Annotated in this window: 51 protein-coding genes and 2 pseudogenes (1 of these 53 running past the window's edge); 23 read left to right on the forward strand and 30 right to left on the reverse strand. The window is 67.4% G+C overall.

The annotated features are described in order from the left end of the window. Positions 1–65 precede the first annotated feature (65 nt). The 6 genes from ACWF94_RS00005 to ACWF94_RS00030 all read right to left on the reverse strand — a co-directional run bounded on the left by ACWF94_RS00005 (position 66) and on the right by ACWF94_RS00030 (position 4911). Positions 66–431 (reverse strand): hypothetical protein, encoded by a 366-nt coding sequence (locus ACWF94_RS00005; protein WP_453483092.1) that lies wholly within the window; start codon positions 429–431, stop codon positions 66–68. Between the two features lie 185 nt (positions 432–616). Further along, positions 617–1588: a hypothetical protein gene (locus ACWF94_RS00010; protein WP_453483094.1), complete on the reverse strand. Its 972-nt coding sequence runs from the start codon at positions 1586–1588 to the stop codon at positions 617–619. A gap of 34 nt (positions 1589–1622) precedes the next feature. Further along, complete coding sequence (locus tag ACWF94_RS00015) at positions 1623–2408, reverse strand: hypothetical protein (RefSeq protein ID WP_453483095.1); 786 nt, start codon at positions 2406–2408, stop codon at positions 1623–1625. Further along, complete coding sequence (locus tag ACWF94_RS00020; protein WP_453483096.1) at positions 2405–2818, reverse strand: hypothetical protein; 414 nt, start codon at positions 2816–2818, stop codon at positions 2405–2407. Before ACWF94_RS00020 ends, ACWF94_RS00015 begins: the two co-directional genes overlap by 4 nt. Further along, positions 2818–4131 (reverse strand): SAM-dependent methyltransferase, encoded by a 1314-nt coding sequence (locus ACWF94_RS00025; RefSeq protein WP_453483097.1) that lies wholly within the window; start codon positions 4129–4131, stop codon positions 2818–2820. Before ACWF94_RS00025 ends, ACWF94_RS00020 begins: the two co-directional genes overlap by 1 nt. A 132-nt stretch (positions 4132–4263) precedes the next feature. Beyond that, on the reverse strand, positions 4264–4911 hold the full coding sequence (locus ACWF94_RS00030; protein ID WP_453483099.1) for a helix-turn-helix domain-containing protein: 648 nt from the start codon (positions 4909–4911) through the stop codon (positions 4264–4266). Here ACWF94_RS00030 and ACWF94_RS00035 point away from each other — a divergent pair. Further along, a complete protein-coding gene (locus tag ACWF94_RS00035; protein WP_453483101.1) occupies positions 4910–6085 on the forward strand; it encodes an acyl-CoA dehydrogenase family protein in 1176 nt (391 codons plus the stop codon). The genes ACWF94_RS00030 and ACWF94_RS00035 overlap by 2 nt on opposite strands. 100 nt (positions 6086–6185) lie before the next feature. On the opposite strand, the gene ACWF94_RS00040 is transcribed toward ACWF94_RS00035, so the two are convergent. The 6 genes from ACWF94_RS00040 to ACWF94_RS00065 all read right to left on the reverse strand — a co-directional run bounded on the left by ACWF94_RS00040 (position 6186) and on the right by ACWF94_RS00065 (position 10347). Further along, complete coding sequence (locus tag ACWF94_RS00040; protein ID WP_453483103.1) at positions 6186–6803, reverse strand: hypothetical protein; 618 nt, start codon at positions 6801–6803, stop codon at positions 6186–6188. A 79-nt stretch (positions 6804–6882) separates the two neighbouring features. Next, on the reverse strand, positions 6883–7440 hold the full coding sequence (locus ACWF94_RS00045) for a GAF domain-containing protein (protein ID WP_453483104.1): 558 nt from the start codon (positions 7438–7440) through the stop codon (positions 6883–6885). Between the two features lie 21 nt (positions 7441–7461). Beyond that, positions 7462–8049: a GTP-binding protein gene (locus ACWF94_RS00050; protein WP_453483105.1), complete on the reverse strand. Its 588-nt coding sequence runs from the start codon at positions 8047–8049 to the stop codon at positions 7462–7464. Continuing rightward, positions 8027–8401, reverse strand: a complete 375-nt coding sequence (locus tag ACWF94_RS00055; RefSeq protein WP_453483106.1) for a DUF742 domain-containing protein — start codon at positions 8399–8401, stop codon at positions 8027–8029. Before ACWF94_RS00055 ends, ACWF94_RS00050 begins: the two co-directional genes overlap by 23 nt. Before the next feature lies 1 nt (position 8402). Then, positions 8403–8816 (reverse strand): roadblock/LC7 domain-containing protein, encoded by a 414-nt coding sequence (locus ACWF94_RS00060; protein WP_453483107.1) that lies wholly within the window; start codon positions 8814–8816, stop codon positions 8403–8405. After that, complete coding sequence (locus ACWF94_RS00065) at positions 8809–10347, reverse strand: sensor histidine kinase (RefSeq protein ID WP_453483109.1); 1539 nt, start codon at positions 10345–10347, stop codon at positions 8809–8811. The genes ACWF94_RS00060 and ACWF94_RS00065 overlap by 8 nt, the downstream gene beginning before the upstream one ends. A gap of 621 nt (positions 10348–10968) precedes the next feature. Here ACWF94_RS00065 and ACWF94_RS00070 point away from each other — a divergent pair. Continuing rightward, a complete protein-coding gene (locus ACWF94_RS00070; RefSeq protein ID WP_453483111.1) occupies positions 10969–11484 on the forward strand; it encodes an N-acetyltransferase family protein in 516 nt (171 codons plus the stop codon). Between the two features lie 413 nt (positions 11485–11897). On the opposite strand, the gene ACWF94_RS00075 is transcribed toward ACWF94_RS00070, so the two are convergent. From ACWF94_RS00075 to ACWF94_RS00085, 3 genes are all read right to left on the reverse strand, one after another. Further along, complete coding sequence (locus ACWF94_RS00075) at positions 11898–12710, reverse strand: 3-keto-5-aminohexanoate cleavage protein (RefSeq protein WP_453483113.1); 813 nt, start codon at positions 12708–12710, stop codon at positions 11898–11900. Between the two features lie 36 nt (positions 12711–12746). Then, complete coding sequence (locus tag ACWF94_RS00080; RefSeq protein WP_453483114.1) at positions 12747–13766, reverse strand: NADP-dependent oxidoreductase; 1020 nt, start codon at positions 13764–13766, stop codon at positions 12747–12749. 181 nt (positions 13767–13947) lie between these two features. After that, positions 13948–14556 carry a TetR/AcrR family transcriptional regulator gene (locus ACWF94_RS00085; RefSeq protein ID WP_453483116.1) on the reverse strand — a complete coding sequence of 203 codons (609 nt, stop codon included), beginning with the start codon at positions 14554–14556 and terminating at the stop codon, positions 13948–13950. Positions 14557–14792: 236 nt separating this feature from the next. Here ACWF94_RS00085 and ACWF94_RS00090 point away from each other — a divergent pair, with 236 nt between their 5' ends. The 4 genes and pseudogenes from ACWF94_RS00090 to ACWF94_RS00105 all read left to right on the forward strand — a co-directional run. Continuing rightward, entirely contained in the window at positions 14793–15767 is a 975-nt protein-coding gene (locus tag ACWF94_RS00090; RefSeq protein ID WP_453483118.1) for an MBL fold metallo-hydrolase, read from the forward strand. Then, positions 15764–16732, forward strand: coding sequence for a fumarylacetoacetate hydrolase family protein (locus ACWF94_RS00095; protein ID WP_453483120.1), 969 nt, complete (start codon positions 15764–15766; stop codon positions 16730–16732). Before ACWF94_RS00090 ends, ACWF94_RS00095 begins: the two co-directional genes overlap by 4 nt. Before the next feature lie 122 nt (positions 16733–16854). Next, the gene (locus ACWF94_RS00100) at positions 16855–18294 is read left to right on the forward strand and encodes an amidohydrolase family protein (protein WP_453483122.1); all 1440 of its coding nucleotides are present in this window, start codon (positions 16855–16857) and stop codon (positions 18292–18294) included. A gap of 564 nt (positions 18295–18858) precedes the next feature. Then, a pseudogene (locus tag ACWF94_RS00105) lies at positions 18859–19073 on the forward strand (NF041680 family putative transposase); the annotation flags it as partial. A gap of 463 nt (positions 19074–19536) precedes the next feature. On the opposite strand, the gene ACWF94_RS00110 reads toward ACWF94_RS00105, so the two are convergent. The 5 genes from ACWF94_RS00110 to ACWF94_RS00130 all read right to left on the reverse strand — a co-directional run bounded on the left by ACWF94_RS00110 (position 19537) and on the right by ACWF94_RS00130 (position 25211). Beyond that, positions 19537–21027 carry a hypothetical protein gene (locus ACWF94_RS00110; RefSeq protein WP_453483124.1) on the reverse strand — a complete coding sequence of 497 codons (1491 nt, stop codon included), beginning with the start codon at positions 21025–21027 and terminating at the stop codon, positions 19537–19539. A gap of 112 nt (positions 21028–21139) precedes the next feature. Continuing rightward, positions 21140–21778: a DUF6624 domain-containing protein gene (locus tag ACWF94_RS00115; RefSeq protein ID WP_453483125.1), complete on the reverse strand. Its 639-nt coding sequence runs from the start codon at positions 21776–21778 to the stop codon at positions 21140–21142. A 228-nt stretch (positions 21779–22006) separates the two neighbouring features. Next, positions 22007–22336 carry a hypothetical protein gene (locus ACWF94_RS00120; RefSeq protein ID WP_453483127.1) on the reverse strand — a complete coding sequence of 110 codons (330 nt, stop codon included), beginning with the start codon at positions 22334–22336 and terminating at the stop codon, positions 22007–22009. A 262-nt stretch (positions 22337–22598) separates the two neighbouring features. Continuing rightward, positions 22599–23423, reverse strand: coding sequence for an ATP-binding protein (locus ACWF94_RS00125; RefSeq protein WP_453483129.1), 825 nt, complete (start codon positions 23421–23423; stop codon positions 22599–22601). Positions 23424–23990: 567 nt separating this feature from the next. Next, positions 23991–25211: a helix-turn-helix domain-containing protein gene (locus ACWF94_RS00130; RefSeq protein ID WP_453483131.1), complete on the reverse strand. Its 1221-nt coding sequence runs from the start codon at positions 25209–25211 to the stop codon at positions 23991–23993. Between the two features lie 173 nt (positions 25212–25384). On the opposite strand from ACWF94_RS00130, the gene ACWF94_RS00135 reads away from it, so the two are divergent. From ACWF94_RS00135 to ACWF94_RS00155, 5 genes are all read left to right on the forward strand, one after another. After that, positions 25385–26104 (forward strand): HAD family hydrolase, encoded by a 720-nt coding sequence (locus ACWF94_RS00135; protein ID WP_453483132.1) that lies wholly within the window; start codon positions 25385–25387, stop codon positions 26102–26104. A gap of 101 nt (positions 26105–26205) precedes the next feature. Beyond that, positions 26206–27699: a helix-turn-helix domain-containing protein gene (locus tag ACWF94_RS00140; RefSeq protein ID WP_453483187.1), complete on the forward strand. Its 1494-nt coding sequence runs from the start codon at positions 26206–26208 to the stop codon at positions 27697–27699. After that, the gene (locus ACWF94_RS00145) at positions 27696–28400 is read left to right on the forward strand and encodes an HAD family hydrolase (protein WP_453483134.1); all 705 of its coding nucleotides are present in this window, start codon (positions 27696–27698) and stop codon (positions 28398–28400) included. The genes ACWF94_RS00140 and ACWF94_RS00145 overlap by 4 nt, the downstream gene beginning before the upstream one ends. Before the next feature lie 91 nt (positions 28401–28491). After that, a complete protein-coding gene (locus ACWF94_RS00150) occupies positions 28492–29664 on the forward strand; it encodes a helix-turn-helix domain-containing protein (protein ID WP_453483136.1) in 1173 nt (390 codons plus the stop codon). A gap of 310 nt (positions 29665–29974) precedes the next feature. Next, entirely contained in the window at positions 29975–30688 is a 714-nt protein-coding gene (locus ACWF94_RS00155; RefSeq protein ID WP_453483138.1) for a transposase, read from the forward strand. 51 nt (positions 30689–30739) lie between these two features. Here ACWF94_RS00155 and ACWF94_RS00160 read toward each other — a convergent pair whose 3' ends face one another. The 8 genes from ACWF94_RS00160 to ACWF94_RS00195 all read right to left on the reverse strand — a co-directional run bounded on the left by ACWF94_RS00160 (position 30740) and on the right by ACWF94_RS00195 (position 40347). Further along, positions 30740–30898, reverse strand: coding sequence for a hypothetical protein (locus ACWF94_RS00160; protein WP_453483140.1), 159 nt, complete (start codon positions 30896–30898; stop codon positions 30740–30742). 125 nt (positions 30899–31023) lie between these two features. After that, a complete protein-coding gene (locus ACWF94_RS00165) occupies positions 31024–32853 on the reverse strand; it encodes a GH39 family glycosyl hydrolase (protein WP_453483142.1) in 1830 nt (609 codons plus the stop codon). Further along, on the reverse strand, positions 32850–34265 hold the full coding sequence (locus ACWF94_RS00170; RefSeq protein ID WP_453483144.1) for a sulfatase family protein: 1416 nt from the start codon (positions 34263–34265) through the stop codon (positions 32850–32852). The genes ACWF94_RS00165 and ACWF94_RS00170 overlap by 4 nt, the downstream gene beginning before the upstream one ends. Positions 34266–34597: 332 nt before the next feature. Then, positions 34598–36160 carry a glucoamylase family protein gene (locus ACWF94_RS00175; protein WP_453483146.1) on the reverse strand — a complete coding sequence of 521 codons (1563 nt, stop codon included), beginning with the start codon at positions 36158–36160 and terminating at the stop codon, positions 34598–34600. An 81-nt stretch (positions 36161–36241) separates the two neighbouring features. Beyond that, a complete protein-coding gene (locus ACWF94_RS00180) occupies positions 36242–37093 on the reverse strand; it encodes a carbohydrate ABC transporter permease (protein WP_453483147.1) in 852 nt (283 codons plus the stop codon). After that, a complete protein-coding gene (locus ACWF94_RS00185) occupies positions 37090–38025 on the reverse strand; it encodes a carbohydrate ABC transporter permease (protein WP_453483149.1) in 936 nt (311 codons plus the stop codon). The genes ACWF94_RS00180 and ACWF94_RS00185 overlap by 4 nt, the downstream gene beginning before the upstream one ends. 2 nt (positions 38026–38027) lie before the next feature. Continuing rightward, positions 38028–39302 carry a sugar ABC transporter substrate-binding protein gene (locus ACWF94_RS00190; RefSeq protein WP_453483151.1) on the reverse strand — a complete coding sequence of 425 codons (1275 nt, stop codon included), beginning with the start codon at positions 39300–39302 and terminating at the stop codon, positions 38028–38030. Between the two features lie 16 nt (positions 39303–39318). Further along, complete coding sequence (locus ACWF94_RS00195; RefSeq protein WP_453483153.1) at positions 39319–40347, reverse strand: LacI family DNA-binding transcriptional regulator; 1029 nt, start codon at positions 40345–40347, stop codon at positions 39319–39321. A 1046-nt stretch (positions 40348–41393) separates the two neighbouring features. Between ACWF94_RS00195 and ACWF94_RS00200 the strand changes: the two genes are divergently transcribed. The 5 genes from ACWF94_RS00200 (at position 41394) to ACWF94_RS00220 (ending at position 47454) form a co-directional block, all read left to right on the forward strand. Next, complete coding sequence (locus ACWF94_RS00200) at positions 41394–42167, forward strand: IclR family transcriptional regulator (RefSeq protein WP_453483155.1); 774 nt, start codon at positions 41394–41396, stop codon at positions 42165–42167. 85 nt (positions 42168–42252) lie between these two features. Then, positions 42253–43074 (forward strand): 2-keto-4-pentenoate hydratase, encoded by an 822-nt coding sequence (locus tag ACWF94_RS00205; protein ID WP_453483157.1) that lies wholly within the window; start codon positions 42253–42255, stop codon positions 43072–43074. 25 nt (positions 43075–43099) lie between these two features. Next, complete coding sequence (locus ACWF94_RS00210; protein ID WP_453483159.1) at positions 43100–44053, forward strand: acetaldehyde dehydrogenase (acetylating); 954 nt, start codon at positions 43100–43102, stop codon at positions 44051–44053. Beyond that, a complete protein-coding gene (gene dmpG / locus ACWF94_RS00215; RefSeq protein ID WP_453483161.1) occupies positions 44050–45054 on the forward strand; it encodes a 4-hydroxy-2-oxovalerate aldolase in 1005 nt (334 codons plus the stop codon). Before ACWF94_RS00210 ends, dmpG begins: the two co-directional genes overlap by 4 nt. A 72-nt stretch (positions 45055–45126) precedes the next feature. Then, entirely contained in the window at positions 45127–47454 is a 2328-nt protein-coding gene (locus ACWF94_RS00220; protein ID WP_453483163.1) for an ATP-binding protein, read from the forward strand. Between the two features lie 872 nt (positions 47455–48326). Here the strand turns inward: ACWF94_RS00220 and ACWF94_RS00225 are convergent. Then, positions 48327–48461: pseudogene (locus tag ACWF94_RS00225) on the reverse strand (IS5 family transposase); the annotation flags it as partial. Between the two features lie 1098 nt (positions 48462–49559). Between ACWF94_RS00225 and ACWF94_RS00230 the strand changes: the two are divergent. The 7 genes from ACWF94_RS00230 (at position 49560) to ACWF94_RS00260 (ending at position 57037) form a co-directional block, all read left to right on the forward strand. Beyond that, positions 49560–50870: a Rieske 2Fe-2S domain-containing protein gene (locus ACWF94_RS00230; protein ID WP_453483165.1), complete on the forward strand. Its 1311-nt coding sequence runs from the start codon at positions 49560–49562 to the stop codon at positions 50868–50870. A gap of 78 nt (positions 50871–50948) precedes the next feature. After that, positions 50949–51731 (forward strand): 2-keto-4-pentenoate hydratase, encoded by a 783-nt coding sequence (locus ACWF94_RS00235; protein ID WP_453483167.1) that lies wholly within the window; start codon positions 50949–50951, stop codon positions 51729–51731. 7 nt (positions 51732–51738) lie between these two features. Beyond that, positions 51739–52647, forward strand: coding sequence for a VOC family protein (locus ACWF94_RS00240; RefSeq protein ID WP_453483168.1), 909 nt, complete (start codon positions 51739–51741; stop codon positions 52645–52647). Between the two features lie 482 nt (positions 52648–53129). Beyond that, complete coding sequence (locus ACWF94_RS00245; RefSeq protein ID WP_453483170.1) at positions 53130–54101, forward strand: PDR/VanB family oxidoreductase; 972 nt, start codon at positions 53130–53132, stop codon at positions 54099–54101. A gap of 538 nt (positions 54102–54639) precedes the next feature. Beyond that, positions 54640–55572, forward strand: a complete 933-nt coding sequence (locus ACWF94_RS00250) for an SDR family NAD(P)-dependent oxidoreductase (RefSeq protein ID WP_453483172.1) — start codon at positions 54640–54642, stop codon at positions 55570–55572. A gap of 104 nt (positions 55573–55676) precedes the next feature. After that, complete coding sequence (locus ACWF94_RS00255) at positions 55677–56420, forward strand: alpha/beta fold hydrolase (protein WP_453483174.1); 744 nt, start codon at positions 55677–55679, stop codon at positions 56418–56420. Between the two features lie 17 nt (positions 56421–56437). Further along, entirely contained in the window at positions 56438–57037 is a 600-nt protein-coding gene (locus ACWF94_RS00260; protein ID WP_453483175.1) for an enoyl-CoA hydratase/isomerase family protein, read from the forward strand. A 358-nt stretch (positions 57038–57395) separates the two neighbouring features. Here the strand turns inward: ACWF94_RS00260 and ACWF94_RS00265 are convergent. Next, positions 57396–57671, reverse strand: a protein-coding gene (locus tag ACWF94_RS00265) for an IS630 family transposase (RefSeq protein WP_453483177.1) (it continues 794 nt past the right edge of the window). Within the gene, positions 57396–57671 belong to an annotated coding region that runs on past the window's edge; the region does not span the whole gene.

The following is a 57671-nucleotide window of genomic DNA, read 5'->3' on the forward strand; positions in this document are numbered from 1 at the left end:
GGCGAGGCGTGCGGTGATCGCTGCTGCCGCCGTCTGGTGATCAAGAGCGTCCATGGCAGGGATCTCTAGATGGAGTACACGTGGCTGGCGCTGCCGCTGAGGCGCTTGGGGCCAGTGAGGCATTCCGACGCCTGCGGATGGGTGGCGTAGCCGAGGAACGCCTGGTCTGTCGGGTCGATCACTTGCGTGGTGTGCAGGATGTCGTCGGCGGCGAGGTCGGTGAGCTTGCGCGGATGCAGCTCGGTGATGCGTGTCTGGGGGTTCACGACCTGGACGAGGACTTCGCCGTCGGTCAGGTGAATGTCCGCGGGTGCGTACATGATCGCGAAGCCTTCGCCGAGGGGGTGGCGGGCCAGGACGGCGTTCAGTTCGCTCAGCAGACTTGTCTGCTGTCCGGTCAGGGTCGGTGCGGGGGTGGTCATGACGGTCATGGTTGTCTCCATTGCTGGTCGGGATCTGGTTCTGCGCTGGTTCGGTGTGGTAGGGCGTTGCTGGTCGTGTCGAGCGACCCGCGATGGTGCGGCTTTCGGCTCTCGGGTGGTGGTCCGCTTTGGGCCTGCCGTCGTCATTCGTACGGTCGGTCGTGTCCGGGCGGTCGATGGCTTGCCCGGGGTTGTCATGTGTGGTGCGTCCGGGAGAGGGTTTCGGCGAGTTTGCGGCGGGAGATGGTGATGAGCAGGGCGTGGTGAGGGCTCAGGCCGGTGCAGTCGATGAGTGTCAGGTCTTCTACCGCGTCCAGGACGCCGGCGGAGGCGTAGGCCCGGTCGATGCGGCAGGCGCGGAGTTGTCCGCCCTGGTCGGCGTAGCCGGGTGTGGTCGGTGCGAGGACGTCGGTGCGGCCGGTGGTGAGCGCGAGGTGGCGGGCGATGTCCTGGAGGCCGACGTCCCGCAGAGCCCGGTCGCTGTAGGTGTCGGGGACCAGCCGTCCCGGTGCGGTCTCGGTGAATCGGTGCCGGACATGGGTTTTGTCCTCGATCTGCCGGGGCTGGGGCAGTGGGACGTCGCCCGGTGTCCCCGGCTCGGGGTAGGAGTTGGCGTCCATGACGAGGAGCGCCTCGCGGGGGCGGCCGTTGGGGAACCGGGGGGTGCGGTCGCAAGGATCGCGCCGGTCGGCGAACTTGGTCAGTTCCTGTGTCTCGGTCTGCCGGGCGGGCGGGGAGGCGTAGTGGTGGTGCGCGGCGGCGAAGCACATCTCGCGCAGGCAGTCCGGGTCTCCGTTGTACGGCACGAGCCGCAGGTCGACCGAGGTGGGCGGGCAGCCCCACGGCTGTCCGTGGTCACCGCGCCGCACCGGCCGGAAGACGTCGGTGCGGACGAAGACCGCGGTCCGCAGGCCGCCCGTGGCTCCGGCTCCGAGGAACCCCTTCGGCCGGAGCCACGGCTTGCCCGGGGGCGTGAGCGCTTCCTCGGCGGCGAGCAGCAGCGCTTCCCCGTTGTGGTCGGCGCCTTTGACCTCGGCCCGCCCTACCAGGTGCGGGTCGTGGGAGCGCAGCAGGTTGTAGTAGGAGGTCCAGGTGGTCTTGTTTCCGTGTCCGTCCAGTGCGAGGTTTCCGAAGATGACACGGATCTGGCCGGGTCTGTGAGGCATGACGAAGTGCTCCGATCAGTCGCGGTCGACTGAGTCAGCGGGAAGGGCGGGTTCCGGTGGTGGCGGGCGGTGTGGAGGGACAGGTCGGGGCGGCTGCGTTGAGCAGGGCGGTGAGGGCGGCGATGTGGTCGAGGGCGGCGGTGCCGATGACGACCTGGTGGGGGCGTGATGCGCGGCATGTGCCGCAGGCCGGGCGTGCGGTGACCTGGATCCCGGGCAGAACGAGGCGCAGCCGGTAGCGCAACCGCCTGACGATCCCGTCCAGATGCCGTGCGTTGGCCGGGCGCAGGTGCGGGGGCGGGTTGCCTCCCAGGAGGGTGAGCAGGGCCAGGGCGTGCTCGGCGCTCATGCTGCCGATGTCGATGCCGTCGTTCCTGACCTGGGGGCCGCTTGTCTTGATCTCCAGAGCGCCGAGTGCGGTGCGCAGGTGGTGGGCGGCCTGGTACGGCTGTGGCATCTCCGCCCACACGAGATCGGCCAGCCGGTGCGCGTCGCCGGGGCTGGACAGTGTGATGCGGGGGGAGTTGCGGGGCCAGTCGGCGAGCGTGACGCGGGCCCGGATGTCCTGGGCTCGGAGGGCTCGTTCGAGGGTCCGGGCGGCCAGGTCGGAGGGCAGGGGTACGGCCGGTGCCCCGGCGAGGCTGAGGGGAAGCACGTTCTCAAGGACCACCGTGATCGGTTCCGCCGTGTCCGCTGTGCCCGCTGTGCGGGGCTCGGCGGGCTGTGCAGTGGCCCACTGGCCCCGGGAACGGAAGGCGGTGGCGACAGCGCGTACGGCGTCGCCGTGGCTGTCGGCGGTCCGTGCGGGGGTCGGGTTCACAGGTGGGTCTCTTCCCGTACGAGGTACAGCGCGGCCCGGTGGCCGCGCAGCCGGGCCAGTTCCTGTTCGTACAGGGCCGTGGTGTTGCTGATCGCGGTGCGGCTGACGGCGACGACGGCCTGGGCGTGCTGCCGGCCGAGATCGTTGAGGGCGCGGGCCCAGCCGGGCCGCAGGGCGGGGTCGAGGTCGCCGGTGGTGTCGCTGTGGCGGGCGTGCACCGGCCACTGACGGCTGCCGGCCAGTCCCTGGGCGAGCGCGAGGTCGTCGCGGGGGTCGCCGCCGGGGCGGGTCAGGGCGTAGAGGACGACGGTCATCGGCCCGGTGCGATACTCCTCGGCACCGGCGTTGGCCTGGCGCCGGAGTGATCGCAGGCGCGCGCCGGACTCCGGCAGGAGCAGCTGCCGGGGCATCACCCTGCCCTCCGGACGGCGGATGGCTCGAACGTGCCCAGTGCTCGTGCCGGGCCCTTGGGCGTTGTGGCGGCGAGGGCCTGCGGCAGGTCCCTTTGCGGGGGCACAGCGTCGGTGAGGCCGGTGATCCGCAGGATCCTGCGGACGGAGTCCGCGCCCGTGGCGTGCAGGGTCCGCCCGTTCTCGCGGAGCCGGTGACGCAGGCCCAGCAGCGCGCCCAGGCCCGTGGGGTCCAGGAACTCGAAGCCGGTGAGGTCGAGGACCACGGCGTCCTGCGGCTCGTCGGCGAGGGCGTCGAGCGGTTCGCGGAGTGCCGGCCCTTCGCGGTCGCCGATGTCCCCGCCGAACGCGGCCACAGCAGTGCCGCCGTGGCTGGGGCGGGGGGCTGGCTGTGCGGGGCCGGGGTGCTCGGTGTTCCCCGGGCCGGTCTCTGGCGGTTCGGCCCGTTCGGTCTGTTCGGAGGGCGCGCCGTCCGGTCGGCTTGCCGGTTTGAGGCCGATGCCGCCGTAGTTGTGGATGTCGGAGGCGGGGATGTCCTGTGCCGGGCTTGCGCCGGGGTCGGGGTCGGCCGGGCGCCATTGGTGGACGGGGACGAGTCCGGGCGGCAGCAGGCCGACTCCGGTGAAGAACCGCAGGATCGCGTCCCGTGAGCGGGCCTGTGACCGGATCCCCCCTTCACCGAGCAGGGCCTCGGCTCTGCGCACAACGGTGGGGTTGTAGTCGTCGGTGACGTGGCTGAGCACCAGCACGCTCCCGGGCGCGAGTGCGGTGACCAGCTGCTCGACCAGGTCGTAGGGGGCGTCGTCGTCCGGGAGGAAGTGGAGCAGGGCGATGAGGAGGACGGCGACGGGCCGGTCGAAGTCCAGGGTGCGGCGCGCTTCGGCGAGGATGATGTCGGGTCGGCGCAGGTCGGCCTGGACGCAGGCGGTGGCGCCGTCCGGGCCGCTGTGCAGCAGGGCCTCGGCGTGGCGCAGGACGAACGGTTCGTTGTCGGCGTAGACGACGCGGGCCGTGGGGATGGCCTTCTGCATGATCTCGTGGGTGTTGGTGCCGGTCTGGGCCGGGAGCCCGGCCCCGATGTCGAGGACCTGGTCGATGCCCAACTCGGCCACGGCCTGGACGGCACGGTTGTGGAAGAGCCGGTTCTGCCGGGCGATCAGCTGAGTGTCCAGGCCGAGACCTTTCACCGCCTCCGCCAGGGAGACGTCGACGGGGTACGCGTGTTTCTCCTCGCCGCCGCCCTGGTAGGCGCCGTAGAGGCGGGCGGTGCTCGCCTGCCGGCCGGGCAGGGGAACGTCCGGGTGGTCGGGCATGGGATTCCTCGAAGCAGTGGGGCACCAGGGGTCATCGGTATGGCTGCGCCGGTGAGCGAGCCGGACGTCGGTCCCGGAAAGCGCGACGGTGACGGATGCGCACGGCCGTGTCAGCCTCCGGTCTTCCGTGAGCTAGGGCGAGTCCGCCGGCGGGCGGCCTGCGGTTCCCCGCTGCCGCAGGACTCCTGCGGCAGCGAGGACACGGTGGACGGATCCGTAGGAGCGGCCGGTTCCGGCGGCGATTTCGCGGATCGAATGCACGCGGTACGCGGTCAGGACGGCGACGACGAAGTGCTCCGCGTCCTCCTCCGTCAGAACCTTCCGGGTAGAGAATCGCCGTGTATCAGGTATACGGGCTTGTCTGCTGCGTTTTGCCATGAGGGTGAGGCTTCCGGCTGGGAGGGTGGTGTGCTGCGCGCACGGTGTCCGGCCCGCTGGGGCCGCTTCTTCACGGGTGACGCGGCGGCACGGGCTGCGTCCCGCGCCACTGTGACGTTTCGGGCGCACCGTCGCCACCCTGCCGTTTGGTCGTTTCGCGGTCGTCTTCCCTCGGTATCCGCCGGTTTCAGGGGCTGTTGTCCGGTGGTGGCGGGGCGAGGGGAGTGCCGCGTGCCGTTGGACGACCGTGAAACGACGTTTGGGGGGTGATGCGGCGACCGCAACAAACCGCCAATGTGAGGGTGCGCGGTCCCGGACGCTGTTGGACGTGGCCGCCGGTGCGCCGACTGTCGGGAGCCTCGGCGCTGTCCCAGGTGGTTGCGTGAGAGCGAGGGGGATCATGGACGCCTATTTCCTGACGAAGACTCACCGGAGTCTCAGGCGGCGGGTGCGGACGTTCGCACAGGAGGTGGTGGCTCCGGAGATACCGGCGATGGAGACCTCCCGCCGGGTACGGGAGGATCTGTCACGGCTGATCGCCCGGCAGGGCTGGCTCGGTGCGACCGTTGCTCCCGAGTACGGCGGTATGGGAGCGGGTCATCTCGCCAAGACGATCATTATCGAGGAGCTGGCCAGGGTCAGCGCCGCGATGGGCGCGATGGTGCAGGCGTCCCAGCTCGGCGTCGCCAAGATCCTCCACTTCGGCAGTGAGAAGCAGAAGCGGACCTGGCTGCCGGCCGTCGCGGCCGGCGAGTGTCTGCCGACGATCGCCGTGACCGAGGCCGAGTCGGGTGGCCATGTGCTGGGTATGAGCGCCACCGCGGTACGGGACGGCGACGACTACCTTCTCAATGGCCGCAAGATCTATGTGGGCAACAGCCATGTCGGCGATCTGCACGGCGTGGTCGTGCGGACCGGACCCGGTTCGAAGGGGCTGACGGCCTTTCTCGTCGAGGCCGACCGCCCCGGTGTCAGCACCGGGGAACAGGCGCCCGCCATGGGACTGCACGGCTTCAGTTTCGGTGAACTCCACTTCGAGGACTGCCGGGTCCCGGCCTCCAGCCGCCTCGGCGAGGAGGGCGACGGCCTGTCCGTGGCGTACTCCTCCAGCGTGCTGTACGGGCGGGCGAACCTCACCGCCGTATCGCTCGGCATCCATCAGGCGATCCTGGATGAGACCACGATGTTCTGCGCCGAACGGCACCGTTACGGAAAGCCGCTCCACGACCTGCCGTCCATCAGGCTGAAGCTCGGCAAGCTCCAGTCACGGCTGATGACGGCACGGCTCTCCGCGTACCACGCGGTGCATCTGCTGGATCAGGGGATGCCGTGCGACGCGGAGTTGATGAACGCGAAACTGATCAATGTCGAGTCGGCGATCGACTCGGCCCGCAGCGCGATGGAGATCCACGCCGCCGCCGGACTCTTCACCGACCGGCCCATCGAACGCTATCTCCGCGACGCGCTCCACATGTTCGCCCCGGCGGGCACATCGGACGTCCAGCTGCTGCGCCTCGCCGAGGTCGCCCTCGGCACCGCGAGAACGCCGTGGTCGGTACGGCTGGCCGGGGTGTGAGACAGACACCACCAGGGGGCTTTGTGGGAAACTGTCTTTGCGTAGTTCAGCGAGGTGTGTTGGAAGGCGCTTCTCACGTTGTGGGCGGGTACTTCGAACGTCAACAGGGTGGTTCGTCTGTGGACTTGGCGCACGCGCTTGAGTGATATGTCAACCACTCTTCTTGGTCCCATGAAGCGATCTCTCCCAGCGTGAACCCTTCGCCCGTGTCGGCGGTACCGGGCTCGGTCTCGGCTGAGGTGGCGAGGTCCTGGAGCATGTCGCTGACGGCCGCGACGTGAAAACGGGCGACGTGCCAGTACAGGATGGTCGCGTACTCCACCGACATCATCCGCAGGACGTCCGGCCCGAAAACGAAGCGTTCCAGGACGCCTACATCAGTTGGTGCACCCCCGTAGCCGTCCTCCGCGGTCACCTTCACGGCACCGTCCTGAGCAGGCCAGAGATCGGCGCCGAGCTCGTGTTCAAGGCCGAGGACGGTGAGGCTGTCCGGCCAGACCGCGCCGTTGAGCACGTTGGTGATGACCTGCCGGTTCACCCCGCTGGCCTTCGCGAGCGCGTTCGCACTCAGCGACCGGCTGGCCATTACGTCTCGCAGCCGGCGCGCCAGGACCTGAATCCCGCGGGCGCCTGCGTGCGGTTCGAGCTCCGCATCAGGCCATACCCCAGCGACGACGTACTCAGCTGGCGTTCTCGATCGACGTTTTCCTCCCGGCATAGCGCCAGTCTGCCCGATCCTCGTCACACGGAAGGGCCGATCAATTCCCACACGTTCTCCAACAGAGCCCACCAGGGGGCTATCTGGGGGTGCTTTCGTCCAGGAGGAGGCGGGTGGCTTTCGCGGCGGCGGTCTTGATGAGGTGGAGCATGGGTTTGCCGTGTGAGCTGGGGCGGGCCTCGGTGCCGACGACGCAGACGGTGCCGATCGGCAGTCCGGTGCCGGGGTGGATGAGCGGGGCACCGGCGTAGGTGCGGATGCCGATGTCGTCGACGACGTCGTTGCTCGCGAACCGGGGGCTGGCGCAGACGTCGGGGAGGATGAGGGCGCAGCCCCGGTCGATGACGTCGGGGCAGTAGCCGTGCTCCAGGGACATGGAGCGGCCCACCGCCGGCAGGGGCTCACCGCTGTCGGTCCGGGTGGCCGCGTACAGGCCGGCGAAGTGCTGGGCGTCGCCGACGAGGTTGACCATCGCGAACGGTTCACCGGCCTCCCGGGCGAGCTGTTCGGCGAAGCGGTCGAGTTCCGCGGTGATGAGGTCGGTGAGGCTCAGCTCGCGCAGCAGGGCCAGGCGGCGTGCGGTGTTCTCGTCCAGGGCGGGCAGGCGGCGGTAGCCGGTGGAGGGATCGAACGTCATGGGGTGTTCCTCGCGGTCAGGTTAGGGGGCGGGTGCGCGGCGGGTGCGGTCAAGGGCGTGGGTGACCAGGGCGATGAGGACGTCGCGTGCGGAGTGCCGGTCGCGGGCGTCGCACAGCAGCACCGGCACCCCGGGGTCGAGCTGGAGCGCGGTTCTGACCTCATCGGCGGTGTAGCGGGCTGCGTGGTCGAACTGGTTGACGGCGACGACGAAGGGCAGACCGCTGTCCTCGAAATACTGAAGCGAGTCGTAGCAGTCCTGGAGGCGGCGGGTGTCGGCGAGGACGACAGCTCCGAGGGCGCCACGGGTGAGGCTGTCCCACAGGAACCGGAATCGGTCCTGGCCGGGGGTGCCGAACAGCAGCAGCACGAGGCCCTGGGGCAGGGTGATGCGGCCGAAGTCCATGAGCACGGTGGTGGTGCTCTTGTGCTCCACGCCGTCGAGGCAGTCGATCGCCCCGGCGGCGGCGGCGGTCAGCGGCTCTTCGGTCTTCAGCGGTGTGATCTCGCTGGCGGCGCCGACCAGCGTGGTCTTCCCGGCACCGAAAGCGCCGGCGATCACGAGCCGGAGGCTGACCGGAGCGGTGTCAGAGGTTGCGGAGACCGGCAATGACCTGCTCCAGGAGGTGGGGATCGGCGGTGGGGTCGGGGTGCAGGGACGGTGATTCCAGGATCAGCAGTCGCAGGTCGATGAGGTCGCTGATGAGGACCTTGGCGATCTGGACGGGAACGCGCAGCAGTCCGGAGAGCTCCGCGATGGTGATCCATTGGGCACACAGGCGGATCGCGCGGTCCTGCTCCTCGTCCAGCGTGCGCGTTGCAAGGTCCGGGATGGCGTCCGCCCGGACGTAGGAATCGCGGGCCAGTGCGTGGGTGGGGCGGGTGCGCCCGCTGGTCAGGGCGTAGGGGCGCAGGCGTGCGGTGGTGTCCTCGACCCAGGGCCGGCTGTGGGGGCCCGGCACGTCACCCGGCCCCGTCCCGGCGGGCGGCGGTGGACAGATGCTCGTGGAGCCGCTTGCTCAGCAGTCCCATCTCGTGCCCGATCTGGCCGGTGTCGGCGGAGCCGGCGGCGACCACCGCGAGGATGGAGCGCTCGGCGGCCCGGCCGACCAGCAGCTGGAGGGAGCCGTGGAGGACGACGACCTGCTGGAGTTCGCCGCCGCCGTGGGTGAGGCCGGGGATGTGGTCGACGCTGTCGCCCAGCGAGCAGAAGCCGCTGACGATCGCGCTGAGATGTTCGGCCCCCTCACGGGAGAGGCCGTGGTGGTAGCGCCTGATGCCGTCGCTGCTGCACAGGACGGCGGCGAGGGTGCCGGGGGTCCGGCCGGCGAAGTCGTCCAGGAGCCAGATGAGATCGGTGAGAACTTGGTCAGTCATCGGTGCTCTCCACATGGTCGGGTGGGGATGAGTCGGCTGGCACGGTGCCGTCACCGCGCCGGAACTGTTCGATGAACGCGGCGGCGGCGGCCGTGGCCTGTGCGTCGAAGGTCCCCGCAGGCTGGGGGCCGGGATCGGGCTGGGATGCTGGCGGTGTGCGCGGCGTCCTGGTCCGCAGGGGCAGCGGAGGACGTCCCGGCCCGGCGGGAGGGGCGGTGGCGCTGGTGTCGGGCGGGGGCGAGGCGCGGCGCGGGCCCGGAAGAGGCGGCGGGGCGGCGGTGGTGATGTAGGCCCGGGGACGTGCGGGAGGGGAAGCGGCGGGCGGCGGCAGAACGGGTGCTGGTGCCGGTGGGGCGAGGAGCCGGGCGGGGAGGGTGACGGCGGCCTCGATGCCGCCGCCGTCGTGTTCCCGGAGGCGGACGGTGATGCCGTGGCGGCTGGCGAGGCGGGCGACGACGATGAGCCCGATCTGCCCCTGCCTGAGCTGGGCGGTGAGGTCGGCGTCCTCGGGACGGGCCAGCAGATGGTTCAGGCGGTCCAGCTGCGGGGCGGGCATGGACAGCCCGCGGTCCGAGATCCGGATCTCCAGACCCCCGGCGGTCCGGGCGGCGCTCATCCGCACCCGCTCGCCGGGCGGCGAGAATCCGGTCGCGTTCTCCAGCAGCTCCGCCAGGAGATGAGTGACGTCCACGACCGCGTGGCCGTGGACCGCGCCGTCACTGACCGCGCTCATCCGGACGCGGCCGAACTTCTCGATCTCCGCCGTGCCGTGCCGCAGCACCGCCTTGACGGAGAGCGGCGTCTTGACCTGCCGCGGGACCGCGCCCCCGAGGACCGCCAGACTCTCCACACTGCGCCGCAGCTGGGTGATCAGGTGGTCGAGGTCGAGGAGGAGAGCAAGCTCGTCGGGGTCCTCCACCGTCCGCTGCACGGCATCCAGCTTCGCCAGGGACCGTACGACCAGGGACTGAAGACGCCGCGCGATGTGGACGAGGATCTCCACCTCCTGACGCGCGGCGGCATCCGCGACCGTGCGCAGCGCCGCATCCTGATAGCAGGTGAGCGCACGCTCCAGATGCTCGTACGGATGCCCGCCCCGGGACGCCGGCCGGGGCGGGGGCACCGGAGGCCGCTCACCCCGGCGTATCCGGTCGGAGAGCGCGTCCAACTCCTCGTGTCCCCGGGCCACCAGCCGGTGCAGATGATGAATCCACTCGGTGTCCCGCCGCCGCTCCTCCGCGCGCGCCGCCTCGGCCGCCAGAGCGGCGGCCCGGCCGCGGCGGCATGCAGCCAGCACACTCCCCGTGCTCAGCGCCGTCGTCACCGCCCACGCCCCGGCCGTCCACACAGACGGCTGCACCGCGACGAGCACCAGCCCGATCCCGGCAGTACCGGCCGCCGCGGCCAGGGCCGGGACCAGAACGGCGCGCAGGTGACGGCGCCGCAGCACCGGATCCGCCGACCGCGCCTGGCCCGCCGACCGGCGGTGCCGCGCCCCGCGCCCACGGGCGGGCGGCTCCTCAGATATCACCCTGACCCCCGGACGGGCGGGCGGACACGGTGCGCCCGGACCGGACCGGGTACGGCCGACGGGCGGGCAGGGAGAGGGGTCGGTTCATCACAGTGCCTTTGCACGACGGGGCAGGGCGGGGCAGGCGCACGGCGGCGCGAAAGGCGTCCCCACGGGGCGGGCACGCGCAAAGCGCACTACAACAGCAATCCGGCGGTCGCTGCCACCAGAGCATTCCGTCGTTCCGCGGTCGTCTGCCCCCGGCACGGGCCGTCGCACACTGCCTGGAGCAGCACCAACAGAACGGCCCCACAGCCCCGGAACGGAAGGACGACCGCGAAACGACCGCAGCAGACAGCAACGACGACCGACGCACCGGCCCGCACTACGCGCACCCAGGTGAGACACCGTGAGCAAGGCGGGCGAACGAGTCAGGGCCACAAACTGTGCAGTGCCGTAAGCCTCTGCCAACTTGAAGTCGCAGATCAATGGGCTGGTGTGGCCTGTGCTCGGAGGGTTCACCCTCGTCGTGGGCGGCAGTCCGCGGAGCGGATCGTTCGTCAAGCAGCTCTCGTTGAGGGAGGTGCCGACGGCGGGGTAAAGCAGTTCGTTCTCAGGTACCGGTGCCATTACGGTGGCGCGATGGTGCACGTGCGGGAGATGGATGCGGCCGACATCGAGGCCGTTTCGGCGATCCGAGTCCGAGGATGGCAGGCGGCGTACGCTGGCATCGTTCCCCAGACGTATCTGGATGCCATGACGGTGGAAGGTGATGCCGGTCAACGGCGGCAGTGGTTCTCTCAGCCCGGACGAACGTCACGAGACCTTGTGGCGCTCGGTGACCGTGGCCCGGTGGGGTGGACCTGCTTCGGGCCGTGCCGGAGTGAGATGCCCGGTCTGGGTCGGGTCGGTGAGATCTACGCCCTGTACATCTCGCCGGATCTGATCGGCCAGGGCATCGGCCGGATCCTCCTGGGTGAGGCTCATGCCCAGATGAAGGGCCAGGGCTTCGAGGTGTCAGCTCTGTGGGTTCTGTGTGACAACCAACAAGCCCAGCGCTTCTACGAGCGGGCTGGCTATCAGGCTGACGGTGCGGCCCAGGACGAAGTCTACGACGGGATCACGCTCACTGAACTCCGCTACCAGCAGGTGCTCTGAGCTGAGCGACGCCGGGCGCACCCTTATCAGTTCGAGGACAGTCATCTCTCGCTCCAGGGACCAGCCGTCGGTTCCCACTCACCGTGACCGGGCGACCCTCGACGATCCGGTCCATGCCGGATCCCGGGCTGATGGAACGGATCACCGCGCGTCGCGCGAAACTGGACGAACTCGAAGAACCGCTGGCCAGACACTGGCGGAGGTGCGGGCCTGGCGACGAACCCGCTGTCGTCGAACGCGTCCTTGAGCGGATGGCTGGGCGGCTCGCCGCTGCACTTCCCGCTCGTCCTCCAGCACGGTCGGTGATGGCGTCGTCCAGCCACTCGGCCGCGGTGCGCGTGAACGTGTGGTGCCGCCTAGACCGGCGCACGCTCGCATCGGGCTCGGGTTGGGGGCCGGTCCAGGCTCGGGTGTCAGGTATGAAGCCCCAATCGATGTCCGGCCTCCTCGACCGAGGCGATCGAGAGGTCGAGTGCTCGCGCCAGCTCGACGGTGCGACGGACCAGGGGAGTGTTTCCGGGGCTGAGGTCGCCCTTGCGCAGGAAGAGTGTGTCTTCGAGACCGGCGCGGGCGTTGCCGCCCATGGCCAGGCCGATGGCGGTGAGCTGAAGGTTCGCCTTGCCGATGGCGATGATCTGCCACACCGCGTTCTCGGGGAGGCGGGCGACGAGGGTGTGGAGGTTGGCGGGTGTGGCCGCAGCGCCACCGCGGACCCCGAGGACGATGCTGAACTGCGGGTCACCGGAGATGAGTCCCTCGTCGATCAGCCGCAGACAGGCGTCGAGGTGGCCGATGTCGTAGATCTCCATCTCCGGTTTGACGCCCAGCTCCTGCATCCGTGCCGCGAGCCGGTGTACATCGGCCGGGGGGTTGCGGAACTCCCCGGTCCCGAAGCTCATGCTGCACGGGTTGAGGGTCGCCATCTGCGGGCGGAGTTCGACCAGGCGGGCCCGGTCCTCGAACGAGACGCCGAGGCCCACTCCGGTCGAGATCTGGATGAGGATGGGGCACCTGTCCCTGATCAGGCCGATGGTGCGCTCGGCGATGGCCGGCTCGGCGGTCGGACGGCCTTGGGCATCGCGGAAGTGCAGGTGAGCGACGGCCGCGCCCTCTGCGTACGCTTCGGCGACAGCGGCGGCGATCTCCTCGGGGCTGGTCGGGAGGCTGGGGTTGTCGGCCTTCGTGGCGATGGGGCCGGTTGTTGCGACGGTGATGATCACGGACACTGAGGGTCTCCTGCGGTCGGTGGCGGGGTCCGCGCGTCATTGGCGGCGGACAGGGGCCCGGGCGGGGAGCACGGGGGATGTTGCCTGGTCACCGCTGGGTGTGCCGTCATCGATCCTCAGCACGATTTTGCCCCGCACGTCTCCGTCGTCGATCGCGCGGTGCGCGTCCGCGACCTCGGACAGCGGCAACTCCCGGGTGATCCTGGGACGGACGCGTCCGGCGGCGACGTGCTCGCTGAGCCGCTCCATGCGGGCGGGGGTCGCCTCGAAGAACCGGTACTGGAAGAGCTGGTCGCGCGCACGGAAGTCGTCAGTCCTGGGTGCGTGGACACACGACGCGACCCGTCCGCCCGGACGGACCATTCCCGACAACTGTGCCTGTGCCTCGGCGCCCACCGTGTCCACGGCGGCGTCGACGCCGGTGGGCGCCCACCGCGCGACAGCGGCGGCGACGTTCTCGGTGCGGTAGTCGACCACGTGGGCGGCACCCAGCTCGCGTACGAACGCGTGGTTCGATGGCCGGGCCACCCCGATCACCTCGGCCCCCAGCGCAACCGCCAGCTGGACGGCGAAATGGCCCACTCCGCCGGCCGCGCCCAGGACCACGACCGCGTCGCCCGGCTGCACGTCCAGGAGTTCCTCGACCAGCACCATGGCGGTGCCGCCGGCGCAGGCGACCGCGGCGGCCTCGCGGATGGGGACCCCGGGCGGCACCGGCGCCAGCTGGCTCGATCGTGCCGGTGCCAGTTCGGCGTACGTCCCGTCGCCCGCGTAGTCGTGCAGGAAGAAGCCGTAGACCGCCTGGCCGGGTTCGAAAGGCGATCCGGAGACCCCGATCTCCTCCACGAACCCCGCGCCCTCCAGGCCGAGCACCAGCGGGAAGTGGTGCCGCGCCCGGGGAGCGAACTGCCCCTGCCGAATGCGCGAGTCGCCGGGATTCACCCCCGCGTAGGCCAGCCTGACCAGCACGCTGTTGGGGCCGAGCGGCGGTCGGTCCACCTCCCGCTCGTCGAACCGGTCCGGTCCACCGAAGTCGTCGCATACCACCGCACGCATCGTTCGCCCCCTCAAGGCTCGCAGAAGTGGCCGTCGCACCGGCGGAACCGCGGGCGTCATGAAGGCCGGCGCCCATTCTGCACTCAAGTGCAGTTGTGTGCAATCCTGCCGGTGCGCCGAGTCCGCTGCCCGCCAGGGCGGGGCACCGGGCCGGAGGGGCGCCGCCGAGTACGGCGCGCGCCTACCGGGCCGGGTGCAGGGCCCGCAGCACCAGGGTCACGCCGTCGTCCACCTGGGTCTCCAGCGACACGGGCGCATCGCCCTCGCGGGTCCAGCGGAAGCAGGCGCCCATCAGTACGTCGCTCAGCGTGTGGGCGGCCACCGTGAGATCGACGGACGGGTCGACCCAGCCGGCCGGCTTGCCCTCCGCGAGGAGCGGCGCGAGGTCGACCAGCAACTCCGACTCGTACAGGATGGGTCCTGCGGCGGCCGTCCAGCCCAGCATCATCTGCCGCGATACGGCCGGGTCGGCCTCCACCATGCGACTGATCAGGCGCAGGTAGTCGCGCACCGGCTGACCCGTCTCCGCCGGGATCGGGGCCTGAGCCTCGCTCAGGGCGACGTCGGCCATGCGCCGTGTCCACAGCATCGGGATGTCGCTCTTGCGCGGGAAGTGGTTGAATGCCGTGCGCCGTGACGTGCCGGCCCGCTCGGCGATGTCGGCCATGGTGGTGTTCTCGTAGCCCCGCTCGGCGAACAGTGCGGCAGCCGCGTCGTAGAGCAGGTCTCGCGTCGACGGGGTGCGCCGTCCCGACGTGTCCCGTCCAGTGCGCGGCGATGTGCTCGACAACTCACGACTCCCAAATCCTCGGCGTGACCCTTGACCGGATCTGCACTCGGGTGCAGACTCGATCCCACTCTGCACCCCAGTGTAACGAGATGCGAGGCGACCACGGCCGTCGACGGCGGGCCTGGCCGCAGCGCACCCCGGCCGAAGGGCGGCGCCCGTAGTGCGCCGGCCATCGCGGGCCACGTGTACTGCGCTGCCCCGCCACCCCGCCGTCCTCACCCGAGAGACAGAGAGCGATGACCAGCTATTCCAACGGACCCCACGACCTCGGCGGCGACTGCCACGCCTGGCTGCTGCCCGAGGGGCACTGGGGGGAGAGCAACACCGGGCTGATCCGGGGCATTGGTGAATCACTGCTGGTCGACACCCACCTCGACCTGGCCCACACCGCGCAGATGCTCGACGCCTTCGCCCCACTGACCCGGAACCACCCGATCCGGACGGTGGTCAACACACACTCCGACGGCGACCACTGGTTCGGCAACCAGCTTGTCGCCGGCCCGGGCGTCGACATCGTCGCCTCGGCCGCCGCAGCGGAGCTGATGACGCCCGCCGGGGCGGTGGAGCTGGCGAACCTGTGGCACCGCGACGACGAAGTGGGGGAGTTCGTCCGCGCCGTAGCCGCCGGCTTCGACCCGTCCGGCATCACCGCCACACCCCCGACGCGCACGTTCAGTGGATCACTGGACCTCGACATCGGCGGACGCCGGGTGCGGCTCATCGAGGCGGGACCCGCGCACACACCCGGCGACGTCCTCGTCCACGTGCCGGACGCGCGGGTGCTCTTCACCGGCGACATCCTCTTCATCGGCGCCGCCCCGCTGGTGTGGGAAGGACCGGTGTCGCGCTGCGTCGCAGCCTGCGACCTCATCCTGGACCTCGACGTCGTCGCCATCGTGCCGGGGCACGGACCCGTCACCGACAAGACCGGGGTGCGGCGGGTCCGCGACTACCTCACCTACGTCGAGGCGGAGGCCACGCGGCGTTTCGAGTCCGGGCTCGGCCTGGAGGCGGCGATCGCCTCCATCGACCTCACCCCGTTCGCCGACATGGCCGAGCACGAGCGGATCGCCGCGAACGTGCTCAACGTCTACGAGGAGCTCGACCCCGCGCGCCCCCGCGCCAACCGGCTGGCGCAGTTCGCCCACATGGCCCACCTTCACCAGCACTCCGCCCGGAAGCCCCAGAGCCGAATCGGAGACAGCACGTGAAGATCGCACGGATCGAGCTCGACGGTATAGCGACCGTCGCCATCGTCGACGGCGATCGGGTCCAGCCGCTGGCGGACACGGCCGACCTCGACGAACTCCTGACGGCCACACCGTCGCAGCGGGAGATGCTGGTCGCACGCCAGGCGGTGGGGGAGCAACGCGAACTGTCCTCAACGACGCTCCTGGCCCCCGTACAACCCAGGACGCTGCGTGACTACGTCACATTCGAAGAGCACCTTGAGGGCATCGGGATGACACCCCATCCCGCGTGGTACGAGCAGCCCGTATTCTTCTTCTCCAACACCAACGCCGTGATCGGACCCGCCGCGCCTGTCGAGGTGCCCCCGGGGTGTCAACGCCTCGATTTCGAACTCGAACTCGCGGCCGTCATCGGCAAGCCGGGCAAGGACCTCACACCCGAACAGGCCGCCGAACACATCGCGGGCTACACCCTCTTCAACGACTGGTCGGCCCGCGACCTCATGGCGTCCGTCCTCCCCATCGGCGTAGGGCCGGTGAAGGGCAAGGACTTCGCCAACACGCTCGGACCGTGGATCGCGACCGCGGACGAACTCGCACCCTTCCGCCGCGGCGACCGTCTGGCCCTCGAAATGCACGCCGAGGTCAACGGCGTCCCGCTGCCCGGCGGAGGTGACAACTCGGCCAGCATGTCGTGGTCGTTCGAGGAGATCGTCGCCTATGCCTCCCGCGGCGCCGAACTGCTGCCCGGCGACGTCCTGGCAGCCGGGACGTGCGGAGGCGGGTGCCTACTGGAGTACTGGGCCAGGACGGGCAGGGACGACCCGCCACCGCTGCGCCCGGGCGACGTCGTGACGCTCGTGGCCGAGGGCATCGGCTCGGTGTCGAACCAGATCGTTTCCGGAGCCGCACCGGTGGCCCTGCCGCCGGCACGGACGACGCGCAGCCGTCGCCCCCGGCCATGGGACGAGCCGTCGAACCCGTGAGCCCCAGAACGCGCCCGCTTCCCGGGCCGCGCCCGCCGTTCCCTCAACCATCCCGCCGCGCGCAGTTGCCTCGCGCTCGCCACTCCGGGGCTCCGTGACCAACGAAAGGCACCACAGCGAAGATGAAGAAGACACTCATCAGGAACGCCATGCTGGCGACGATGGACCCCGCGACCCGCGACCTCGCCGTGGGCGATGTCCTGATCATCGACGACCGCATCGAGCGTGTCGGAACCGGGATCGAGGCCGACGACGCGGAGGTCGTCGATGCCACCGGGATGATCGCGAGCCCCGGTTTCGTCGACACCCACCGCCATGTGTGGCAATCGCTGCTGCGCGGCGTCGCGGTGAACTGGAGCCTCTTCGAGTACATGGTCGAGATGAGGACCATGTACCCGGTCTGCTACGGCGTGGACGACGCTTACCTGGGCAACCACTACGGTGCGCTTGAGGCCATCAACGCGGGCGTCACCACCGTGGTCGACCACTCCCACCTCCAGGTCTCCGCGGAACACTCAGACGCCCTGGTCCGAGGGCTCAGGGAATCGGGGATCCGCGGCATCTTCGGGTACGGCGTCTACCGCAACCCCCGCTACACCCCGGGAGAGGACATCGAGCCCTCCTCGATCATCGCCGAGATCGCCGGGCCCATCGAGGCGTTCCACCGCGAGAACGCCGCGCGGGTGAGGGAGGAGCACTTCCCCGGCGACGACGGGCTGTTGCGCTTCGGCATCGCGAGCAGCGAGTTCTTCACCTTCCCCAGCATGGAGCCGGTCCTCGATGAACTCGCGTGGAGCCGGACGCTGGAGCCGGCCCGGATCACCTTCCATGCCGCCATCGGCATCAATGACGACGTCAACGTCGTGGAGAGCCTGTCGAACGCCGGCGCGCTCGGCGACGACCTGCTGCTGTCCCACGGCAACTGCCTCACCGACGACGACCTCGCCCTGATCGCGCGGGAAGGGGGCTGGCTCTCGACGACGCCGGACACCGAGTTGCAGATGTCCGGTACGTTCCCGGTTCTGGAACGTGTGGTGAAGTCCGGGCGGATGCCGTCCCTGGGCGTCGACATCGTCTCGGGCTTCAACGGCGACATGTTCACCCAGATGCGCCTGATGCTCCAGGCGATGCGCTTCCGGGACAACGAACAGACCACACCGGGCGGGCTGCCCAGCGGCACCCGGTTCCCCGCGGTGAAGATGCTGGAGTACGCCACACTCGGCGGGGCGACCTGCGTGGGCCTGGAGAACGAGATCGGCAGCCTCACGACGGGCAAGAAGGCCGACATCGTCCTGACCCGCCTCGACGCGCCGAACACAGCCGCCCTGCGTGACCCCGCCGCCGCTCTGGTCTTCTACGCCAACCCCAACGACGTCGAGTACGTATGGATCGACGGGATCGCCCGCAAGCGCGCCGGACAGCTCCAGGGCGAGTCCTGGGCATCCGTGCGGCGGCGCGTCCAGGAGGCCCGCGACGGGATCGACGAGCGCTTCAGCAGGATCGACGCCAGGGCGATGCGCAGGGCGTGGGAGCCCGTATGGGGGCTTACGCCCGGCGGATGACCTGAAGCCAAACGCAGCCTGGGGCGTCCACCGGGCCCGCTGCCCGTCAGCGCCCTCGCGGAAACCGAGTTCCGGGAGACGGGCTCGCTGAGCAGGGCGTCGATGGGTTCCGGGGCGGCGGCCGGGAACTGCTGCGCGAGCAGCCCGCTGCACCGGATGGGGGCGCGGGCTGCGCCGAGTGCCACAGCGACGGGCCGGGGGTGGCGCACCGACACCACGTCGGGTTCCGGCCGGTGCGCCTGCCCGTCCGCCGGTGGTCCCGGAACGACAGAGCCGGCCGCCTCGTACCTGCCCGGCGTCGTTGGCGATCACGTTCAGGCTTTCCAGCAGGGGGCCGCGCTGAAGGCAGGTGACGGCGCCGGCGAGCCAGTCGGCGTCCGGCCGTGCCACGGCCCGGTGACCGCTCCCCCACTACACCTTCACTCCGGTCCCGATCCGCACCGGGGCGCCCCCGGCGACCAGGCCGAACGGGGTAGCCCGCCCTGCCAGCGCCGCTGCCGAGGGCGGCGGACGGTCGGCTGGTGCTGGCCGTGGACGTCTCGCCGTGGCTTTGGCCCGACGCCAGCCGCACGGGTCCGCCGAGACTTTCGGCACCTCCGCCCCAAGGCCGCCTGCCCAGCCAAAGCACCGAAATCCTCCCGCCCGGACCAGGACGGCCACCCGGCCGCAGGAACAACCAGCCCACCACACGCTATTACGTGCACACAGTCGGCAAACCAAGCCTCACGAAACGACGAACGAAGAAGTCAACAACCCCACGCCCCCGCCGCATTGCTTAACGATCAAGTTAGGCTGAGGCACCAGGAGGTTGACGGAGCCGCCACGGCGGCTCAGCTAGCCTTGGATCTAGCTCAGCACATTCCATCTGCACGTGCCAAGGAGCGGTTGCGCAACCTGCGGTGCCGTTTCCAGTAGTATGATGGAGCGGCGGTGTGCCACATCGCACTGCGGACCGATGAGCTGTTGTGTCGACGGCCACACACCCTTCCCTGGGGTGCGCAGTCCCACGGGCTCTTGGGCGGATCTGTCCCGGTTGGCGCCTGATGGTCGCGGCGTATTTGGGCCGTGTACGGCCCTCATGCAGCGCGGTGGGCGATCGCGCCCGAGCCCGCAGCAGCGGCGCTGGCGTCGGGTCCAGTGCCACCGCCAGCACTGATCAAGGTTAACTGGATGGCTGCCGGGGCGGCGTGGTGGGCGCAGGCGGCGAGCAGATCAAGCTCGCTTGATTAGTGGGCATGTGCGTCATTCGGTCTGGAGGCTGGCGAGGTACCCGATGGCCCGCTCCGCCTCGCCCAGGTCCACCCGGTGGCTGCGGGGTCTGATCAGTGCCGCGGTGCCGCTGGCGGCCAGGTCACGGCAGCGGTCGGTCAGCCACTGCCAGTCCAGGTCCAGGTACTCGGCCGCCCGCCGCATCCGGGTCGCGGCGTCCGGGGCAGCGATCACACTGACCGCCTGGGCGTGGTCGATCGCCCCTGTGTACAGGGCCAACCGGGACGGCTCATCGGAGACGGCCGCGTAGCAGATGCCGTCCCCGCGCGGCAGCCAGTTCGCGACCACGGCCCGCTCGCCGGGCACCACGACGACCTCGTCCAGGTCCGCGTACTCGGCCTCCGCACACAGCGCGACCTGCATGCAGTGCTGCTCCATCATCGCCATCGTCAGCAGCAGCAGCACCCGCTCGTACGGCGGGGCTTTCTTCACCGAGGTCTCGGGGACGCAGAACGCGATATGCCCCGGCGCCAGCGTGGTGTGGTCACGGAGCCGGGCAAGAAGCCGGTGCCGATCCCGGATGAGAAGCCAGGCGGCTGCTTCCTCTCCCGTCCGCGACTGGACCCACAGCTGTAACGGCTCGCTGGTGTCGGGCAGGTGGCGCGCAACGTAGTCGGCGCACACCCGGGAGCCGAGCCACAACGCGCCGACCGCACTGAGGTCGGGCACGGCGGAGCGGGCGATCCCCGTCCGCTCCGCAGCGATCTGGGCGGTCGCCTTCTCCGTTTCGGCGCCGAGCGCGTGGTCGTCCGCCTGGAGGCTGTCGTCGATATTGAGCCCGGCCCAGACCAGGGCGTAGGTCAGGTGGTCGATCCGGTAGGCCGCCGGGACCGTGAGCCGGTCCACATGGGGCAGGACGGTCTGCTTGCGGGCGTGGGCGCTGTCCAGGAGGAAGAGATCGTCACCGCCACGGGCGCCGAGGGACCCGATCAGCAGGCCGCGGCGGGTGGGCCGGGCGAACGACCGTACGTGCGTGAGGTCTTCGGCCCCGATGACCACACTGTCCCGGTGCCGGGTGGCTTCGTACTGCGCGATGGCGACGGAGGTGCCGTCGAAATGGTCCGCGCCGTCGAGGTACCAGACGCCGCCGGTCCCGGGGGCGGCCGTGGTGGGGAAGAGGTAGGAATGGGGGTGGGTGAGGTCCAGCCGGTGGGCTGCCGCCAGGGACCGCGCGTGGGGCGGGCGTGCCTCCGGGAAGCCCCGGTCCGCGGCCGGCTGGAACAGTGTCGCGACGGGCAGATGGAACATCTGCTCCAGGATGGTCGCGTTGTTCCCGGTGGGCTCCTGGGCTCCCAGCAGCCACCGGCGGAAGGTGGTGGGCGGGATCTGCGCCCCGCGGAGATTTTTGTTCCGCAGGACGCGTGCGGCCTCGTCCCCGGCCTCACGGAATCGGGGAGCGAAAGTTCGGTGACTGAGCCAGCCGCGTTTCGCCACCAGCACATACAGCAGCGTCGGCGGTTCCATCGCGGAAGGCCGTCCTCTCAAGACGTCAATGGGAGAAGAGAAAGCGGGTGACGGTCTGGGCACGTGCTGAACAGGGCGGCGCTCGGGAACAGCGGGGCTCGACCGGCAGGTGTCAGTGTTCGTCGCCTGCCGGCCGCTGCCGGAAGGTGTCGAGGAGGGCTTCGGGAAGCGGGGGAAGTCCGGCCTCGGCACGGCGCGCGGGCAGCAGGTCGACATCGTCCACCGGCCACACCTCATGACTCCCATCCGGGTAGGTGCGGACATGGGTGCCGTAGCGCTGGGGACAGCCCTGACGCACCCGGATCCGGTCGGCGAGCAGGGCCGTATGCTGCGCCGGGGCGTCCCCGGCACGGACGGCATCGTGCAGCAGCCGCGCCAGCGTGCGCAGGAAGAACACCGGCTCGCAGTCCAGGGCGATGAGCAGTGCCGCCTCGGCCCCCACGGGGCCGACCAGACGGTAGCCGGGCCAGCCGTGCACCGCCACGATCCGGTGCAGAACCCGGGTGTTCGCCTCGGTGAGCAGCCGGTGCACCGGCTCCCCGTCAGGGAACAGGTCGTCGATCGCCCGCTGGTCGGCGACCGCCCCCGCCCGGCGGACGAGATCCAGGGCCAGATCCGGCCGCGCCGCACCCTCCGCCCCCGCGTCAGGCGGCGGCAGGCTCGTGTCGTCCACGGCGTACGGCCGGGGCCACCACACTCCGGTGCCCGCCACACTCGAAGACGCGGGCCCCGGGACAGCCTGCCCGGCCACACCTGCCTCACTCCGGGTTCGCCTGCGGCACGCGAGGAAGAAGCGCACCGGTCGGCAGCGGTTACGGAGCATGGCCGTACCCCCGCGCCACTCGGTCCTCCGCAACGGTACGCAGCATTCCGCCCGCGGGCAGGGCCAGAGCTTTGGGGTTGGTCCACGGGGCGGCATCCCGGTGTCCGGCATGAGCGGCCGGGAACGCCGGTGGGCGCCGGTACGGGAAGGCCGCTCTCACCGCCTGCTCCGGCATCCGTCGTCCGGGAGTCCGGTGAAGCCTGGCGATCCCCCAAGCCGCCGTGTGAGCTGTGCGAGGTCCTGCACCAGCTCCGCCAGCTGCACCAGAGCGATCACCGCCCGCACACCCGAGTCTGCCGAGGTCCGATCGGCGTGTTCTCGCACCCGGGCCACCAGCTGCCGATCCGCCGCCGAGAGCCGCTGCCCTTGGCGCTCCTGCTCCGTCCACACCTCCACCAGCGCCCGGCCATGTGCGGCCAGTTCGGCCCGCACCGGGACGAGCGGCTCCGCCTCACAGGGCAGCGGGACGTCGGAATCCAGCAGCATCCGGACGGCGTCCAAGGCGGTCCCGGCCGTGCACGCCGGGTCGCGGTACGGCCGCCCGGCCGCCCACGGGAATCTCCGCACGCGGAACGAGGCCAGCCGCTGACGCGTCCGTGCTGCGAACGAACCTGCGGGCAGTGAGGGAGTACGTGCCCAGGGCGCGACAGAGGTAACAGATGCGAAACTAGGGTGCATGTCGGTCACTCCAGTGAGAGTGTGAGGGTGCTCAACGGAGCGTTGATGGCGGGGCCCCGGATGAAATTGCTCAGGCGGCGACAGCGACGCGCGGTCGGCGGGCGCGGAACAGCATCCAGACCTGTTTGCCGGTTCCGTCGGGGCGCGGGATGGTGCCCCACCGGTCCGCGATGTCGGCGACGAGTGCCAGACCCCGTCCGGAGTCGTCCCCGTCCCCTGCCGACCGCGGGCGCGGAGGAGCGGGTGAGCGATCCTCAACCCCGACGCGCAGCCGCCGCTGATCCCGCTCGATGGTCACTTCGACCGGGTCCCCGGCGCGCGATCCGTGGCTGATGGCGTTGGTGATGAGTTCATGTGCTGCCAGCACCACCAGGTCCCTGTCCTGGCGCAGACCGTCCGCCCCCCACGCCCGCAGGGCGTCCTCGACCATCCGCCGGGCGGCGCGGGCATGGGCGGGATGAGCCGGGAAGACGGCACGGCACGAACGCACCCGGCCGGCGGCATGCTTCGCGCCACCGCCTGGGGGATCACAGCGGCACCAGATCCTCCGCCACTGCGACACCTCCCACGACGCCGGCCGGACCGCCTCGACCCGCACGCGGCGCTCCGCGAGCCGCTCCAGCACCGCCGACCGGTCGGCGGCATCCCTCTCCAGCTCCGCCGTCGACGGCATGACCAGCACCTGCGGACCACCATCGCGGATGAGCCGGTCCACGAACCGCCACCCCTGACGGTCCCCCAGCGGGACTCCGGACGCGGCGGTGTCGCTGACGGCCGCCCGGACGGCGTACCCGCGCTCCTCGGCTGCCTGCGCCAGCTCCCCGAGTTCGGCCATCGCCGCAGCCGGGTCCGGACGGCAGGTATAGATGACAGCCGTTCTCATGGTGCTGGACATGACCGACCTCCGGCAGGAAACAGGGGAAGGAACGAGGACAGCCAGGCGGAACGAGGAGGCTCGGAGCCCCACGTCCGCGACCGTGTCGGACGGCGACGATCGGCCGATCTTCCTGTGTGTGCGACGAGTCTGGGGGGAGGAGCGAACCTGCCGGTATCGCGAGGGCGATATCGCCGTGGCGATACGCCGATGACGCTCGGCCGGGGACGCCACGGGTTTCTCGCGCGAGCGGTGGCAGCGGCGGGGTGCGTTCACCCGGAACCGCCTGGACCAAGGAGCCGGCCGAGCTGTCCGTACAGCTGGCCTGCCTCGTCGGCCGTGATGATGAGCGGGACGGACGCCTGCTTCGCGGCCCTCCCGCACAGGACGAGTGGGACAGCGAAGCGGCCGGCCTCTGTGATACCGATGACGGCCCCGGGGGAAAGGCGCAGGTGGCGCGTCTCGGATTCCTCGACAGCTTCTGTCCGGGCGTGGCTGGAGGTCATAGCCCGTAAAAGTAGGGCCAGTTGATACCGGGCTCCCTGAGTAAAAATCAGGGCTGAGTAACGCTCAGGGGTTGCGTGATCACTACGCGGCGAGCCCGATGTGCTTCGCGATCTTCCGGAGGTCATCCCGCCACACCGGCTTCTCACGCTTGAGCAGGTCGGCCACAGCTTCCCTGACCAGGGAAGAAAAGACGATCTCCTCGGGCGACTGTTTAATGAGCTTGCCCAGGACGTGGACCGTCCCGTAGTCGTCCCTCTGTACCCGGTTCAGGTTCATGACCTCAATGAGGTATCGAGTCCTGCGTTCCAGCGGCAGGCTGGGATTGACCTGCACGGTGTCGGCGGCGCGAAGCGCGTCGCTTGCGTCACCTTCCTCCGCCTTGAGGTGTACTTCGTGCATCGCCACGTTCGTGGGGCCGAAGGAGGTGTGCCAGTGATTGCAGTCGCCCGGGACCCTTCGCGCGGCGGCCTGGGCGCCCCGGTAGAGATCCCAGGCCACGGGCCCCAGGGCCGCGCGCACCGCGGCGACAGCCCCTTGGAGATGCAGCGCTCCGTAGGCCGACCAGTGCGCGGGGGAGGAGTCCGCGCCCGGCGTGCACTGAGCGATGGTCTGCCGGGCAAGTTCGACGCTGTCGGCCACGTCTCCCGCCGAGGTGAGAACACACGCCAGGTTCCAGGCGGCAGCCGCCACGAGCGCGGGGTCGCCCGCGTTGTCCGCGAGAGCCAGCCCGCGGTCGGCCGCGATCCGTGCCAGGGTGGGTTCGCCGACCCGGCGCAGCCAGACCTGGTGCAGGCCGTACAGGCTGATGAGCTGCCGCAGAACGGCCTGCTCCTGTTCGGGGCGAGCGTCCCGCAGCGCCGCGTGTCCTTGGCGCAGCAGGGTCGGGAGCCGCGAGCCGGTTTCCTGGTAGCGGCCATGGGTCTGCGTCTCGTAGACCTCCCATGTGTCCTTGACCGACGCGGTGAAGTCCTCACCTGTGATGCCCTCCAGCCGCAAGGGGAGCAGCGACGCCTGGAGGGAGAGCGTCCGGCGGATCTGCGGTACGTGTTCGTGTTCGGCATTGCCGGTGCTGACGCCCATGACGTATCCGCCGGTCAGATCCTCCATCTGGCACCGCAATACCTGACACAGGGTGACAAGGACCGAGACGCGGTCCACGGGCATCCGGTCGTGCTCGACCTTGAAGACCCAGTTCTCGGACCTGCCGATCAGGTCTCCCAGCGCCCGTTGCGACATCCCGCGTCGCTCGCGAAGCCACTTGACCCTCTTGCCGATGCTGAACAACTCGCCGTCACTGACCATGGCTTGTCCATTCGTTGTCGCGGACAGGTCCTCTCATCAAGACCATATGCCCATGCGGCTCAGGCAGAGTGATACTGGATTCACTCCCCCACGGGAGGGCAATGCCCGGCCGCCCCCGGGTCGCAGAGCGACCACAGGCGGCCTCTGTTCCCCGTCGTCCGCAAGGAGCACCGTTGACCACGACCACCCCCTACCGTGGCTTGATCCTCGACTTCGGCGGTGTCCTGACGACACGGATGAGACTCAACGGCGAGGCATTCGAACGGGCGGAGGGCCTGACGCCCGGCGCCTACTTCCACGCCCTGAACGAGAATCCCCTGGGCGTGGAGGTGTATGCCGCCCTCGAAGTCGGCCAGGCGACTCAGGACGACTGGAACCGCACCATCGGCGGCATCCTCGGCATCGACTCCACCGACCTGATGCGGCGGGCCCTGGCCAACCTGCGACCCGAACCGCTGATCGTCGACGTGGCGAAACGCGCTCGCACCGCCGGCGTCAAGGTCGCCATGCTCAGTAACTCGTTCGGCATCACGCCCTACAACCCGTACGAGGCGCTGGGCATGTACGACGACTTCTTCGACGCCATCGTGCTGTCCGAACGGGAAGGCGTACGCAAACCGTCGCCCCGCATCTACCAGCGCGCTCTGGACGCCCTGCGCCTCACCGGACCCGAATGCGTGTTCGTGGACGACCACGCGCACAACCTCCCACCGGCCCAAGCCCTGGGCATCCGGACCATCCACCACACCACGGACCCAGCGACCACCGCGACGCTGCTCGACGAGCTCCTCCACGGAGGCTCCCACGCCTCATCAGGCGAACGTCTTCCAACAGCGCCCGGCGCCCAGAGGCGAAGGCTCCTCGGATCCGTTGACTCCGCAGACCGGCCGTAGTGGCGGTATCGCTGAAGCGATATCGCAGAGGCGGTGCGGCGTTGTCACTCCGATGTTGATCAACGGAGCTCCCAGAAAGTCCAGTTATGACGGGTGAAGCGATGGAGATGACGTTCCGCGGATGCTCCACGTGCCGCAGCCGACTGAGCCAGTACAACCCCGGGCCGTTGTGCGGCCCGTGCGCGCGAACCGGGGACCTCCCCCAGGTACCTGACCGGGCCTGGCGTGACGAGCGGGTGCTCCGAGCCCTTGCCGCCTGGGATTTCGGGGAGATCCTGGGCCTGCTGCGGCGCCGCTCGGGCCTGTCACAGATGGCGGTGTGCGCGCTGACAGGGCTGACCCAGTCGTACATCTCCGACCTGGAACGAGGCCGCAAGCAGCTCTCCGGCCGCGATGCGATCATCGACTTCCTCTCCGGACTCGGTCTTCCGGCAGACCTCCGTCCGCTGCTTCTGGAGCCTCTCGGCGGAGCCGGCCGTGTGCCTGTTGGCGGTGGTTTGGATCCTGATCTGCCGTGGACCGTGGACCGTATGGTGCTGTCACTGGATGTGGCCATCGGAGGTTCCATGAAGCGTCGCCGTGTGCTGACCGCCCTGGGCGGAGCCGGACTGACTCACTATGTTCTGCAATCGGCCATCGCCCCCGCCGAAGCCATGGCGTCGTCCACCGGCGGGGGAGCCCGGGTGGCCCCGCCCCTGATCAACTCCCTGCAAGCCACCACTGACGCGCTGCGCCAGATTGACGCCAGCAGCGGCAGCGGGTCTCTGGCCGCCACCGCCTCCACGCATCTGAGAGTGCTGCTGGACCTGCTGAAGAACGGCACCTACAACGAGCCCATGGGCCGGAAGCTGGCCGCTGTCACCGCGGATACCGCGATGCAGGCCGGGTGGTTCACGTTCGACAGCGGAGCGCACGACGCCGCCCAGGGCCTGTTCGTCGGTGCCCTGCGTGCCGCGCACGCCTCGGGCGACTCCCGTCTCCGTGCCGGAGCCCTGGCGTATCTGGCCATCCACGGCTATTCCGTCGGGGACCCGCGTGACGCCGTGACCGCCGCCCGCACCGCACGTCAGGCCATCAGCACATGGGACGCTCCCGCCCTGCACGCGATGCTGCTGACACGGCAGGCCCGAGGCCACGCCCGGCTCCGCGAGGAACGCCATGCACGTACCGCCCTCGAAGAAGCCCGGAAGCTGTGCGCGCGAGGCCGCGGCGAGGACGACCCGCACTGGCTGTACTGGATCAATCAGGGGGAAATCCTCGGCCAGACCGGCAGCTGCTACCTCGATCTCGGCCGCCCCGCCGAAGCCGCCGCCGCCTTCGCCGAAGCACGCGGAGTCCTGAGCCGCCACGAAATCCGCACCCACGCGCAGTTCCTCTCCCGAGCCGCCACCGCGCAGATGCGGGCCGGCGACACCGACGCGGGCTGTGCGACAGGACAGGACGTGCTGACACTCGTGGGCGGGGTGCGCTCCGCCCGGCTTGACGACCACCTTCAGACCATGCTGGACGAAGCCCAGAGCTTGGGCAGCTCCGGCGCCGTGCGTGGCCTCCTCGACCGGGGCCGTGCCGTCCTGCGGGAACGGACGGCCGCGTGATCCTCGTCCTGTGGGACATCGACCGCACCCTGCTCTATGTGGGGGACACTGACCGGCTCGTCTACCGGGCAGTCTTCGAAGAAGTCGTCGGGCGGCCCGCTGAAGCGCTGCCGGCGAAGGGCACCGGTGTCACCATGCCGCTGGCCGTCCGCGAACTCCTCCAGGCCAACGGCGTACCCGACCACGACACCGCCCGGCTCACCCAGGAAATCATCCAGCGTCTGCCGCACCAGCTGAGCCTGCACCGCGAGCACATGCTCTCCACCGGCACCCTGATGCCCGGATCCATCGAGGCGCTCACCGCCGTCCGCAGTGCGCCCCACCTGGTTCCCTCCGTCGTCACCGGCAACCTGAAGGCCAGCGCCGAGACCAAGCTCACGGCCTTCGGCCTGAGCACCCTGATCGAGACCGGGATCGGGGCCTACGCGTCCGACGACCCTCACCGCCCCGCTTTGGTACCTCTCGCCCAGCAACGAGCCCGAGCAGCCCACAGGCACCCGTTCACCCACCGGAACACCGTCATCATCGGGGACTCCCTCCAGGACGTCCGCACCGGCCGGGAAGGCGGAGCCAAGGTCATCGCCGTCGCCTCCGGCACCACCCCGGCCACCGCCCTCGCCGACGCCGGAGCCGACCACGTCCTCGCCGACCTGACCCAGCCGGACCGACTCCCCACCCTGATCACCCGTCTCTGCGCCTGAACCCGGCCAGGAGAGCGCTACGGATTGCCTACAGACCGTCACGGCAGCGATACTGCTGACCCAGCCGACAGGTCCAGGAGGACATCCGGCCGTGACACCCGCGCGTCAGTGCCTCAACTGCCACTGCAACTGCAACTGCCGGATCAGCCGGTACAACGAGGACGACCGCTGCGCGCCCTGCCTCCGCGCATCCCCCGCGACCGCGCCGCCCGTGGTCCCGGACACCGTGTGGAAAGTCCCGCAGATCCGCGCAGCCGCAGCCGCACTCGACTTCGGGGAACTCAGCCGGCTGATCCGGTCCCGCACCGGACTCGCCCAGACCGACCTGGCAACACTCACCGGGATCAGCCAGAACTACCTGTCCCAGCTCGAGTCCGGCAAGAAGCGGCTCTCCGACATCCACAAGGCCATCGGGTTCCTTGAGGGCCTCGGCGTACCCCCAGAGCTGCTGCCCGTTCTCTTCAACGGCCGCTCGCAGGAGGGCCAGCTCGACCCACGCGGCCAGATCACACGGGCCGCAGCCTCATCACTGGAGTTCGCCGACCTCATCACCCCCAGCAACATCGGCGACGAGACCCTCGCCTACCTCGCCGACGACCTCGACCTCTGGCGCACCGAGGGCCCCGGTCACCGGCAACGGTCCGCGAACTTCGTGCGGTGGGCAGTCACCCACCGACATGCCTCCCGCCTCACCGCACCGAGCATCCGCTGGCAAGGCCCGGCCGGACCCCTCGACCAGGACCGCAGGTGGACTGATGCCCGCAGCCTGCTCCACGACGACACCTGCCCCATCGTCACTCGAACCGCCGGGCTTCTGGTCCTGCTATACGCACAAAAGCTCAGCGACATCACGGCCTTGACCGTCAAACACGTACTCCACCACGACGACCGCACCTCCCTGCACCTGGGCAGCCGCCCCATCGTCCTGCCCGCTCCGCTGGACGATCTCATCAACGAACTCGTCGCCATCCGCCGGTCACCGGGAAGCGGTGCCCTCCACGAAGAGTCCGTCTGGCTGTTCCCAGGGCACCGCCGAGGACTCCCGCTGACCGAAGGCGCGCTTGCCCGGCGCCTGCACGCACTCGGGATCAGCCCACGAGGCAGCCGAAACACCGCTCTATTCGCGCTCGCCGCCGAACTCTCCGCAGCGATCCTGGCCAAGACCTTGGGGATCCACATCCAAAGCGCGGTCCAGTGGCAGAAGATCGCCGCCGGTGACTGGAACTCCTACGCCGCCGACGTCAGCCAGCGCCCGAGAGCCTGAGCCCGAGGCATTCGGACAGTTCCAATACCCGAGTGCACCATTACAGGGCATTACCGTCGGCGCCCCCGATGCCGTGCAGGTCAGCGACCGATTCCACCTCTGGCAGGGCCTCTCCCGCCGGGTTCAGGACATCGCCTCCGCTCACCGCGGCTGCCTGCCCGCAGCACTTCCCCCGATCAGCGAGACCGGTCCCGCCCCGGCCGAGGACGCCGCCGAGCACACTGCTGCGGACACGCGAGCCGGGCGCCACGCCCGAAGGCTCTTCGACGCCGTGCAGGCCCTGACACGTTCTGGCCGGAGCCACAATTCCGTGGCCCGGGAACTCGGCCTGGACCGCCGCACCGTCAGCAAATACGCCCGGGCCCGCACCTGGCAGGAAGTGATGCGCCGCCCGCCCCGCAAGTCCTCCACCCTGGACCCCTACCTCGACTACCTGCAACAACGCTGGGACGAGGGACAGCACAGCGCGAAGATCCTGCACGAAGAACTCCAGACCAAGGGCTACCTCGGCCACTACCAGCGCGTCAAAATGGCCGTCGCACCCCTCAGGCGAGGCCTGCCCCTGGACGAACCGCGCGAGCGACCGCCCTCGCCTCGCGAAGCCGCCCGCTGGATCACCACCCACCCCCACCGCCGCAGCCCACACATCAACGACCGCCTGCCCCGGCTCCTCGACCACTGCCCCGAACTCAGAACCACCCACGACCTGGTCCGCCGGTTTGCCACCATGCTCGACAACCGAGACGCGACACCCCTGCCCGACTGGCTGAACGACCTCGCAACCAGCGGACTGGCCCCTCTCACCGGCCTCGCCGGAGCCCTTCACGAAGACCGGCATGCCGTCGCCCAGGGAATCACCACCCCTTACAACTCCGGGGTCAACGAAGGCCGCATCACCGACGTCAAGCTGCAGAAACGCCTCATGGCCGGTCGCACCGGCGTCTCCCTTCTCCGGCACCGCGTCGTCCTGATCGCCCACCTCCGCCGACGCTACGCGGACCGGCCGACCGCGTCACCGAGATGATCTCCGGCTACGAAAATCTTGCCAGAGCCACCTTCTCGAGTACGCCGACAATCAGGGTGCTGTAGTCGAGTTGCAGTTCTCGAACAGGACGTTGTCCAGGGTCACCTCCGCCAGGGTGGCGCCCATCAGCTTGCAGTCGCGGAAGACGACGCGGGAGAGCTTGCTGTGCGGGAAGCGCAGCGAGGCGAGGTCACTGCCGGAGAACTCCACGGAGTCGGCCGGCGCGACCGTCGCGGACCTGACCCTCGCAACACCGCAGCTGTGTCACCTCCACCCGCAGTGAACGCGGCGTCGGTCCATCGGGGAGGACCGGCGCCGCCTTCCGCGGCGGTGCTTCAGTCCCTGGGAGTCAGCTCCAGGAACGAGACACCCGGCATGGGCAGTTCGAACGACAGCTTTCCGGAGAAGGACCGTTCGGGCTCATACGCGTCGAGGATGTCGGCCTGCTCCAGTTCGCCCCACTGCGTGTCGTCCGGCCAGTCCCCGCCGCCGATCCGCCGCCAGACCGCGCGGATGTTGCTGTGCCGCTCGTCGATACGGTGATGGGTCACCCGGTACGGGCGGTCACCGAGCCCGGAGACTTCGACCCTGACCTGCCGGGCCAGCACCGGGTCCCCCTCCGCCAGCGCGTGGTTGAGGGTGCCGTTCCACACCAGGATTCCGATCCGGCCATCGGCGTGCCGCGCCGCCCAGGTCTCGACGCCGCCGATGTCCCCGGCCGCCTCGACGGCCAGCTCCGCCTCGCCGAGGCGTTCGGCCAGCGAGAGCGCCCAGTAGCGGGGCTTGCGCAGATTGCCGACGGTCAGCAGGCCGAAGCCGCCGTGGAAGAGGGCCGGCGGGGCCCCCAGCTCCTCGAAGTGGTCGGAGGCCACCCAGTGCGAGAGGGCCTCGATCCGTCCGGCCGCCGACTTCATACCGTGCAGCAGGAAGACGGCGCCGAACGGTCCGTCGCCGATCCCGTGGAAGTGGGTCGGTGTGGGACCCCATTCCGTCCACCAGACCGGCACGCCCTCCCGGCCGTGCCGGGCGAGGACGGGCCGCCAGTCCAGAGGCGCGTTGCCGTAGGTGTGCGTGGAGACGAAGTCGAGGGCTGCCCCCGACTCGCTTACATGCGCGAGGAGTTCGTTCACCCAGCCGTTGGCGGCGCTGGAGGGGCCGCCGACCCGCAGCGCGGGGTGCACGGACTTCACGGCGGCGGCGGTGACGTCGTACAGCCGGAAGAACTCCTGCGGCGTACCCGACCAGAAGACCTCCAGATTGGCCTCGTTCCACACCTCGAAGGCCCAGTTGTCGCACACCTCCTGGAGCCCGTAGCGGTCCACGAGGTGCCGGGTGAGGTCGTGCACCAGGTTGCCCCAGCGCTCGTAGTCCTTCGGCGGAGAGATGATCGCCCGGTATCCGAAGACCGTCTTGGAGGGGTCGGAAGCCAGGTCGCGGGGCATATAGCCGAGTTCGACGATCGGACGCAGGCCGAGGGAGAGGATGTTGTCGTAGACCGCGTCGACTCCGGAGAAGTCGTGGACGGGTTCGCCGTCGACCTCCCGGTAGACGCCGAGGTCGTCGCAGAGGATCGCGTGCGCCCGCACCGTGCGTACGCCGAGCTCCTCGTGGACCGTACGCAGCGCGGCGGTGAGCTCGACGCCGATGGGACGGCCGCCGGTGGTTCCCTCGGCGAGCGCGTACGACAGGTGCTCGGAGCCGATCATCGGCCGCCAGGGCCTGGGCAGTTCCCGGGTGACCCGGTCGGCGTGCACGGTCACCGTGACCGGAGCCGGCGCGCCGGCGGTCCCGTTCGGGGCCGCGGCGGCCACCGGGTCGCAGAACGGGCCGGTCACCTCCATGCCCGCGACCGCGGCCACGATGTAGCGGACCGGCTCGCCTGACTTGAGGTCGGTGTCGACGTAGCGGGGTGCGGGGACCTGCGGGACGTCCATGTCACGCTGCTTGGTGGTGGCGAACTCCCCGCCGCCCACGGCCCGGTGGACGAGATAGCCGATGGCCCCGTCCACCGGGTCCCACTCCAGGGTGATGTGGCCGGCCCCGGCCCGCGTCCGCACATTGCGCGGGGCGACGAGCGTGACGTCCGGAGCCGGGGCGGCTGCCTGACCGGACGGCCGGTAGATGCGCTCGCGCCAGTCCGCGTGGGCGGCCTCGGCGGCGCTCACGCCTGCCCCCTGACGTACGGCTTGTCCCCGATCTCCTCCTGGACGCGGGCCAGCTCGGCCTCCAGCTCGCGCCGCACGTCCGCGCATGCCGGGACGTGGTAGACGCTCTTCATCTCCCACGGGTCCTCCTGGAGGTCGAAGAGCTCCCACTCCGGTTCCATGACCTTGTCGGAGGTGCCGGGCAGGCCCAGGCCGTCGGCGTAGTAGTAGACGAGTTTGTAGCGGTCGGTGCGGACACCGTAGTGGGCCCAGACGTGATGGATGCCGTCGTCGTGCTCCCAGTAGCGGTAGTAGACGGACGTGCGCCAGTCGCCGGGGGTCTCGCCCCTGACGACACCGCGCAGGCTGGCGCCCTGCATTCGCGGAAGCGCTTCCACGCCCGCGTAGTCGAGGAAGGTCTGCGCGAAGTCCACGTTCATCGCGAGCGCGTCGCTCACCGATCCGGCCGGGATCTCGCGCGGGTAGCGGATCAGGAACGGCATCCGCAGTGACTCCTCGTACATGAAGCGCTTGTCGTACCAGCCGTGATCCCCGAGGAAGAAGCCCTGGTCGGAGGTGTAGACGACGATGGTGTCGTCGACCAGGTCGTGCTCCTCCAGATAGTCGAGGAGGCGGCCGACGTTGTCGTCCACGCTCGCGACGCAGCGGAGGTAGTCCTTGATGTACGTCTGGTACTTCCACAGGGCCTGCTCGTCCTGGGTCATCCCGGGCGGGAGGAGCTTTTTCAGGTCGTCCAGGCGGAGGTGGTCGGCCACCCGCATCTGCGCGGCGCGGGCTGCCGGCGCGCGGCCCGAGTAGTCGTCGAAGAAGTTCTCGGGGACGGCCAGATCTCCGTCCGTGTACATGTCGAGGTGCTTCTCGTCCGGCTCCCAGTTCCGGTGTGGGGCCTTGTGGTGGACCATCAGGAAGAACGGGGTGTCGGTGGAGCGCTGGTCCAGCCACTCGATGGACAGGTCCGTGATGATGTTCGTGGCGTAGCCCGGGATCACCCGCTGGCTGCCGTCCATGTCCAGGAAGACCGGGTTGTGGTAGCGGCCCTGATCGGGCACCACGGTCCAGTAGTCGAAGCCCTCCGGGTCGTGCCCCTTGCCGTGGCCCAGGTGCCACTTGCCGACGATGGCGGTCTGGTAGCCGGCGTCGCGCAACAGCTGGGCGACGGCCGGCTGGCTGGAGTCGAACTCGGTTGACAGCGTCTGTACGCCGTTCACGTGGTTGTAGGTGCCGGTCAGGATGGTGGCACGGCTGGGCGCGCACAGGGAGTTGGTGCAGAAGCAGTTGTCCAGCCGCATGCCGCCCTCGGCGATACGGTCGATGTGAGGGGTCTCGTTGATGTTGCTGCCGTACGCGCTGACCGCGTGTGCGGCGTGGTCGTCGGCCATGATGAACAGGATGTTGGGGCGCCGCTGGGTCATCGGGTGCTCCGTAGGTTGTTGGGTGGCCCGGGAGGGCAGGATGTGGCTGATCGCGGCTTGCCTTCAGCGGCTCGCGAGGAGTGGCATTCCGGCTCTCCCGGGCACTCTGACTACTGATTGACGTGGCGGATCAGTCGCTCTTTGCGACGTTGACGGCGGGTGTCCCTCGACTCGAAGGCGCTGTGCTGCCCGGGGCGAGGAGGGGCGTGTGAACCACGGCCGCGGGTGCGGCCTCCGGGGCTGCGGCCGTCGGGCCGAGCGGACGGTGACGGCGGCGGCCGCATAGTGGTGAGGAGCGCACGGGGTTTACGGGGAACGCCACGCCCCCTCGGTCAGACGCGCGGTGCGGCGGCGAACCGCTCCTCGGCGATACAGGACTGCAGCTGGGTCGAGCGCCCGGCGGTGAACAGGTCCCGCAGTACGTCGCCGGCGAGGGCGTTGCCGAGGGCGGCCATCACCATGCCCTGGTCGAGGGTGAGGTGCTCGCGGGAGATCTGTCCGGAGCGCACCGCGATGGAGTCGTAGAACCCGCCGGGCCCGTAGCAGTCGAAGTCGCGTTCCAGGTTGCGGAGGTTGTCGATGGCCTCACGCGGTGCGTAGCGCAGGGCGAGGAAGGCGGCGTGCGGGGTGACGACGCCGTCGCCGTAGCTCGCCGGGGGCGGTGCGGGTGGGCGGTGGCCCTCGAAGCCGGCGTCGACGAGCGTGTTCTCCTGGTCGGAGGAGTAGCCGCTCCGGTTCATGCCGATGGCGTCCACGCCGTAGACCCGGTAGCCGCTCACAGGGTTGTTGCAGGGGGAGAAGCCCCAGTAGCCGTACCGCGCCTCGTCGAGCCCGTGCTCGATCTGGGCCTGTACGGCCAGGGGCAGGTTCACGCCCCAGCTCTCGGGGCCCCAGACTTCCTCCGGGACGAAGAGGTTCGACATCAGGAACTCGAACATCGAGCCGCCCCAGGTCGGCATGATCTTCATGCCGCGGTACTCGTACGCGCCTTCCCATACGGTCACCCCGCGGTAGGTCCGCCAGAAGCCGGACGGCTTGGTCTCCTGGTCGGCGCGGGTGGGCGGGAAGGAGCGGTTCTGCCCGAAGTACGCCTGTGCGGGTACCTGGCCCAGCGCCATCGCCACATAGGTGACCTGCCGTGTCTCGCCCATCGCGCCGTACGTGCCCGGGGTGTAGTACACGCCGCGGGCGGGGTCGTGCACGGTCGGCGGGGTGCCGCCTGTGTCCACGTCGTAGAAGCCGCCGCGCATCAGCCCGCCGCCCGCGTTGCCGCCGGTGGCGTTGGGGACGTAGAACCAGTCGAAGTCCATCCGGTCCAGCAGCGCGCGGATCTGGGCGTTCAGCTCGGGGAAGGCCCTCTCCACCACCATCAGGCCGGTCGCCGTCCAGGCGTTGTCGACGCTGGACAGGAAACGGGAGGCGAGGGTGTCGTCCTTGAAGTCACCGGTGTACGGGTCGTACCAGCGGTGGAACATCCCCGACGGGGCGTGGTAGGCGATCCCGGACAGAGCAGTCAGCGTGCGCTGGACCCTGTCCCGTGCCTGGAGGCGAGTGATCAGGCCGATCTTCCATGCGGCGGTGGCGCACCACAGGTACGTGCCGAAGGGCGTGGGGCCGGTCTGGTGGCCGCGGGTGGTGAGCCCGGCGTCGATGAACCCGCCGGGCAGCCCGGTCTCGGGGGACACGAGCGCGTCGAGTGAGCGCCAGGTGTCGGCGGCGTAGCGCTGCAGGGTTGCGCGGTCCTCGCAGGTCAGCCGTCTGTCGCACTTGGGCCGGCCCTTGTGCCCGGCCGCAGGTGCGGCCCCGTCTGCCCGCGCCGGACCGGCGAGGGCGGGGGTCAGGACAGTGGCGCCAAGGGTGGCGCCCGCGGTCTGGATCACTGTGCGTCGTCTCATGGGGTCCGTCATCCCTCTCAATGGGGTCTGGTGGTACCTGGCATGGGAGTGCGGTGGAGCGCTGCGGGTCGCACCAAAGGCTCACTTCAGCCCTGTGGTGGCGATGCCCTGGACGAAGTGCCGCTGGAAGTACACGAACACCCCGATGATCGGCAGCACGAGCATCGTGGAGCCGGCGAGCAGCAGTCCGTAGTCCTGGTTCTGGTGGTCGAGGGCGAAGAGAGCGACGCCGACCGGGAGTGTGTATTTTTCCTCGCTCTGGGCAACCACGAGCGGCCACAGGAAGCTGTTCCACGAGGCGAGGAAGCTCAGGATGCCGAGCGTGGCCAGGGCGGGCCGGCACAGCGGCAGGATGATCTGGAAGAAGATCCGGAACTCCCCGGCGCCGTCGGCCCGTCCCGCGTCGATCAGGTCGTCCGGCAGCCCGAGGATGAACTGCCGCATCAGGAAGACACCCATCGGAGCGGCGAGCCCCGGCAGGATGATTCCGGCGTAGGTGTCGACGAGGCCGAGCTGAGCGACCACTACGAAGGTGGGCACCAGCAGCGCCATCCCCGGGATCATCAGCTTGGACATCACCAGCCCGAAGACGACCCTCTTCCCGGGATATTCGATCTTCGCCAGGGCATAGCCGAGCATCGAGCAGAACAGCAGGTTGCCCACGGTGGTGGCCAGAGCGACGAACACGCTGTTGAAGAAGAACCGGCCGATGTCCAGCTTGTCCAGCAGCTCGGAGTAGTTCGCGGTGGTCGGGGACCCGGGCAGCCAACTGGGCGGCGTGGCGTAGATCTCCTGCGCGTTCTTGAACGAGCTGACGACCATCCACGCGAACGGCGCGACGACCACCGCGAGGCCCACGGCCAGAACCCCGTACACCCAGCGCTGGCCACGGTAGGGGGCTCCGCCCGTCCCTCGTGCGGATGGTGTGGTCACGGCTTCTCCCGCAGCAGTCGGAACTGGAGCAGCGCCAGCAGCGCGATCAGGATGAACAGGACGTACGACAGGGCGGCGGCGTAGCCGTACTGGCCGGAGCCGAAGGTCTGGTAGATCTGGTACGAGATCGAGGTGGTGCTGTTCAGCGGCCCGCCCTGGGTCATCACGAACGGCTCCTCGAAGAACTGGAGGTTGCCGATGACCGAGATGACGACCATGAACAGGACCGTGGGCCGCAGCATGGGCAGGGTGATGTGGCGGAAGGACTGCCAGCGTGAGACTCCGTCCAGCCGGGCGGCCTCGTACAGTTCTCCGGGGATGCCCTGGAGTCCGGCGAGAAAGATCACCATGGCGAATCCCATATGCCGCCACACGGCCATCGCGATCAGGGCCGGCATCGCCCAGTCGGGGTCCTTGAGCCAGTCGGGGCCGTCGATGCCGACCGCGCCCAGCGCGGTGTTGATCAGGCCCGAATCCGGCGCCAGAAGGTAGTTCCAGACGACGGCGACAGCGATCACGCTGCTGACGACCGGCAAGTAGTAGCCGACACGGAAGAAGGTCTGGAGCCGCCCCATGCCCCGGTTCAGCGCCAGGGCCAGAGCCAGTCCCGCGGCCAGGGTGAACGGGACGCTGACCGCAGTGAAGTACACGGTGTTGAGCACGGCCTGCCAGAAGACGTCGTCCGACAGGATCCGGACGTAGTTGTCCAGGCCGGCCGAGTCCACGGCCAGCGGGTTCCGCATGTCGGTGGAGCGCATATCGGTGAAGCTGATGGCGATCGAGGCGACTACCGGCACCAGTTCGAAGAGGGCGTACAGGACCAGGAAGGGCAGCGAGAACATCCAGCCGGCCACGGCCCGCCGGGTGCGGGCCGATGTCCGACGCGTACCGGCGGGCCGGGCACGCGCCCTGGTCGGTGCGAGGAAGGCCATCGTCAGCTGCCTGTTCCGATCTGGTCCGCCTTCTGCTGCATCCGCTTGGCCGCGTCCTCGGGTTTCTCGCCACCGATGACGACCTTCTCGATTTCGTCCTCGATCACCTGCTTGATCTCTTCCCAGGTCGTGACGACCGGCTCCGCCTTGGCATCGGTGAGCTGGTCGCCGAAGCCCGACATCTTCGCGTCGCCCTTCAGCGCCGGGTCCTGCCAGGCGGCCCGTACGCTCGGCAGGGCCTTCTGGATCCCGTACCACTTGGTCTGGACGTTCGGCTTGGTCAGCCAGTCGATGAACTTCCAGGCCGTGTCGCGGTTCTTGGAGTCCTTGAAGACCACCAGGTCCGCACCGCCCGCGAAGGAAGTGCGGGCGATCTGCCCGGGAACCTTGGCCACGGCGAATTTCTGGTCGAAGCCGGCGCCGCCGATGGTGCTGAACTGCCCCACCATCCAGGAACCGGTGAACACCATGCCGATCTGGCCCTGGGTGAACCAGCGCTCCATGTCGCCCTGCTGGAACGACTTCGGCGCAAGCTTCTCGTCGAAGAAGGACTTGTAGTACGTCAGCGCCGCGACCATCTCCGGGGTGTCGAGGGTGAAACTCTTGCCGTCGGCGCTGATCACTTCACCGCTCTGCTGCCAGACCAGCGGCAGCAGCACCTGGGCCGAGCCCTGCTTGCCGGGCGGCAGGAAGATGCCGTACTTCGTCTTCGCCTTGTCCCGGTACGCCTTCGCGGTGGCCTTCAACTCGTCCCAGGTCTCCGGGGCCTTGCTGATCCCGGCCTGCTTCAGCAGGTCGCTGCGGTAGAACAGGCTGCGGGTATCGACATACCACGGAACGCCGTATGCCTTGCCGCCGACGGTCACGGGCTCCATCGCCGCCGGGAAGAACGACCCTGTATCGATCAGCGACGGTACGGGTTCCAGCGCGCCGGTCCCGGCGAACTCAGCCATCCAGGAGGTTCCGACCAGGCTGATGTCCGGCGTGGTGCCTGCCGCGATGGCGCCCGCCAGCTTGTCGTGCGCGGCCGGCCACGGCATAGCGGTGACCTTGATCTTCACCCCCGGGTTCGCGGCCTCGAAACCGGCCGCGAGCTTGGGCAGATTCTCGCCCTCTCCGCCCATGGCCCAGACGGTGAGGGTGCCCTTGGCCGCCCCGCCCCTGACGTCCTTGGCGGTTTCCTCGGTGCCGCCCGCGTCTCGGCCGCAGGCGGTGAGCGTGAGGGAGGCGGCGGCCAGCATGCCTATGCCGATGCGTACTGCCTGGCGTCTGTGCACTGGTGACTCCTCGCTGTTACGGATGGTTGTCGCAGCTTTCGCGGATGATCACTTCGGTGGGCAGCACCTGACGGCGTGGCGCGGTGCGGGTGCCCGTGATGAGTTCGTCGAGGGCGCGGGCGGCCATCTCACCCATGCGGCGCATGGGCTGTCGCACGGTGGTCAACGGGGGCCAGGAGTGTTCTGCCGCCATAACGTCATCCCAGCCGGTGACAGCGATGTCGTCCGGCACGCTCAGCCCGAGTTCGCGTGCGACCCGGAGCGCGGCGAGAGCGACCTCGTCGTGGGAGCAGACCAGTACGTCGGGCGCGTCATGGGCGAGGACGGCGCGGGCCGCCGCGTACACCTCCGCCCTGTCATACCCCCTTAAAGGGACCGGGCGAGGTGCGGCGGCGCCGGCCGCGGCCAGGGTGTCGACGAGGGCGGTCCAGCGCTCATCGATGTCCCGCCCGCCCGTCGGCCCGCCGAGGAAGGTGAACGTGCGGTGACCGTGGGCAAGGAGGTGCTCCGTCAGTTCCCGGGCGGAACGGATGTTCTCGGCGGTGATCACGTCGGGCCCTTCCACCAGGATGCGCGGGGACAGCAGGACAGTCGGTTTGCGCTCGGCGACGAGCTCCGCCACGACGTCGCTCTCGGCGGTACTGCCGTAGATCACGATCCCGTCGACCCGCCCCGCGAGATCCCTGATGTGGTCCTGCGCGGAGTCCAGCCCGTCCGCCGCGACGACGATCACCGATCGCCTGAGCTCAGCGGCGGCCTCCTCATAACCGAGCAGGACCTCCCCGAAGTACGGACCGGTGAGGGAGGGAAACACAATGCCGTTCGCTGCGTGCCGCCCCTCGGCCAGGGAGACGCCGAGCCGGCTGGGGATGAAGTTCAGCTCACGCGCCGCCCGCAGGATCCGCTCTCGCGTCGCCGGCCGCACCGAGCCGGTCCCGCGCAGCGCCCGCGACACCGTCGCGATCCCCACGCCCGCCCGCTGCGCTACCTCGTAGATCGTCGCCGATGTGTGCTCGGACTTGCCATTGGCATCCTGATCAGACATCCCGCTCTCCGTACCCATCCGAATTGGAAGCGCTTCCAAACTGCTTGAGTCGAGAGTATGGTGAGGACAAATCGGAGGTGTCAAGAGACGTGCATGAGCGACCTGGAGGTCCACAGTGTTGGCCTTCGGTACGCAAGCGGTGCCCGAAGGCCCCCGCCCAGACTTGATGCTGCAATCCCATGTGGCGTGACGGTTGCGTTACCGCTCGTTGACGTCACTGTGCTGACAGTTGCCTCCGAGCTACCAGGCCCTGCCTTCATGCCGCGATCACCGGAAGATCACCCGACCTGGAACCATGTTCGATCCACACATTCCAAGATCGGTTGAGATACGGCTTGTGGGGGCGCACCCTTCGAGCGTCAGCATCTACGCTCAGTATCGGCAAACCGCAGGTCAGACACCTTTGCGGCAGGTTCAAGGAGAGCCAAGCACTCTACGTGGTGCGTTATCGGAAGCCTGCCGTCGTGGGCGTGTCTGAAGGCAAGTGCAGCTCAGAGGCCATTCTGGTGCTCGCGGTGACGCATTCTGGGCCGGAGCGTCATGTGAGCATGAGGCGAAAGAAATCTCGGGGGTGTGAAGTTCGGTGTGGGCCGTCGGTCGAACTGAGGCGGCACGGATGTGTGCAGAACACGTGCAGTCCCCGCCGCTGGGAGAGTGAAGCCGAACCGGCTAGGGCCAGTTCCAACGTGGTAGGAACTCGAAGACCGGCGTGTTCGTCATCATCGTCACGAGCACCGCTCCGAAGGGGTCATCGCCCACACCATCCCGGAACGGGTCGACCAGCTCCGCAACCGGCTCAGGCGCGGCAGCCTCGGCAGATCTCCCAGTTTCATCGTGTAGCGCCCTGGTCTGGGTCCTGGCCCGACTGGCCACAACGAGCTCCCGTGAGCCACTTGCCGCGCTCACCGCCGGCGAGCACACTGACCAGCAGGGGGAGACCGGCCACTGATCTTCGAGAGTAGTGTCAGATTGATCGACTGGCACGACGGATGCCGTCGCGGCGTCTTCCCGCCCCCAGTTTTTCTCAGTTCAGGAGCTTCCCAGACGTGAGTGAAACCGCGGCCCCGGGTCCGGAGACCGTGCTGGGTAAGACGATGAAAATCCTTGTCGCCTTCACGGTCGAGGACACTGTGCTTGGGTTCTCCGAACTGCAGGCCCGCACCGGCTTGCCCAAGGGCACACTGCATAGGCTAATCGGAGACATGGTGGGCGCGCGGTTGCTTGAGCGCCGCGACGGGCGCTATCGGTTGTCCGGGCTGGTGTTCGAGCTGGGCATGCGAGCCTCCGTCGAACGGACCCTGCTCGAGGTTGCCATCCCGTTCCTCGAAGACCTGTACGAGCGTACTCACGAGGTGGTCCATCTGGGGATCCGCGAGGGAGCAGAGGTGGTGTACGTCGCCAAGATGGGGGGACATCGGCAGGCGGCCTCCCCATCGCGGCTGGGCGGGCGAATGCCGCTGCACGCGACGGCGATCGGGAAGACGCTTCTCGCCTGGTGTCCCGAGGAAGAGCGTGAGCGACTGCTGGCGCGACATTTGCGCCGCTGCACGCCGCGCACCATCATCGCGCGTGACGTCCTGCGCCAGCAGTTGCACGACGTGGTGGAACGAGGAGTGGCGTTCGAGTACGAGGAGTCCGCGATCGGCGTTGCGTGCGTTGCCGGACCGGTCTTGGACAAGGATGAATCGGTCCTTGCGGCCATCAGTATCACCGGCTCGCTGCCACGCTTCCAACCGGCACGACACGCGCGCGCGGTGCACACCGCAGCCACCGGTATTGCCGCGATGCTCGCCCGTCGGAGCAGTCTTCGGGGCGGCTAGTTAAGCTAGTCAGTTCAGGTTCGAGTTCCGGTCACCGGAACCAGAACATGGAGGTCTGCTGCCGTTTCACGTGACGATGGCTGGCATGACAGACCCTTCCACCAAACACGTGCAAGGTCGACACAGCTCGCGTGCCCTTCAGGCAGCCGAACGCCTTCTCGACGCGGCACGGACCGGCCATCCTTGCAGCCCGATCCGCGATCTGATCGGTAGCACCGACGTGCACGCCGCGTACGTCGCTCAGCAACACGGGACAGAGGCCAGGATCGCCGCAGGTGCAACGGTGATCGGGCGCAAGATCGGGCTGACCTCGAAGGCAGTCCAGCGGCAGCTCGGTGTCGACAGACCTGACTTCGGTGTCCTTTTCGACGACATGCTCTACGCGGAGACGGAGACCATCCCGATGGCGCGTCTGCTCCAGCCCAAGATCGAGGCTGAGATCGCCTTCGTGCTCGCCGAGGACCTTAGCGACGGCCCGCTATATGACGCTCGGGTCCGTGGCGCTGTGCAGTACGCAGCCGCGGCACTGGAGATCGTCGACAGTCGGGTCGCCGACTGGGACATCACCTTCGCCGATACCGTCGCCGACAATGCTTCCAGTGGCCTGTTCGTCCTCGGTGCCAACAAGCTCCCGCTCGCCGAGCTGGAGCCCGCTGACGTTGAAATGACACTGACCGTCGACGGAGTTCTGGCCAGCGAAGGTTCCGGCTCGGCGTGCCTCGGCGACCCCTTGCACGCCCTCGCTTGGCTCGCCCGCACAGCCCGAGACTTGGGGCAACCCCTGCGCGCCGGACAGATCATCCTCTCCGGCGCTCTGGGAGCGATGGTCCCCGTCGAGCCAGGCGTCGTCGTCTCCGCAGAGATCACCGGTCTCGGCAGTGTGACGGCCCGCTTCAACCGTCCCTGACTATCAGATGTACCAGGAACAGGACATGACTCAGCACAAGGCCAAGACAGCCATCATCGGCTCCGGCAATATCGGCACCGACCTGATGATCAAGATAATGCGCACCAGCCAGCATCTGGAGGTGGGAGCGATGGTCGGCATCGACCCCGCGTCGGACGGCCTTGCTCGGGCAAACCGGTTCGGTTTTGCAACGACCCACATGGGGGTCGAGGGACTCTTGGCGCTGCCGAACTTCGACGAGATCGAGATCGTCTTTGATGCCACCTCGGCCAAAGCGCACCAGCACAACGCTGCTCAGCTTCAGCCGCTGGGCAAACGGCTCATCGACCTCACGCCCGCAGCCATAGGGCCCTATGTCATCCCGGCCGTCAACCTCGACGAGCATCTCGACGCACCCAACCTCAACATGGTCACGTGCGGCGGACAGGCCACGATTCCCATCGTTGCGGCGATCAGTCGCGTTGTGTCGGTGGAATACGCCGAGATTGTCGCCTCCATTGCGTCGAAGTCGGCGGGGCCGGGCACCCGAGCCAACATCGACGAGTTCACCGAGACCACGACTGCGGCGATTATGCAGGTGGGCGGCGCGAAGCGTGGCAAGGCGATCATTATCCTCAACCCTGCGGAGCCACCACTGATCATGCGCGATACCGTCTTCGCGCTCGTCACGGCGGCAGACCCGGGAGTCCAGGAGGGGATCCGGCAGTCGGTCCAGAAGATGGTTGCCGACGTGGCAGCGTACGTCCCGGGCTATCGGCTGAAGCAGCAGGTGCAGATCACCGAGATCCCACCCGACCAGCCGGTCGAGACCGTAATCGCTGCTGGCGCTCGGCGACCGACCCACCAGGTGTCGGTGTTCCTTGAGGTCGAGGGGGCTGCGCACTATCTGCCAGCCTATGCGGGAAACCTGGACATCATGACCTCGGCCGCCCTGCAGGTGGCCGAGCGGTTCGCGGCAGGAAAGGTGACCGACCGATGAGTACCCCGATCTTCATCCAGGATGTAACGCTTCGCGATGGTATGCATGCTGTACGCCACCGCCTGACGCCCGGCGATGTGAAACAAATCGCCCGCGCCCTCGACGAGGCCGGAGTCGACGCTATCGAGGTGGCCCATGGCGACGGTCTCGCGGGCGGCTCCCTCAACTACGGACCCGGCTCCCACACCGACTGGGACTGGATAGAGGCCGCTGCCTCCGTTCTCAAGCGAGCACGTCTCACCACACTGCTTCTCCCCGGCGTCGGAACGATTCACGAACTGAACAGGGCATACGACTTGGGAGTCCGTTCGGTTCGCATTGCCACTCACTGCACCGAAGCCGACATCTCGGCCCAGCACATCACAGCTGCCCGCGAGTTGGGCATGGACGTCAGCGGCTTCCTCATGCTCTCCCACATGGCCTCACCACCGGAGCTCGCCAGCCAAGCCAAACTGATGGAGTCGTACGGTGCCCACTGCGTGTACGTCACGGACTCCGGTGGTCGGCTAACGATGAACGACGTGGCCGCCCGCGTCCGCGCATACCGCGACGTGCTCGAGCCGAGTACCCAGATCGGCATTCACGCCCACGAGAACCTCTCGCTCTCGGTCGCGAACTCGGTCGTCGCCGTCGAGAACGGCGTGTACCGCGTCGATGCGTCCCTCGCCGGCCACGGAGCCGGTGCGGGCAACTGCCCGCTCGAGGCATTCATCGCCGTCGCGAGCCTCTCCGGCCTGAGACATGGCTGCGACCTCTTCCAGCTCCAGGACGCCGCTGATGACCTGGTCCGACCCCTACAGGACCGCCCTGTCCGGGTGGACCGTGAGACCTTGACCCTGGGGTACGCCGGCGTATATTCGAGCTTCCTGCGTCACGCGGAGGTCGCGTCCCTTCGATACAAGGTCGGTGTCCGCGATCTGCTGATGGAATGCGGCCGTCGGCGTCTTGTCGGCGGTCAGGAGGACATGATCGTCGACATCGCCCTCGATCTCGCGGGGTGAGGCCTTGCCGACTACCTTGAGTGGCAGCAGGGCTGAGATGAACTCTAAACTGGTTGCAGCAGGAGATGTCACATGGTGCCGCCCTTTCGACGCGATGGAGAAGGCCTCCCCGCTGATGTGACAAGTTTCGTCGGTCGTCGACAAGAACTGCGTGATATTCGCAAGCTGTTTTCGTCGTGCCGCCTTGTGACTCTGACCGGTATAGGCGGTGTGGGCAAAACCCGGCTCGCCATCCGCGCAGCGCGCGATCTCAGTCGTGCGTTTGACGGCACGTACCTCGTGGAACTGGCCGCTTTGCGCGATGGGTCGCTGGTCCCACAGGCTGTCGTCGATGCATTGGGGTTGCAGGACCAAACCGCTCGTGAACCGCTGACCGTCCTCCGCGAGCACCTGCGTCGTCGCCACGTCCTGCTAGTACTGGATAATTGTGAGCACGTCATTGAAGCGGTGGCCCAGCTCGTCAGCACGCTGTTGCGCCAGGCGGGCGAACTGTGCGTGCTGGCGACAAGTCGTCAGGCGCTTCAGGTTGAGGGTGAACACGTGCTGGCGGTTCCGCCGCTTTCTGTTCCCGCCGACGATGTAACGTTTGGTTCGTCATCCATAGTGCGCTTTCCAGCACTCGAACTTTTCGCAACCAGAGCCGCCGCGGTCGTATCAGACTTCGAGATCAATAAGAGCAACAGCCCGGACGTGGTGCGACTCTGCCGACGTCTTGATGGGCTACCACTTGCGATAGAGCTGGCTGCCGTCAGACTGCGTGTGCTCTCGGTCGCCGAACTGAACAGTAGGCTCGACGATCGATTTCGATTGTTGAATCAAGGAGCCCGCAGCGCCCCTACCCGGCACCAGACCCTACTCGCGACCGTAGGCTGGAGCTACGAGCTTTGCACTCCGATCGAGCAGTTGCTCTGGGCCCGCGCCTCAGTTTTCGCGGGAACGTTCGATCTCCATGGTGCCGCGGCGGTCTGCTGTGATGATGACGTGCCGCGATCGGAAATCTTGGATGCCGTCGCGGGCCTCGTGAACAAGTCAATCTTGTTCAGAGAGGAGTCGGACGGCCATGTCCGATTCCGCTTGCTGGAGGCGATTCGTGAGTACGGCGAAGCGAGGTTGCGAGAGTCTGGCACTGAAGGCGAGATGCGACTTCGGCACTGTGACTGGTATGCCTCGCTGGTTGAGCAAGCGGTTGGAGAGTGGTTCGGGCCAAATCAACTGGAGTGGTCCGAACGGTTCCACGTCGAGCTTTCGAACCTGCGAGCGGCTCTGGAGTTCTGCGTCGTCGAGGTCGGACAGGCCCAGACTGGACTGCGCATGGCGGGAACGGCATGGTTCCTCTGGCTCGCATGCGGTCACCTCACTGAGGGGCGCCGTTGGCTGGAGCGGGCATTGGCCGCTGACGACGAGCCAACCACTGGGCGTGCCTGGGCATTGGGAACACTTGCCTACATCGCGGCGAGCCAGGGTGACATCGGCGTCGCCAAAGCTGCCGCAGAGGAGTGCCGGCGGATTGCCCGCGTGCTTCACGATGACGCGGCACACGCCTACGCAACGCACATGGACGCAGTACGGGTCATGCTGAGCGATAGATTGGAATGCGCAATCGAACTGTTCTCCATGGCGAGGCATCGATACAAGCGTGTGTCGGTTCCCGATGACTACCCGTGGGGCATGACGATCGACGAAGGAATGGCGCATCTCTTTCGGAACGACATCGAACGTGGGACCGAAGTTGCCAATGCCTTGCGACTCCATTGTGAGCGACAGGGCGAGCTCTTCATGCTGTCCTACGCCCTGTGGCTGCAGAGCTTCATCGCCTTCGTCAAGGGTGACCACGGGCGGGCCGACGTGCTGATTCGAGAGAGCTTGCGTATCAAGGGGTCGTTCCATGACACCTCGGGCATGGCGCCTGCGTTCGATTTGGCGTCTTGGAGTGCTGCTGCGAACGGGCAAGGTGAGCGAGCCGCCGTTCTGTTGGGTGCCGCGACCGTTATGTGGGATGCTCTCGGTACTCAGTTGTTTGGTTCCAAGCATCTCATCTCACGCCGCGAACGATGTGCGGAACAGGCTCGCGCCTTGTTGGGTGATACGGCGTTCGCGCGCGCCGTTCGGCGTGGCAACGAGATGAGTGTGGATGATGTCCTTGCTTATGCGCTCGATCAAGCTCGGATCTCAAAGTCGCCCGAGGTCGCCGCCGATTCGGCGCTCACCCGCCGCGAGGTTGAAGTCGCCGCTCTGATCGCCGAGGGGATGTCCAACAGGGAGATCGCGAGCAAGCTGATTGTGTCTCAGCGCACGGTGGACACTCACGTCGATCACATCCTGAGAAAGCTCGGGTTCTCCTCCAGGACGCAGGTCGCCGCGTGGGTGGCGGAGAATCGGGCGGGCCAGACCAACCAGTGAGGAACAGGTAGAGGAAACGGCATTCCTCGGGAGTCGTCAGTGGGTATAGCTCGGCGATTCTGAGGGCGTGAACTCCCCATCTCATGGGGACGCACTCACCAAACAACTTTGATGAGCTTCTGTACTGGCCCGCCACACACCTGCTTGACAGCAGTCTGCCGACTCTGGCAGAGGTAAGGACAGTTTGAGATGCCGGGAGCCAGGTAGGTAGGTGTGGTGTTCCCCCTCGAAGCACCAAGGACGACGCTCCCATCGACGCTGCGACGAGTCACCCGACCACGCCTCCCACGCCGTTCGACGACGTCTGGCTGACAGCCGTTCGGCGACATCATCACCGCTCGTGTCCGCGAGGGCCGGAGGAATCGGGCGCCACGACCCAACTGCCGTATCGAGCACACAGGCGACCGCATGGCCGGCCGCGGCGTGCTGCTCGACGCCCAGCGGTGCTTGAGCGTGCTGTGGCTTGAGGCCGGTTACGGGATCTCCAACGGGGAACTCGACGCGACCGCGGCCAGCCAGGCGCCATGGGCTTGAGCAGGGTCGAGGTGTTCAATCCAAGGGAACTGCTCGAGGACGGCGTCCTCGAGTCTCCCGTTTCCGGCCCGCCGTTCGCTATCAGCGGTGGGACCAAGCGTCTGGTGACACCCTAGTCATCAGATACATCCCGGTACGCGGTCGAGCCGGTGCCGATCGGCTCCCCGGCGATGAGGCGGCCTTCAGCGGACAGACGCGGCTCTACCTTGAGGCTGGCGAGGCAGCTGTCTGTCTAAGCGTGGCCGTAGCGTGCTCCACCAGATCTGCTGCGGATAGCGATGAACAGCGACGGCGTATCAGAGGTCGTCTGGTTCGTGTAGTTCATGGGTGATTGCGCTTTATGTGTGTCGCCAGGTTGGGGTGGTTTCGTCGGTTGCTCGTTTGGCGAGGGTGGAGATTGCGGCGAGGCGGATCATGCTTTCGGAGTGTTCGGGGGTGTGAGCGTCGAGGTCGTGTGCCAGCGCTCGACCCAGTCCGCCTACGGAGCCGGGACTCCTTCCATCGCTGCTGGTCCAGCGAGTGTCCCGATGGTCGCGGCTCCGCGTAGCCGAGGGCGGCGACCGCCCGGTGAAGCCGTAGAGGTCCTTGCCCCACTGCCCGTTCATCGCCGGGTGAAGGCGGAGTGCGGTGAAGGCGACAGTGGACAGATCCTCCAGGTATGGGCTGCGATTCAGCAGCAGCAACTTGCAGATCACCGAGGTCAACTGCTCGGCATCGCGGCGATATCCCCAGTCGGCCAGAATCTTGCGTACGTGCTGGACGGCGTCCTCAACACAGCCGGCTCCGAAGACTCGGTGGGCCAGAGACGACCGCCGGAAGCGACCAAGCCGGTCGAAGGCCGTGAACTCGCCCAGCAGATAGGCGTAGGCGATCACGAACGGACGGGCATTGGGGGCCGATCTGGCTTCCCCACGAACGCCGGAACTCGGCGCCGTTCGAGTCGATGAGATCCACCCAGTCCTGCTCTGACCAGCCCCAGAAGGCCCGTCGAAATGCGCCGCAGCGAATCAGGATCGCCCGGCGGCGTCCCGTGCGAATCGCCGCTGGTATCGGTCCGACGGTGACCAGTGGAGGGCTTCAAGAGCCTCCGCCACGAGCGCTATCGACATTCACATCGAACATAGTAGCGAATGGGCTGCCCAATGTGCAGGACGTAGGTGGCCGCCTGGGGCGGGGAACCGCGCGGAGTGCCCCAAGGCCGAGGGGAATACGTAGATACATCGGTAACCCTTGGGATGTGACGGCGGACCCAGACCGACGATCCTGAATGCATGAACGTGTACACGTGAAATGGTGCCTCGCCCGATAGGAAGCCCGATGAGCGCGGTGGACGGAAGAATCACCGGGAGCGGAGTGAAGTCGGCGCGCGGCCACTCTCTTGACGTCCATCGCCGACTGAGAGGGCGGCGGCTTCGGATGATCGGAGGATGCCGTCGCCATGGAGCCGGAGCCGTTAGCCCTGGCGGGAGTGATCCTTGTAGGCGCCACTTCTTGTCAGCTCCCGGCAGCAAGGCAACTACGGGATTTCGCACAAGACCGAGGCGCAGGAATGTCAATCAGAAAGGGATAACGTGACATCCACACGCGATGAAGCGCAAGAGGCCAACCACGACGTCTCGGCCACCGTTGCTGAGGCCGTGCGAGAACGGCCATACAAGCGGTATGTTGATTCAGCGCTGGGCTTGCGCAACTACTGGTACCCGGCGTTCTTCTCCGAGGAACTGGACGACGGTGCCACGCGCGCAGAGGAGATCTGTGGCGAACGGATCTTCTTCAAGCGGGTGGAGGATGACGGCGTCTACGCGATACAGGACCGATGCGCCCACCGCGGCGTCGCGTTCTCTGCGCGCCCTGAGTGCCACAGCAAGAACACGATTACGTGCTGGTTCCACGGCTTTACCTATGACGTACGAGATGGAAAGCTCGCGCACGTCATCACCCAGCCTGACTCGAATCTGACGGGCAAGATCACTCTGCCGACCTACCCGGTGCGCGAAGCCTTTGGGCTCGTGTGGGTGTACATCGGGGATGGTGAGCCAATCCCGTTTGAAGAGGACCTCCCACCTGTCCTCCAGCGCTCACTTCGGGGCGAGGAGCGCAGGGCGTACCGGTCTCTGGTCAGGGTTAAGATTCCGTGCGACTGGCGTCTCGCGGTCGAGAACGGTTTCGACTCCGGACACATCTACGGTCACCGCGACGCGACCATCGTTGAGCGCGGCCTCTCACCGAATCCCCTCTCCGCTTACCCGCAGACGAGGAAGGGAACGAGCACCGATACCACTCCCGGGCGCGCGGCAGCGATGTTCTTCAACTTCGCGGACTGGAAGATGATCTGGCGGACTGAGGTTGAGGGCACGGAGGTCAAGGCCAACGGCCTCATTCTCGAGGAGACCGATGGCCAATCGGACGATGGTTCGTTCGACACAGCATCGGGCCTCGAGACCGACATGATGGCCGCGCACCTGCCGTGTCTTCTTGAGATTCCAGGCTTCCCGGGCGGACGGCAGACACACTTCGAGTGGTTTGTCCCGGTCGACGAGCATCACCACATGTACGTGATGATGGCTTCCTCGCCCGTCGATAGTGACGAAGAAGAGCAGGAGTTCTTCGACGAGTGCGCGACGAAGTGGGCGCCATTGGTGTGGTCTACCGACCCAGAGATTATCGGCTTCAACAACTACGATGCCTTCGGCCGTGAGCAAGTTGCGCATGCGTATGAGCACGAGGACTTCTGGAACAAAGAACACCTCTACAAGCCCGACTACGTCATGGTCCAGTGGCGAATGTTCGTCTCCAAAGTCGCTAGGGGTATTCAGCGACGGACTGGTCTGGCACCCAAGTCGAAGCCGGAACCGTCCCAGACCGTCTATCTCAATCGCTGAGATGGGTTCTTCAAACGAGATGGTCACAGAGGGGCTTGACCTCTCTGGGGGCAGGGGCTCGATGGAAAGGTCACGACCGTGAACGCTCGATACGATCAATGGGTCGACTATCTGTACTGTGCTGAACGACAGCACGCTGCGGTAGATCGTCTCTCTGCGGCTGAACCCGGCTTGACTCTCGATGACGCGTACGAGATTCAGGATCGGCTCATTGCCCGGCGGATATCGGCCGGCGAACGAATCGTCGGTGTCAAGCTGGGTCTGACCTCCGCGGCTAAACGGCGGGACATGGGAATCGATGAACCAATCTATGGTTGGTTGACGAGCGGGATGCAACTCCCTTCCCCGGCGTCGGTGGATCTGCGGGAGTTGATTCATCCTCGTGCGGAGCCAGAGATCGTATTCGAACTGGGCGAGGATCTGGCCGGGCCCGGCGTGACTCCGCTGGACGTGCTCGACGTGACGCGCGGAGTGCGCTGCGGGCTGGAGGTCATCGACAGCCGATATGCGGGGTTCCAGTTCAACCTGGTCGACGTCGTGGCTGACAACACGTCGGCATCCCAGTTCGTGCTGGGTAGTACGCGGGTCTCGGTGTCTGACCTCGTTCTGCCTTCCCTGAGATGCCAGTTGCTGGCTGATGGGGTTGCGCTGTCACACGCCACCGGCGCGGCGGTGATGGGGGACCCCGCAGCCGCGGTCGCTCAGCTCGCGAACTTCCTCGCCACCAGGGGACAGCGCCTGGAGGCGGGATGGCTGGTCCTTTCGGGTGGCATGACGTCGGCCGTGGAGCTCGCCGATCACCGTGACGTGCGCGCCGAATTCGATGCGCTCGGCAGCGTAGAACTCGCGATCAGTCGATAACCCGGAAGTGCAAGCAGAGATCGGAGAATATGAAATGAATGACGGAGTTGTTGGACTCGGTTATCTGGGATGGTACTCGCGTGACCTGGCTAGCTGGGAAGAATACGCCACGCAGTTCCTTGGGTTGGCTCCCGGCCTCGCCCCGAAGGAGCCGGAATCGAATCACCTGCTGCTGCGGATGGACGAGTGGGGCTGGCGGTTCTGGATTGAGGACGGCGAGGAAGGACAGTTGGCCTTCATCGGGCTCGATGCCGGCTCTCCTGAGAACCTGGTATCGCTGGCGGCGAGAGTCGCGGAAGCAGGTTTTGCGGCCGTGGAGGACGAGAAGCGCGCAGCGCTTCGTGGGGTGAGCCAGCTATTCCGCTGTACTGATCCGGACGGGAATACCGTCGAACTCTTCTACGGCTCCTATGTTCCCCGCGCGCCCTTCATCTCGCCGCGAGGTGTCAAATTCGTAGCTGGTGAACTCGGGCTCGGCCATGCAGGTCTGTTTGCACACGACGAGAAGGCAATGCTCCGGTTCTACTTCGAAACTCTTGGGTTTCGACTCAGCGACGTTGTCCGTATCGGAGATCTCTCTGGCACGTTCGCTCATGTCAACGCTCGACACCACACGATGGCCTTCGGCGGCGGCCGCGAGCCCGGTGCGACCGCGTTGGAGCACTTCATGCTCCAAGTTGAATCCATTGATGATGTCGGGCGCGCGCTCGACAACGCCCAGGATGGGGCGGCAGAAGTGACAGTCACGCTCGGCCGTCACACCAACGACCACATGGTTTCGTTTTACACGCGGACGCCTTCTGGTTTCGAGGTGGAGTACGGATACGGCGCTCGACTGATCGACGACAGCACGTGGACGGCGTCTACCTACGACGCGGCGAGCCGCTGGGGTCATCGCTTCACCAACGCCGAGTAGAGGAAGTGGCGTCCGAGCACAACCCGAACAATGGGGATGCTCCGGCTCCGGTTGGAGCGTCGTCCGATTCTGAACTCGTACGACTCCCGGCCTTACGCACGGACCCGAGCGGTGCACTCCTCTTCACGCTCTACTGAAGAAGGCAGTGCCACGCGATCCGCTGGCCGTGCTGGTGACCGGAGGGCGAGGTTCTTTGCAGATTCCCGGCGCCACGGTGTTGCTCGACGGCGTGGTGCACGCAGTTCTTCGAACGCCTCACCATGCCGAAGTCGGACATCTGACTCGACGAGACAACTGGTGCGGAGTTGCCCTGCGCGGTGAACTCACCGGGCCGCGCCCACCAGGCCGTATTCGATTGGCTGGACGACACCTTCGATCAGTTGGGTGGTTGAGTCCAAGGCGCCATGAGAGGGCGGCGCGGATCGTCGCCGAACGAATCAAGGGCTTCAAACGGCCCTGGAAGGCTAGATCAGGAGTCTGACATGGAAAGGAACATCGCGGGCGATGGCGGCCAGCGCATGTTGCGAGTGCAGCAGAAGGCATTGGAGGCCGACGGCGTTATCAGTGTGAAGCTGGTCGATCCCTCCGGGATTCCGCTGCCGACCTGGAAGCCCGGTGCGCACATAGCGTTGCACCTCCCGAACGGGCTGGTCCGCGAGTACTCGCTATGCTCGGATCCCCAGGACGCCACGCAGTGGACGGTCGCGGTATTGAAGTCCCCGAACTCCCGGGGCGGCAGCGCCTATATCCACGAATCCATGCCGGTCGGGTCGCAGATTCCTGTAGATGGGCCACGCAACGCCTTCCACCTCGAAGAGGGGCCGAAGCACTTCCTGATCGCTGGCGGAATCGGGATCACCCCGATCATCGCAATGGCTCGAGAGCTAAACGCCCGCAGTGCGGATTGGTCGCTGTTCTATAGCGGACGCAGCCGGAGGACGATGGCCTTCCTCTCAGAAGTGGAAAGCCTGGCAGCCGAGCGGGTCCACGTGCACGTCGATGAGGACAACGACTGCTACCCGGATTTCGCGCGGATACTGCGAGAGCAGGATCCGCATGCACTGGTCTACTGCTGTGGCCCGACGTCGATGATGGACGCGGTCGCAGACGGCACGCAGGACCCCGTGCGGCTCCGGCTAGAGAGGTTCAGGGCGCCTGACCGAGTGCTATCGGCCGGCGAGGTTGATCACGCGTTCGACGTGGTGATCAAATCCACTGGAGAGCGCATTTGCGTCACTTCCGACAAGTCCGTGCTTGAGACACTAGAAGCCGCCGGTCTTCCGGTTCCGTCCTCCTGCACAGAGGGTGTGTGCGGTGTCTGTAAAACCAGCGTCATCAAGGGCGATGTGGATCACCGCGACTTCCTGTACAGCCCGGAGGAGCACGAAGAGGCCGGAACGATGATGGTCTGCGTTTCGCGCTGCCGCGGTCTCGAACTCATCCTGGATCTGTGAGAGGGCTGCTGAGATTCGCGGTGGTTGCCGCAGTCCATTTCGAAGGCGCGACCGATCTGCTCCGCACTGACCCGGCCGAACTCGGTACCCGAGTCTTCCTCAGGGCTCTGTTGAATGTCATTCACCGCGAGGGCTCGCCTCCTTGAGGCGGCAAGGTGAAAGAGGACAGGAGAAACTGCACCAACGGAAACGCATATCAGCCGACTGAACAGGGCTGGCAGGCTCAACAGTCCTTTCACTACCAGCAGGCACTCGCCGGCAGCGGAACTCCACCAGGGCAGGGCATGGAAGTTGCTCGCTCCAGCGGCGCTTTGTCGCATACCGCCTGCCCCGGACGGACCGCCTGAAGTCCGGAGGGCATCACACGATCACGCAACTCGCACATGCGATCCGTGGCGACAGGGCAATCAACCGCGGCGACCGATACCTCAATCTACGGAGAAGCCATTCGCACTGAACGCAGACGCATGACCGTCGCGGTAACGCTCAAGTAACGTGTAAAGCGTAGTTTCTTTCTAACCTTCCAGGAAGAGAAGAGATGGGCATGGATTTCTTGCAGGGCTTGCTGCAGAAGCACGTGGACGAGGGCCGAGATCCCTCCTACTGGTGGGACGAAGAGCGAGTTCCTCTCGACAGCATCGACAAACGGCTCACGGACTTGCTTGACCTGTCCGGGATGCGAGCCGTCGTTACCGGGGGAGCGGGGGAGAGTCTCGGTCAGGCCTGTGTCAACCGGCTGGCTGGTTTGGGCGCGGACGTGGCCATCATCGACCTGAGGGCCCAGTCAGAGTCCGTTCCCCGGGGACGCCAATCGCCGACGCTTCCACCTGCGGAGAGCATCGCGGAAGATGCGGCAAAGAAATGGGGCACCAGGGTCGTTGCCGTCCATGGTGATGTCCTTGATTGGGAGAGCGTGCATAGGAGCATGAGGGAATGTCATGACTTGCTCGGCGGGATAGATATTCTCGTCAATAACGCCGCTGATGCCGTGCTCGGAGATTTCTCAAAATTGTCGAGAGAGGACATCGACCGGACGGTGCGCGGTGTATTTGTGGGGCCGCTCTACAGTTCGCGTGCCGCATTGGATTACATGATTCCGCAAGGTCGAGGGAGAATCATCAATGTGGGGTCGGCTGTGGCTCTGTCGGCTATGCCGATGTTCACGCTGTACGGGGCATCGAAAGCAGGCCTCACCGGATTCACAAAGTTCCTCGGTAAGGAAGTGGCTAAGAATGGAATCCGAGTGCTCGGAGTAAATCCAGGGGCCATGACCACTCCACGTGCCATGCGGGACCCTGAGAGCGAGCATCTTTCCGACTCTGCTGAGGGGCTGTACGCCATGTCTCGAACGGCTATCCAGCGCTATGAATTGCCGGAAGAGGTCGCTAACATGATCGCCTTTCTCGCTTCCGAGGCATCGAGTGGCATGGTTGGAGTCATGGTTGACATGGGCGGAGGGATGGCCCTCTGACGGGGGCCAGCTCGAACGGAGTAGTTGCGTGGCCATAATGAGAAGCCGTTACGACCAGAAAATGAGGGTGAAGAGCCATGGAGTGCGTTAATTCGTCAGGTTCGATGCTGTGGTACGACGTCATTGGAGAAGGTGAACCGCTGCTACTCGTTCATGGTGCGGGAGATTCGAGTAAGGTCTTTCGTGAATCCGGAGTTGTCGACGAGTTGGCTGCGGATTTCAAAGTGATCCTGCTCGATCTTACGGGGATGGGGCAAAGCGAACGTGTGTCGGCGGTGAGCCCCACTCAATGGTGTGAGGACGTGCTCAGCGTCCTGGACGCGGTCGGCGAAGAGTCCGCTCACCTTGGCGGAGTCTCACTGGGGTCACGCATCGTCGCTCGGGTCGCGCTCGAACACCCCGCGCGGGTGCGCACGCTGTTCCTCGATTGGCCGGTCACGGCCATAGACCAACGTGGGGAGAGAGAGCTTGTATCGGCATTCACGGACCTTGACAACCATCCCTGGCGGCCGCGCTGGGAAAGGGGCCATGGGTCAGACTGGCGGGAAGTGCTCGATTTCTACGCACGGGCCCGGACTGATCGAAACCTCCAGCAGTACCTGACGCTGCGTCCGCATCTTGCCGAGATTCAGGCACCGGTGCTGATCTGCCGAGGAGATCTTGACGACGGCGTCCACCCCTTGGACCAGGCACTTGAATGGCATCGGGCCGCCAATCGTTCATGGCTGTGGATCACGCCCGGTTCACAGATGCAGGGGACTCACGAGCTCGCACCGCGTGAGTTGGCAGAGGTGTACCACCGTTTCGTGGTCGAGATGAAGTCGTCTGAAGCCGTCTCGTCACACTGAACAATGGGATAGAAGCGATGGAATCCGAGATCAATCCGGTGCTGCTCGAAATGGATGGCCAGGACGTTGGGATCGTGCGTGTTTGTCTGAATCGGACGAAAGCGCTCAACGCCATCGATCGACCTACTGCTGCGAAGCTGCGAGACACGTGGTCGAAGATGCGGCAGGACAAGACGGTGCACACCGTTGTGATAACCGGATCGGGGCCCGAGGCCTTCTGTATCGGTCTTGACAAGAGTCCTCTTTCTGATGCAATCGTCCCCAACATCAACGATTCGATCTTCGGTCCTCGCGAATGCGGTCTGACTCAGCGAATTATCGTGGCTGTGAACGGCTTGGTCTGCCGGGAAGGGTTTCGGTTTCTTATTGCTGCAGACCACGTCATAGCCGCCCCCAACGCAGTCTTCTTCGATCCCGTTCTGGACTTCCAGTCGACGGAAGTAGGAGCAGATGGGAGATTCGAGATCCTGCACAGGGGGCGGCTGTCTGCCGAGGAGGCACACCGCCATCATCTGGTCGACACGATCGCGCCGTTGAATCAGCTACGATCGACGGCTGGCCGCCTCGCACGCTGCCCCAGGAACTCTGTCCTGGGAAACTACGGGCAGGTTCAATAGGTTCTCGGGCAGGGGGGCCTGGGAAGCACGGTGCGGTGCAGGTGGCAAGCCGGGTCGGATCGGATTCACCAGTGAGTCTGCGGGGCGTGACGTTGATCACCGCGGATTGACCACGGTCACGGAGCGAGGCGAGAGGGTTCCGTATCGCGGGCGAGGCGGCAGCCCCAGGGTCCGCTCTACGGCCCAGGTTGGGACAACCGTGAACGCCCAGAAGCCGCCACGCGGTGGACGATGTCAAGTCGATGCTGAGGGGCAGCGGCGGTGTTCGACGAGGTACTGGCAGCAGCCGCCAGCGCCCCTAGCCCTGCGGAGCAGAGGGGGTTCGGAGTGTCCCCCTTGATGGGGATTACTGACCTTTTCAAGGTTGAGTCGGTTTGAGGGTGAGGCCTGTGGCAGCGAGGCACCCGTCGATCAGGTGGGGGCGGAGCTGGATTCTGCGTAACTCGCGGCGGAGTGTGCGCTCGAGGTCGTCGGGTGTGCCGAAGGTGGTGTTGGCCATCGTCCTGCGCACGAGTGACCAGACGGCCTCGACGGGGTTCAGGTCGGGTGCATACGGCGGGAGGCGGATCGTGGTGAGCCAGTCATGCTCGGCCTCGTACCGCTTCAGCCCTGCAGCCAAGTGGGTGTTGAGATT

The organism is Streptomyces sp. NPDC055078, from assembly GCF_053607985.1.

What these genes read in the sequence shown, in the direction of transcription:
- ACWF94_RS00005 (WP_453483092.1), bottom strand. Translation starts at nt 431, where the DNA reads ATGACCGTCATGACCACCCCCGCACCGACCCTGACCGGACAGCAGACA.
- ACWF94_RS00010 (WP_453483094.1), bottom strand. Translation starts at nt 1,588, where the DNA reads ATGCCTCACAGACCCGGCCAGATCCGTGTCATCTTCGGAAACCTCGCA.
- ACWF94_RS00020 (WP_453483096.1), bottom strand. Translation starts at nt 2,818, where the DNA reads ATGCCCCGGCAGCTGCTCCTGCCGGAGTCCGGCGCGCGCCTGCGATCA.
- ACWF94_RS00025 (WP_453483097.1), bottom strand. Translation starts at nt 4,131, where the DNA reads ATGCCCGACCACCCGGACGTTCCCCTGCCCGGCCGGCAGGCGAGCACC.
- ACWF94_RS00035 (WP_453483101.1), top strand. Translation starts at nt 4,910, where the DNA reads ATGGACGCCTATTTCCTGACGAAGACTCACCGGAGTCTCAGGCGGCGG.
- ACWF94_RS00030 (WP_453483099.1), bottom strand. Translation starts at nt 4,911, where the DNA reads ATGATCCCCCTCGCTCTCACGCAACCACCTGGGACAGCGCCGAGGCTC.
- ACWF94_RS00040 (WP_453483103.1), bottom strand. Translation starts at nt 6,803, where the DNA reads ATGCCGGGAGGAAAACGTCGATCGAGAACGCCAGCTGAGTACGTCGTC.
- ACWF94_RS00045 (WP_453483104.1), bottom strand. Translation starts at nt 7,440, where the DNA reads ATGACGTTCGATCCCTCCACCGGCTACCGCCGCCTGCCCGCCCTGGAC.
- ACWF94_RS00060 (WP_453483107.1), bottom strand. Translation starts at nt 8,816, where the DNA reads ATGACTGACCAAGTTCTCACCGATCTCATCTGGCTCCTGGACGACTTC.
- ACWF94_RS00070 (WP_453483111.1), top strand. Translation starts at nt 10,969, where the DNA reads ATGGTGCACGTGCGGGAGATGGATGCGGCCGACATCGAGGCCGTTTCG.
- ACWF94_RS00080 (WP_453483114.1), bottom strand. Translation starts at nt 13,766, where the DNA reads ATGCGTGCGGTGGTATGCGACGACTTCGGTGGACCGGACCGGTTCGAC.
- ACWF94_RS00090 (WP_453483118.1), top strand. Translation starts at nt 14,793, where the DNA reads ATGACCAGCTATTCCAACGGACCCCACGACCTCGGCGGCGACTGCCAC.
- ACWF94_RS00100 (WP_453483122.1), top strand. Translation starts at nt 16,855, where the DNA reads ATGAAGAAGACACTCATCAGGAACGCCATGCTGGCGACGATGGACCCC.
- ACWF94_RS00110 (WP_453483124.1), bottom strand. Translation starts at nt 21,027, where the DNA reads ATGGAACCGCCGACGCTGCTGTATGTGCTGGTGGCGAAACGCGGCTGG.
- ACWF94_RS00120 (WP_453483127.1), bottom strand. Translation starts at nt 22,336, where the DNA reads ATGCTGCTGGATTCCGACGTCCCGCTGCCCTGTGAGGCGGAGCCGCTC.
- ACWF94_RS00125 (WP_453483129.1), bottom strand. Translation starts at nt 23,423, where the DNA reads ATGTCCAGCACCATGAGAACGGCTGTCATCTATACCTGCCGTCCGGAC.
- ACWF94_RS00130 (WP_453483131.1), bottom strand. Translation starts at nt 25,211, where the DNA reads ATGGTCAGTGACGGCGAGTTGTTCAGCATCGGCAAGAGGGTCAAGTGG.
- ACWF94_RS00140 (WP_453483187.1), top strand. Translation starts at nt 26,206, where the DNA reads ATGGAGATGACGTTCCGCGGATGCTCCACGTGCCGCAGCCGACTGAGC.
- ACWF94_RS00170 (WP_453483144.1), bottom strand. Translation starts at nt 34,265, where the DNA reads ATGACCCAGCGGCGCCCCAACATCCTGTTCATCATGGCCGACGACCAC.
- ACWF94_RS00175 (WP_453483146.1), bottom strand. Translation starts at nt 36,160, where the DNA reads ATGAGACGACGCACAGTGATCCAGACCGCGGGCGCCACCCTTGGCGCC.
- ACWF94_RS00185 (WP_453483149.1), bottom strand. Translation starts at nt 38,025, where the DNA reads ATGGCCTTCCTCGCACCGACCAGGGCGCGTGCCCGGCCCGCCGGTACG.
- ACWF94_RS00195 (WP_453483153.1), bottom strand. Translation starts at nt 40,347, where the DNA reads ATGTCTGATCAGGATGCCAATGGCAAGTCCGAGCACACATCGGCGACG.
- ACWF94_RS00205 (WP_453483157.1), top strand. Translation starts at nt 42,253, where the DNA reads ATGACAGACCCTTCCACCAAACACGTGCAAGGTCGACACAGCTCGCGT.
- ACWF94_RS00210 (WP_453483159.1), top strand. Translation starts at nt 43,100, where the DNA reads ATGACTCAGCACAAGGCCAAGACAGCCATCATCGGCTCCGGCAATATC.
- dmpG (WP_453483161.1), top strand. Translation starts at nt 44,050, where the DNA reads ATGAGTACCCCGATCTTCATCCAGGATGTAACGCTTCGCGATGGTATG.
- ACWF94_RS00220 (WP_453483163.1), top strand. Translation starts at nt 45,127, where the DNA reads ATGGTGCCGCCCTTTCGACGCGATGGAGAAGGCCTCCCCGCTGATGTG.
- ACWF94_RS00245 (WP_453483170.1), top strand. Translation starts at nt 53,130, where the DNA reads ATGGAAAGGAACATCGCGGGCGATGGCGGCCAGCGCATGTTGCGAGTG.
- ACWF94_RS00250 (WP_453483172.1), top strand. Translation starts at nt 54,640, where the DNA reads ATGGGCATGGATTTCTTGCAGGGCTTGCTGCAGAAGCACGTGGACGAG.
- ACWF94_RS00255 (WP_453483174.1), top strand. Translation starts at nt 55,677, where the DNA reads ATGCTGTGGTACGACGTCATTGGAGAAGGTGAACCGCTGCTACTCGTT.
- ACWF94_RS00260 (WP_453483175.1), top strand. Translation starts at nt 56,438, where the DNA reads ATGGAATCCGAGATCAATCCGGTGCTGCTCGAAATGGATGGCCAGGAC.